At 70.5% G+C, this 56,886-nt stretch carries 51 protein-coding genes (2 of these 51 cut by a window edge); 20 read left to right on the top strand and 31 right to left on the bottom strand.

Annotated features, from left to right (window positions below; translation table 11 throughout):
* From acnA to dut, 5 genes are all read right to left on the bottom strand, one after another.
* On the bottom strand, window positions 1-1,272 hold the 5' portion of the coding sequence (gene acnA, locus ACFQRD_RS03555) for an aconitate hydratase AcnA (RefSeq protein WP_377020033.1). Its footprint begins 1,518 nt before the window's first position; the window shows 1,272 of its 2,790 coding nt (coding positions 1-1,272); it begins with the start codon at window positions 1,270-1,272; the stop codon falls past the left edge of the window.
* A gap of 195 nt (window positions 1,273-1,467) precedes the next feature.
* Window positions 1,468-2,790 carry a class I SAM-dependent RNA methyltransferase gene (locus tag ACFQRD_RS03550; protein ID WP_377020034.1) on the bottom strand — a complete coding sequence of 441 codons (1,323 nt, stop codon included), beginning with the start codon at window positions 2,788-2,790 and terminating at the stop codon, window positions 1,468-1,470.
* Window positions 2,791-3,047: 257 nt separating this feature from the next.
* Window positions 3,048-3,821, bottom strand: coding sequence for a DUF3159 domain-containing protein (locus ACFQRD_RS03545; RefSeq protein ID WP_377020035.1), 774 nt, complete (start codon window positions 3,819-3,821; stop codon window positions 3,048-3,050).
* Window positions 3,818-4,597: a DUF3710 domain-containing protein gene (locus tag ACFQRD_RS03540; protein ID WP_377020126.1), complete on the bottom strand. Its 780-nt coding sequence runs from the start codon at window positions 4,595-4,597 to the stop codon at window positions 3,818-3,820. Before ACFQRD_RS03540 ends, ACFQRD_RS03545 begins: the two co-directional genes overlap by 4 nt.
* Window positions 4,598-4,599: 2 nt before the next feature.
* Complete coding sequence (gene dut / locus ACFQRD_RS03535; RefSeq protein ID WP_377020036.1) at window positions 4,600-5,139, bottom strand: dUTP diphosphatase; 540 nt, start codon at window positions 5,137-5,139, stop codon at window positions 4,600-4,602.
* A 61-nt stretch (window positions 5,140-5,200) separates the two neighbouring features.
* Here dut and ACFQRD_RS03530 point away from each other — a divergent pair, with 61 nt between their 5' ends.
* Entirely contained in the window at window positions 5,201-5,737 is a 537-nt protein-coding gene (locus ACFQRD_RS03530; RefSeq protein ID WP_377020037.1) for a DUF3093 domain-containing protein, read from the top strand.
* 169 nt (window positions 5,738-5,906) lie between these two features.
* On the opposite strand, the gene ACFQRD_RS03525 is transcribed toward ACFQRD_RS03530, so the two are convergent.
* Window positions 5,907-6,209 carry a DUF4193 domain-containing protein gene (locus tag ACFQRD_RS03525; protein WP_377020038.1) on the bottom strand — a complete coding sequence of 101 codons (303 nt, stop codon included), beginning with the start codon at window positions 6,207-6,209 and terminating at the stop codon, window positions 5,907-5,909.
* Window positions 6,210-6,721: 512 nt separating this feature from the next.
* On the opposite strand from ACFQRD_RS03525, the gene sepH reads away from it, so the two are divergent.
* Window positions 6,722-8,101, top strand: a complete 1,380-nt coding sequence (gene sepH, locus ACFQRD_RS03520) for a septation protein SepH (RefSeq protein WP_377020039.1) — start codon at window positions 6,722-6,724, stop codon at window positions 8,099-8,101.
* A gap of 95 nt (window positions 8,102-8,196) precedes the next feature.
* Here the strand turns inward: sepH and ACFQRD_RS03515 are convergent, their stop codons facing one another.
* From ACFQRD_RS03515 to ACFQRD_RS03505, 3 genes are all read right to left on the bottom strand, one after another.
* Window positions 8,197-9,333, bottom strand: a complete 1,137-nt coding sequence (locus ACFQRD_RS03515) for an alkaline phosphatase family protein (protein ID WP_377020040.1) — start codon at window positions 9,331-9,333, stop codon at window positions 8,197-8,199.
* Window positions 9,334-9,350: 17 nt separating this feature from the next.
* The gene (locus ACFQRD_RS03510) at window positions 9,351-9,926 is read right to left on the bottom strand and encodes a DUF5998 family protein (RefSeq protein ID WP_377020041.1); all 576 of its coding nucleotides are present in this window, start codon (window positions 9,924-9,926) and stop codon (window positions 9,351-9,353) included.
* Between the two features lie 139 nt (window positions 9,927-10,065).
* A complete protein-coding gene (locus tag ACFQRD_RS03505; protein ID WP_377020042.1) occupies window positions 10,066-12,783 on the bottom strand; it encodes a GNAT family N-acetyltransferase in 2,718 nt (905 codons plus the stop codon).
* Window positions 12,784-12,903: 120 nt separating this feature from the next.
* Between ACFQRD_RS03505 and ACFQRD_RS03500 the strand changes: the two genes are divergently transcribed.
* From ACFQRD_RS03500 to ACFQRD_RS03485, 4 genes are all read left to right on the top strand, one after another.
* Window positions 12,904-15,360, top strand: coding sequence for a DNA topoisomerase (ATP-hydrolyzing) subunit A (locus ACFQRD_RS03500; protein WP_377020043.1), 2,457 nt, complete (start codon window positions 12,904-12,906; stop codon window positions 15,358-15,360).
* A gap of 187 nt (window positions 15,361-15,547) precedes the next feature.
* Window positions 15,548-16,420, top strand: a complete 873-nt coding sequence (locus ACFQRD_RS03495; RefSeq protein WP_377793868.1) for a D-hexose-6-phosphate mutarotase — start codon at window positions 15,548-15,550, stop codon at window positions 16,418-16,420.
* A 466-nt stretch (window positions 16,421-16,886) separates the two neighbouring features.
* The gene (locus ACFQRD_RS03490; RefSeq protein WP_377020045.1) at window positions 16,887-17,051 is read left to right on the top strand and encodes a hypothetical protein; all 165 of its coding nucleotides are present in this window, start codon (window positions 16,887-16,889) and stop codon (window positions 17,049-17,051) included.
* A 546-nt stretch (window positions 17,052-17,597) separates the two neighbouring features.
* Window positions 17,598-17,813 carry a hypothetical protein gene (locus tag ACFQRD_RS03485; protein WP_377020046.1) on the top strand — a complete coding sequence of 72 codons (216 nt, stop codon included), beginning with the start codon at window positions 17,598-17,600 and terminating at the stop codon, window positions 17,811-17,813.
* 145 nt (window positions 17,814-17,958) lie between these two features.
* Here the strand turns inward: ACFQRD_RS03485 and ACFQRD_RS03480 are convergent, their stop codons facing one another.
* The 4 genes from ACFQRD_RS03480 to ACFQRD_RS03465 are packed head-to-tail and all read right to left on the bottom strand — an operon-like array spanning window position 17,959 to window position 22,211.
* Window positions 17,959-18,528 (bottom strand): FtsX-like permease family protein, encoded by a 570-nt coding sequence (locus tag ACFQRD_RS03480; protein WP_377020047.1) that lies wholly within the window; start codon window positions 18,526-18,528, stop codon window positions 17,959-17,961.
* Window positions 18,452-19,300, bottom strand: a complete 849-nt coding sequence (locus ACFQRD_RS03475; RefSeq protein ID WP_377803498.1) for a metallophosphoesterase — start codon at window positions 19,298-19,300, stop codon at window positions 18,452-18,454. Before ACFQRD_RS03475 ends, ACFQRD_RS03480 begins: the two co-directional genes overlap by 77 nt.
* Window positions 19,297-20,082 carry an imidazole glycerol phosphate synthase subunit HisF gene (gene hisF, locus ACFQRD_RS03470; RefSeq protein ID WP_377020049.1) on the bottom strand — a complete coding sequence of 262 codons (786 nt, stop codon included), beginning with the start codon at window positions 20,080-20,082 and terminating at the stop codon, window positions 19,297-19,299. The genes ACFQRD_RS03475 and hisF overlap by 4 nt, the downstream gene beginning before the upstream one ends.
* Window positions 20,079-22,211: a type IIA DNA topoisomerase subunit B gene (locus ACFQRD_RS03465; protein WP_377020050.1), complete on the bottom strand. Its 2,133-nt coding sequence runs from the start codon at window positions 22,209-22,211 to the stop codon at window positions 20,079-20,081. The genes hisF and ACFQRD_RS03465 overlap by 4 nt, the downstream gene beginning before the upstream one ends.
* Before the next feature lie 130 nt (window positions 22,212-22,341).
* On the opposite strand from ACFQRD_RS03465, the gene ACFQRD_RS03460 reads away from it, so the two are divergent.
* Window positions 22,342-22,560, top strand: coding sequence for a hypothetical protein (locus tag ACFQRD_RS03460; protein ID WP_377020051.1), 219 nt, complete (start codon window positions 22,342-22,344; stop codon window positions 22,558-22,560).
* Between the two features lie 269 nt (window positions 22,561-22,829).
* Here ACFQRD_RS03460 and ACFQRD_RS03455 read toward each other — a convergent pair whose 3' ends face one another.
* From ACFQRD_RS03455 to ACFQRD_RS03435, 5 genes are all read right to left on the bottom strand, one after another.
* On the bottom strand, window positions 22,830-23,405 hold the full coding sequence (locus tag ACFQRD_RS03455) for a GNAT family N-acetyltransferase (RefSeq protein ID WP_377020052.1): 576 nt from the start codon (window positions 23,403-23,405) through the stop codon (window positions 22,830-22,832).
* A gap of 72 nt (window positions 23,406-23,477) precedes the next feature.
* Entirely contained in the window at window positions 23,478-24,836 is a 1,359-nt protein-coding gene (locus ACFQRD_RS03450; protein ID WP_377020053.1) for an RNA polymerase sigma factor, read from the bottom strand.
* Window positions 24,837-25,093: 257 nt separating this feature from the next.
* Complete coding sequence (locus ACFQRD_RS03445; RefSeq protein ID WP_377020054.1) at window positions 25,094-25,519, bottom strand: universal stress protein; 426 nt, start codon at window positions 25,517-25,519, stop codon at window positions 25,094-25,096.
* Between the two features lie 75 nt (window positions 25,520-25,594).
* Window positions 25,595-26,803 carry a homoserine O-acetyltransferase gene (locus tag ACFQRD_RS03440; protein WP_377020055.1) on the bottom strand — a complete coding sequence of 403 codons (1,209 nt, stop codon included), beginning with the start codon at window positions 26,801-26,803 and terminating at the stop codon, window positions 25,595-25,597.
* 54 nt (window positions 26,804-26,857) lie between these two features.
* Window positions 26,858-28,021, bottom strand: a complete 1,164-nt coding sequence (locus tag ACFQRD_RS03435; protein WP_377020056.1) for a hypothetical protein — start codon at window positions 28,019-28,021, stop codon at window positions 26,858-26,860.
* Window positions 28,022-28,149: 128 nt separating this feature from the next.
* Between ACFQRD_RS03435 and ACFQRD_RS03430 the strand changes: the two genes are divergently transcribed.
* On the top strand, window positions 28,150-29,283 hold the full coding sequence (locus tag ACFQRD_RS03430) for a polyprenyl synthetase family protein (protein ID WP_377020057.1): 1,134 nt from the start codon (window positions 28,150-28,152) through the stop codon (window positions 29,281-29,283).
* 128 nt (window positions 29,284-29,411) lie between these two features.
* Here ACFQRD_RS03430 and ACFQRD_RS03425 read toward each other — a convergent pair whose 3' ends face one another.
* Window positions 29,412-29,765, bottom strand: a complete 354-nt coding sequence (locus ACFQRD_RS03425) for an Rv2175c family DNA-binding protein (protein ID WP_377020058.1) — start codon at window positions 29,763-29,765, stop codon at window positions 29,412-29,414.
* 202 nt (window positions 29,766-29,967) lie between these two features.
* Here ACFQRD_RS03425 and ACFQRD_RS03420 point away from each other — a divergent pair, with 202 nt between their 5' ends.
* Window positions 29,968-32,124, top strand: coding sequence for a PASTA domain-containing protein (locus tag ACFQRD_RS03420; RefSeq protein WP_377020059.1), 2,157 nt, complete (start codon window positions 29,968-29,970; stop codon window positions 32,122-32,124).
* A 71-nt stretch (window positions 32,125-32,195) separates the two neighbouring features.
* On the opposite strand, the gene ACFQRD_RS03415 is transcribed toward ACFQRD_RS03420, so the two are convergent.
* Together ACFQRD_RS03415 and ACFQRD_RS03410 are read right to left on the bottom strand one after the other, a co-directional pair.
* Window positions 32,196-33,590, bottom strand: a complete 1,395-nt coding sequence (locus ACFQRD_RS03415; protein WP_377020060.1) for a class II 3-deoxy-7-phosphoheptulonate synthase — start codon at window positions 33,588-33,590, stop codon at window positions 32,196-32,198.
* A gap of 179 nt (window positions 33,591-33,769) precedes the next feature.
* Window positions 33,770-34,504: a lysophospholipid acyltransferase family protein gene (locus ACFQRD_RS03410; RefSeq protein WP_377793857.1), complete on the bottom strand. Its 735-nt coding sequence runs from the start codon at window positions 34,502-34,504 to the stop codon at window positions 33,770-33,772.
* A gap of 58 nt (window positions 34,505-34,562) precedes the next feature.
* On the opposite strand from ACFQRD_RS03410, the gene ACFQRD_RS03405 reads away from it, so the two are divergent.
* Window positions 34,563-35,375, top strand: coding sequence for an alpha/beta hydrolase (locus tag ACFQRD_RS03405; protein WP_377793856.1), 813 nt, complete (start codon window positions 34,563-34,565; stop codon window positions 35,373-35,375).
* Window positions 35,372-35,974, top strand: coding sequence for a hypothetical protein (locus ACFQRD_RS03400; protein ID WP_377020063.1), 603 nt, complete (start codon window positions 35,372-35,374; stop codon window positions 35,972-35,974). The genes ACFQRD_RS03405 and ACFQRD_RS03400 overlap by 4 nt, the downstream gene beginning before the upstream one ends.
* Window positions 35,975-35,998: 24 nt before the next feature.
* On the opposite strand, the gene ACFQRD_RS03395 is transcribed toward ACFQRD_RS03400, so the two are convergent.
* Window positions 35,999-36,934 carry an ROK family glucokinase gene (locus ACFQRD_RS03395; protein ID WP_377793855.1) on the bottom strand — a complete coding sequence of 312 codons (936 nt, stop codon included), beginning with the start codon at window positions 36,932-36,934 and terminating at the stop codon, window positions 35,999-36,001.
* A 214-nt stretch (window positions 36,935-37,148) separates the two neighbouring features.
* Between ACFQRD_RS03395 and ACFQRD_RS03390 the strand changes: the two genes are divergently transcribed.
* The 3 genes from ACFQRD_RS03390 to ACFQRD_RS03380 are packed head-to-tail and all read left to right on the top strand — an operon-like array spanning window position 37,149 to window position 41,015.
* Entirely contained in the window at window positions 37,149-38,957 is a 1,809-nt protein-coding gene (locus ACFQRD_RS03390; RefSeq protein ID WP_377020065.1) for an AMP-dependent synthetase/ligase, read from the top strand.
* A gap of 55 nt (window positions 38,958-39,012) precedes the next feature.
* Window positions 39,013-40,683, top strand: coding sequence for a DEDD exonuclease domain-containing protein (locus tag ACFQRD_RS03385; RefSeq protein WP_377793854.1), 1,671 nt, complete (start codon window positions 39,013-39,015; stop codon window positions 40,681-40,683).
* Between the two features lie 50 nt (window positions 40,684-40,733).
* The gene (locus ACFQRD_RS03380) at window positions 40,734-41,015 is read left to right on the top strand and encodes an Lrp/AsnC family transcriptional regulator (RefSeq protein ID WP_377020067.1); all 282 of its coding nucleotides are present in this window, start codon (window positions 40,734-40,736) and stop codon (window positions 41,013-41,015) included.
* Between the two features lie 10 nt (window positions 41,016-41,025).
* Here the strand turns inward: ACFQRD_RS03380 and trpD are convergent, their stop codons facing one another.
* Window positions 41,026-42,108 carry an anthranilate phosphoribosyltransferase gene (gene trpD, locus ACFQRD_RS03375; RefSeq protein ID WP_377020068.1) on the bottom strand — a complete coding sequence of 361 codons (1,083 nt, stop codon included), beginning with the start codon at window positions 42,106-42,108 and terminating at the stop codon, window positions 41,026-41,028.
* A 247-nt stretch (window positions 42,109-42,355) separates the two neighbouring features.
* Here trpD and ACFQRD_RS03370 point away from each other — a divergent pair, with 247 nt between their 5' ends.
* The 4 genes from ACFQRD_RS03370 to ACFQRD_RS03355 all read left to right on the top strand — a co-directional run bounded on the left by ACFQRD_RS03370 (window position 42,356) and on the right by ACFQRD_RS03355 (window position 46,751).
* Window positions 42,356-43,087 carry a heme-copper oxidase subunit III gene (locus tag ACFQRD_RS03370; RefSeq protein WP_377020069.1) on the top strand — a complete coding sequence of 244 codons (732 nt, stop codon included), beginning with the start codon at window positions 42,356-42,358 and terminating at the stop codon, window positions 43,085-43,087.
* A gap of 91 nt (window positions 43,088-43,178) precedes the next feature.
* Entirely contained in the window at window positions 43,179-43,979 is an 801-nt protein-coding gene (locus tag ACFQRD_RS03365; RefSeq protein ID WP_377020070.1) for a c-type cytochrome, read from the top strand.
* An 8-nt stretch (window positions 43,980-43,987) separates the two neighbouring features.
* Complete coding sequence (locus tag ACFQRD_RS03360) at window positions 43,988-45,061, top strand: Rieske 2Fe-2S domain-containing protein (RefSeq protein ID WP_377020071.1); 1,074 nt, start codon at window positions 43,988-43,990, stop codon at window positions 45,059-45,061.
* Between the two features lie 4 nt (window positions 45,062-45,065).
* Window positions 45,066-46,751: a cytochrome bc complex cytochrome b subunit gene (locus ACFQRD_RS03355; RefSeq protein WP_377020072.1), complete on the top strand. Its 1,686-nt coding sequence runs from the start codon at window positions 45,066-45,068 to the stop codon at window positions 46,749-46,751.
* Window positions 46,752-46,935: 184 nt separating this feature from the next.
* On the opposite strand, the gene ACFQRD_RS03350 is transcribed toward ACFQRD_RS03355, so the two are convergent.
* The 7 genes from ACFQRD_RS03350 to ACFQRD_RS03320 form a co-directional block, all read right to left on the bottom strand.
* A complete protein-coding gene (locus ACFQRD_RS03350; protein WP_377020073.1) occupies window positions 46,936-47,211 on the bottom strand; it encodes a hypothetical protein in 276 nt (91 codons plus the stop codon).
* Window positions 47,212-47,695: 484 nt separating this feature from the next.
* Complete coding sequence (locus ACFQRD_RS03345; protein ID WP_377020074.1) at window positions 47,696-48,112, bottom strand: cytochrome c oxidase subunit 4; 417 nt, start codon at window positions 48,110-48,112, stop codon at window positions 47,696-47,698.
* 1 nt (window position 48,113) lies between these two features.
* Complete coding sequence (gene ctaD, locus ACFQRD_RS03340; RefSeq protein ID WP_377794172.1) at window positions 48,114-49,769, bottom strand: cytochrome c oxidase subunit I; 1,656 nt, start codon at window positions 49,767-49,769, stop codon at window positions 48,114-48,116.
* Between the two features lie 56 nt (window positions 49,770-49,825).
* Window positions 49,826-50,743, bottom strand: a complete 918-nt coding sequence (gene coxB / locus ACFQRD_RS03335; RefSeq protein ID WP_377020075.1) for a cytochrome c oxidase subunit II — start codon at window positions 50,741-50,743, stop codon at window positions 49,826-49,828.
* A 375-nt stretch (window positions 50,744-51,118) separates the two neighbouring features.
* Window positions 51,119-51,475 (bottom strand): iron-sulfur cluster insertion protein ErpA, encoded by a 357-nt coding sequence (gene erpA, locus ACFQRD_RS03330; protein ID WP_377020076.1) that lies wholly within the window; start codon window positions 51,473-51,475, stop codon window positions 51,119-51,121.
* Window positions 51,476-51,668: 193 nt separating this feature from the next.
* Window positions 51,669-51,950, bottom strand: a complete 282-nt coding sequence (locus tag ACFQRD_RS03325; RefSeq protein ID WP_377793852.1) for a hypothetical protein — start codon at window positions 51,948-51,950, stop codon at window positions 51,669-51,671.
* A complete protein-coding gene (locus ACFQRD_RS03320; protein WP_377793851.1) occupies window positions 51,947-53,362 on the bottom strand; it encodes a dipeptidase in 1,416 nt (471 codons plus the stop codon). Before ACFQRD_RS03320 ends, ACFQRD_RS03325 begins: the two co-directional genes overlap by 4 nt.
* A gap of 104 nt (window positions 53,363-53,466) precedes the next feature.
* On the opposite strand from ACFQRD_RS03320, the gene ACFQRD_RS03315 reads away from it, so the two are divergent.
* Window positions 53,467-54,057 (top strand): DUF3043 domain-containing protein, encoded by a 591-nt coding sequence (locus tag ACFQRD_RS03315; RefSeq protein WP_377020079.1) that lies wholly within the window; start codon window positions 53,467-53,469, stop codon window positions 54,055-54,057.
* Window positions 54,058-54,252: 195 nt separating this feature from the next.
* On the opposite strand, the gene aspS is transcribed toward ACFQRD_RS03315, so the two are convergent.
* Entirely contained in the window at window positions 54,253-56,049 is a 1,797-nt protein-coding gene (aspS, locus tag ACFQRD_RS03310; protein WP_377020080.1) for an aspartate--tRNA ligase, read from the bottom strand.
* A gap of 308 nt (window positions 56,050-56,357) precedes the next feature.
* Between aspS and ACFQRD_RS03305 the strand changes: the two genes are divergently transcribed.
* Window positions 56,358-56,886: the start of a DEAD/DEAH box helicase gene (locus ACFQRD_RS03305; protein ID WP_377020081.1), read on the top strand. It continues 1,445 nt past the right edge of the window; only the first 529 of its 1,974 coding nucleotides appear in the window; the start codon lies at window positions 56,358-56,360; its stop codon lies off the right edge, out of view.

Genomic DNA, 56,886 nt, shown 5'->3' with positions numbered 1-56,886 from the left:
GGAGCCCTGGGCGGCCGGGTCCGAGGCCGGGAAGGTGCCGGACTCGGGCGTATCGATCTCGTGGACGGGAACGCCGTCGCCGGCGTAGGAGGGGAGGACCTCGCGGAAGTTCTCCTTGGCCTCGGTCAGGGCCACGCGGTCCTGCGGGCGCTTGGGGCCGGCGATCGAGGGGACCACGGTGGACAGGTCCAGCTCGAGGTACTCGGAGTACTCGGCCTCCTTCGAGGGGTCGTGCCACAGCCCCTGGCGCTTGGCGTAGGCCTCGACGAGGGCCAGCTGCTCCTCGGAGCGGCCGGTCAGGCGCAGGTAGTCCACGGTGACCTCGTCGACCGGGAAGATCGCGCAGGTGGAGCCGAACTCGGGGCTCATGTTGCCGATGGTGGCACGGTTGGCCAGCGGGACCTGGGCGACACCCTCGCCGTAGAACTCGACGAACTTGCCGACGGCGCCGTGCTCGCGGAGCATCTCGGTGATCGTGAGCACGACGTCGGTCGCAGTCGCCGCCGGCGGGATCTCGCCGGTCAGCTTGAAGCCGACCACGCGCGGGATGAGCATGGAGACCGGCTGGCCGAGCATGGCGGCCTCGGCCTCGATGCCGCCGACGCCCCAGCCCAGCACGCCCAGGCCGTTGACCATCGTGGTGTGGGAGTCGGTGCCGACACAGGAGTCCGGGTACGCGCGGAGTGCGCCATCGACCTCGCGGGTCATGACGGTGCGGGCAAGGTACTCGATGTTGACCTGGTGGACGATGCCGGTGCCCGGGGGCACCACCTTGAAGTCGTCGAAGGCGGTCTGGCCCCAGCGCAGGAACTGGTAGCGCTCCTTGTTGCGCTCGTACTCCAGCTCCATGTTCTGCTCGAGGGCGTCGAGCCTGCCGGCCACGTCGATCATCACGGAGTGGTCGATGACCATCTCGGCCGGGGCGAGGGGGTTGATCTTCTCGGGGTCACCGCCGAGCTCCTGCATGGCCTCGCGCATGGTGGCGAGGTCGACCACACAGGGCACACCGGTGAAGTCCTGCATGATCACGCGGGCCGGGGTGAACTGGATCTCGACCGAGGGATCGGCGCTGGGCTGCCAGTTCGCCAGCGCGCGGACGTGGTCGGCGGTGATGTTCGCACCGTCCTCGGTGCGCAGCAGGTTCTCCAGCAGGATCTTGAGGCTGTAGGGAAGCTTGTCGGCGCCCTCCACGGCGTCGAGCGCGAAGATCTCGTAGTCGGTGCCGCCGACGGTGAGATCCTGTTTCGCGGCGAATGAGTCGACAGTGCTCATGAGGCGAACTCCTTGGGTGATGAGGCGACCCCTCCATCGTATGCGCGCCCGCCGGGGCGGACGGGCGAACGCCGTGACCGTCCCGGGCGGCGCGCAGGTGCACGACGCTCGCCGGACGTGGCCACGGGGGTCTCCGGAGTGATCTCCGGTAGATATCTTGACGTCAAGATAAAGCCTACCACGGGAGCGCCGGGCTCAGGACTCGCTGTCGCGCTCCAGCACCACCACCGACTCCACGTGGTGGGTATGCGGGAAGAGGTCGAAGGCGCGCAGCTCGGAGATCTTCCAGCCGGCCTTCTCGATCGCGGCGAGGTCGCGGGCCAGGGTGGAGGGCTCGCAGGAGACGTACACGATCCGCTGTCGCACCGCCTTGGCCAGCAGACCCATCAGTTCGGTGCCGGCGCCGTTGCGGGGCGGGTCGAGCACGACCACGTCCACGCCGCCACGACGGGCTCTGACCCAGTCGGTGACGTCGGCCGTGGCGGTCGAGACCTGGGGCAGATCCTCGAGGTTCTCGGCCGCCAGCTGGGAGGCGCGGCGGTTGCCCTCGACCGTGATGACGCTGCCGTCACGGCCGACCTGCTCCGCCGCGGTCGCAGCGAACAGGCCCACACCTCCGTAGAGGTCCCAGGCACTGCCGCCGTGGGGCGCCCGAAGGGTGGACTCGACGACCTCGCTGAGCAGCTCCGCCGCGCGGCGGTGAGCCTGCCAGAAGCCCGTGGCGCTGACGGCGAACAGGCGCTCGCCCACCCGTTCGCGCACGGTTCCGTCCCCGCGCAGCGGCACCAGGCCGCGGCCGGTGCGCACGGCGACCCCGGCATCGCCCCAGCTGTCCGGGACGACGACCGAGGCGGGGTCGAGCTCGCGACCGATCAGCACCACGGAGGCGGGTCCCGCCGACGGGGCCACGGCGTCGATCGCCTCGGTGCCCTCCGGGGCGGTCCACTCCCCCAGGCGCAGGTCCCGGATGGCCGGGGCGGCCAACGGGTTCTCGCCGGCGTCGCGCACCTCGTGGGAGCGCCATCCGCGCATCCCGACGCGCCCGTCGGCATCGACGGCGAAGCGCACGCGGGTGCGCCATCCGAGCCCGTCGAGATCGTGCGGCGCGGGCTCGACCTGCACGTCCTCGATCGGGTAGCTGGTCACTCCGGCGCGGCGCAGCAGTTCCTGCATGACCTCGCTGGCGATGCGGCGCTGGGCGGGGAGGGCGATGTGGGCCCATTCCGCCCCGCCGACGCCGTCAGCGGCGGCCTCCTCCCACACCGAGGGCACCCGGTCCACGCCGGCCTCGAGCACATCGATCGCCTCGGCGCGCCAGAACCGGGCCGAGGCGTTCTCCTCGGGGTCATCGAGCAGCCGGGCCGTCACGGTCTCTCCCGGTGTGGTGCCACGGACGAAGACCACTCGTCCCTCGTGGCGGGCGACGAAGGTGCCGCCGGCCGCGGGTGGTCCGACGGTGAGAGTCAGAAGTCGGCCGCCGACGGCGGGGCTGGGCACTCGTTCGGCGTCCGGGCTCATCGGACCACTCCTCCTCCGTCCGCGCGCACTCGTGCCGTCGCGGACCGCAGCTCCTCGATCTCGTGGCGAGTTCCGGCGCCGGCCGAGGCTCACGCCCGGGAACTCTTCGGCCCCCAGTGTCCCACCAGGCGGACCCCTGCGGGGACCGGCACGCTCCCGCCCGGGCGAGCTGAGGCCCAGCAGAAGCCTACGTCTCGGCACCGGAAGGACGAGGCGCCGGGTGGTCGAGCTGCGGGCTCAGAGCTCGAGACGGAGCCTCAGGAGTACCCGCCGCGGGAGAGCAGCGAGCGGTGCATCAACCACACCAGGTAGGCGATCACCGCGAAGGCGGGCAGGCCCATGGCGAGCTTGGCCACGCCGAGCGCCGCCACCTGACCCGTCAGCAGCAGCGGCACCTGGACGGCCAGCTTCGCGGCGTACAGCGCCAGGAACAGCACAGTGGCCCGGCCGTAGACGCGGCGGGCGTCGGGATCCTGCGCCCAGTCCTTCACGCGCGGATCCAGGGCACCGATGAAGTACCCGACCAGCGGCCGCCGCACCAGCAGCGAGATCGCCAGGACCACCAGGGCCACGGCATTTATGGCGAGGCCGGGCGCGTAGAAGTCGGAGCCGTCCCCGGAACGGATCGCGAGGACCGCCCCGAGGCCCACCCCGATCAGGCCGCCGAGCACGGTCGAGGGGCTCTGGCGCTGGATAAGGCGTGCCACCAGGAAGATTGCCACCACCGCGACCGCCGAGACGGAGGCGAGGGTCACGGACCGGGTGGCGACGTACAGGACGATGAACAGCAGCGTCGGCAGCACCGATTCGGCGATGCCGCGCGGCCCGCCGATCGCGTCGGCGACGGAGAACTCCTCCTGATGCAGGACGCCTCCGAGGCCGCGCTTGACCGGATCGCCCTCGCCCGCTCCGGGCGAGCGGGCAGGGGTCGGTCGCGCCGGCTCGGCATTCTCGCCCGGTCGCGCCGGGTCGGCCGGTCCGCCGGACCGTGGGGGCTGGGACGGGCCGGGGCCCGGGGAGGGCGTGCTCATCCGATCTGCGTGATCTCGGGGCCGCGCGCCAGCGGATCCAGCGGGCCGGCGCCGGTCTGGGTGAGGCCCGGGCGCTGGCCGGGCAGCGTCAGCGGAATCAGTTCCTGGGGCGCCATCGCCTCGCCTCCGCGTACCACGACCAGGCGGGAGACCAGGGTCTCGAAGCTCTTGGCCTGCTCCTTGTCGGACAGCGCCTTGCCGGTGAGGATCGCGCGGAGGAACCAGCGAGGCCCGTCGATGCCGATGAAGCGCGCCGGGCGGTACCCGGTACGGCCATCGGTGCGCTTGACGGGCAGCCGGGTGATCAGCTCGGTCCCGAAGACGCCGGGCCGGGTCTCGGCGGTGCCGCCCTGCTTGACGACGGAGTCGCGCAACGACGTGCGCACCTCGTCCCACAGGCCGCGCGATTTCGGGGCGGCGAACGCCTGGACCTGCAGGGACGAGCCGCCGATGACCAGATTCGCGCCGGTGACGGTTCCGGTGCGCTGGTCGACCTCCATCCGCAGCTCCATGTCCTCGATGGTGGGGACCTGGAGGCCGCCGAGGTCGATGCGGTCCTCGTCGGGGGCGTCCGGGGCGTCGAAGGGCCCCTCGTCGAGGTGTTCGGCTCGCGGGGGCGCCTCGTCGGGCGCTTCGTCGGCCTCCGGCTCGTCGGCCCCGGTCGCTTCGGCGTCGTCCTCGTCCTGGCCGAGACCGACGTCCTCGAGGGAGTCCTCGGGGCCGGTGTGCTCGCCCTCGTCGGACTCCGCGCGCTTCCTGCGGGAGAACAGTCCCACGGTCATCCCTCCTTATGCTCGTCGGTGCCGGCCGGTGCCGGTCCGGGGCCGAAGCCGCCGCTGGACCCGAAGCCGGAGGCGTCACGATCGGTGGCGTCGAGGTCATCGACCTGCTGCAGCGCCGGCGCCAGGAACGGAACCACGACCAGCTGGGCGATCCGGTCCCCCGCCGCGAGGGCGAACGGTTCGGACAGGTCGGTGTTGTGCAGCGAGACCTTGATCGGCCCGCGATATCCGGCGTCCACGATACCGGGACCGTTCAGCACGGTGATGCCGTGCCGGGAGGCCAGTCCCGAGCGGGGGCAGACCAGTCCCACGGTGCCGGGGGGCAGTGCGAGCGAGACCCCGGTGTCGACGAGGGCTCGCCCCCCGGCGGGGATCTCGACGTCCTCGGCGCTGGAGAGATCCAGGCCGGCGTCGTCGACGTGGGCGCGGTGGGGCATCGGCGTGCCGGGGGCGAGACGGATCCGCAACGGCGGCGTCCCCATGGGGGCGGGTGCGGCGTCCGCGTCCTCGGTCGTGAAGTCAGGCAGAGCAGGCATGGGCACAGGGTATGCCGTCAGCGCGCTGGAGCGTCCAGGGGCTGCGTGAGACGATGAGCGCATGCCCGACGCCGTCGATCCCCACACCGCCTCGCCGACCGGAGAGCCCGCACCATCCGCCCCGAATCGCCCCCGTGACCAGGAGCCTCTTTTCCGTGAGCGCCTGTTGCCCGGCCCGGGGACCTGGGTCGTGGTGGTGGCGCTCGGCTCCATCCTCGGGGTGGTCATCGTGCCCTTGCATCTCACGACCGCGCTCGTGGTCGGAGTGGTCTCGATCATCGTCGCGGTGATCCTCGCCGTGCTCTACTCCCCCGTCCTGGAGGTCAAGGACGGCTGGTTCACGATGGGCCGCGCTCGGATCGAGGTCGATCAGCTCGGTGAGGCGACGGTGCTGCGCGGGGACGAGTGGCGCACCACGATGGGTCAGGGCTTCGAGCCTCTTGCGCACCACTGCGTGCGCGGCTGGGTCTCCTCGGGCTTCCGCATCGAGGTGCTCGATGACGAGGATCCCACCACCGCGTGGGTCGGGTCCTCACGCCGTCCCGACGACCTCGCGCTCGCACTGCGCAGCGCCCGACGGGACTCGCGAAGCGGCTGAGCGGGGCGAACGCCTCAGCGTGCTCGAGCCGGACTCCCGCGGCACGGGAGACCGGACGCCGGAGTCGGTCGACGCTGCGGCATTGGGCCCCACGACATGCAGGACGGCGCCGCATCCGACGTGGATGCGGCGCCGTCCTGTCGAGATCGTGCGCGGAAGTGATCGCCGCTCAAGCGGCGGCACACTCCTTGCAGATGATGAGGGTGCCCTCGACGTGGTCGATCTGGCTGCGGTGCTTCACGAGGAAGCAGCTGGCGCAGGTGAACTCATCGGCCTGACGGGGAAGAACTCTCACGGAGAGCTCCTCGCCGGAGAGATCGGCGCCGGGGAGCTCGTACGAGTCCGCCGCCTCCGCCTCGTCCTCGTCCACCGTGGGGGCCGCCGCTTCGCTCCGGCGGCCCTTGAGCTCCTCGATGGAGTCGTCGTTCGATTCGTCCTCGTTCTTGCGCGGGGCGTCGTAATCTGTGGCCATCTACGGTCCGTTCCTGGTTGTCTCGGCGGTCGTCCGACCTCGGTGCGTGCGGCGGTCCTGCGCTGGCGAGACTGCCCGTGCCCCCTGCGGGTCGGTCCTGGTCGCAACGCTGAATGCGGCGGCATTATTGCAGAGAGGTCTGCGACGGGCAACGCAATGTCTCGGGGAGGTCTCGGGAAGGTCTCGCGCCGGTCTCGGGACGGTCCTCGGCCGGGCGTGGTCCAGGTCCGGGCCACTGCCCGGACTCCGGAGCGGACGTCGACGCCGGCGCCGGCTCCGCTCGGTTCATCCGCGAGAGCCGAGCGCGGGAGCAGACCGCGCCCACCGCATCACGTCGGCCCCTGCGCGTCCCGGATCCACAGATGCACGCAACACGCCCCCGTTCCAGGCGCGAACGCAGGCGGTGGACAGCGGGCCGCGATATGGTCACCGCCTAGACTTCTGCATGCGAGGAGTCGCGGACGCGAGAACTTCTGCCCGCGAGGGACCAGGCTCCGACGGAGAGGACGACGATGCGAGAGCTCGAACTCGACGGGATCCATGACGACGGCGAGCATGTGATCCTGGTCGACTCCGACGGCGAGCGCTACACGTTGCGCATCGACAAGGCCCTGCGTGCAGCGGTGCGGCGGGACCGCCCGGCCCTGGGCATGATCCAGGCGGCGGACTCCGCACCGGTCAGGCCCCGGGAGATCCAGTCCATGCTGCGCTCCGGGCGCAGCGCCGAGGACATCTCCGAAGCCGCCGACATCCCCCTCGAGCACGTACGTCGGTACGAGGGCCCTGTGCTCGCCGAACGGGAATGGACCGCACAGCGCGTACGCACGTTCCCCGTCGGCCGCGGCGGCCCCAGCCTCGACGAGGTGGTCGCCGAGCGGCTGGCCGCCCGCGAGGCCACCGGCGAGACCACCTGGGACGCCTGGCGACGTGGTGACGGGACCTGGACGCTCCAGCTGACCTTCTCCGCAGCGGGCCGGACCCGGCAGGCGCACTGGGTCGCCGATCTCGACAACCGCTCGGTGGCCTCGGTCGACGACGAGGCGCGCTGGATCAGCGATGAGGACGCCCCGCCGGAGCCGACCCGGGGCCGTGCCCGCCTGCAGGCGGTCAAGAGCTCGGTCTACGATCTCGAGGCCGACGGGGCCTTCGACGAGAACAGCGCCGGGCCCCGCCGCGGCCGCGGACGGAGCTCCGGCCAGCCCTCCGTCTCCGGCGACCACCCTTCCGCCATCGACGACGGCGAGCTGGATGCGCTCAACGCCCGCCGCGGGCTGCGCTCGGTCCCGCCGCCGGATGACTCCACGACCGTCTGGGCCAGCCTGGACGAGGACGTCACCGACGAGGACGAGTTCACCGACGGACCCGATGGCGCCGCCGTGGGCCCAGCCGAGGACGCGGCGACCCGGACCTCCGCGCCCGAGGGTCCCCGCCGCGTCGCTGTTCGCGATGCGGCGGACGAGACCGGCGAGGACCTCGAGGATTCGGATCGCGAAGCGCTGCTGGAGCATTCCGCCTCCGACCAGACGACGGGGAGCGGCGCCCGTGCTGCCGGTTCCCCGGATTCCGTCGACCCCGTCCACTCCGATGAGGCCGATGCTGCTGTCTCCGGTGGCGCGGAGCCGGCCGAGTCCGCGCTGGAGGCGGACGGAGCCGCGAGCGCCGGGGAAGGCAGTGACGGGTCCGCAGGCGCTCCCGTGGAGTACCAGGACACGGTCGATCTCACACCGCTGCCGGGATTCGATGACGACGCCTCCTCCCGGACGCCGGCCGAGAAGCACGAGAACGATAAGTCCACCAACCCCAGCAAGCCGAGCAAGCCGGCGAAGTCCAAGAGCAAGCGGGCTTCCATGCCGAGCTGGGACGAGATCGTCTTCGGGTCCAAGCACGACTGATACCCCGGGCCCCGTCCGGACGGTGACGTTCTCCCGCTCGGCCGTGCCCGAGCCGTAGCGTTCGGCGGCGCCTCGTCAGCGCCTAGGCGCCGGCCTCAGACCGTGGTGCGGATCAGCGGCACCCACGCCTCGGCGGAGGTGAGCGAGCCGTGCACGCCGATCATGGCCCGGGCGGTATCGGAACGTCGCGAGAAGTCGTCGATGCTCCAGCGTCCGCGTGCGAGCACCAGCACGTCCGGGATGCGTCCGCGGACGCGTGCGGGCACCTCTGTCCCCACCGGCGCCAGCAGGCCGGCAGCCAGTATCTGATCCCGCGTCAGGACGAGTGCTCGTGGCCCGAGCAGCTCCCTGAGTCCGGCGGCGAGGTCCTCCGCCGCACCGACCCGTTCGATGGCGCGCAGCGCGAGCGCCCGCGCCTCCCCGGCCACGCCGGCGACCAGCGCGTGCAGGCGCGGGTGGGCGGCGAGATCGATCGTGGTGCCCGGTGAGGTGTCGACCATGCCGTGGTCGGCGGTGAGATGGACCCGGGTGCCGCGGGGCAGACGTCGCAGCAGGGTTCCCACCAGGGCGTCGACCTCCGAGAGGGCGGTCCGCCAGTCTTCGCTGTCCACGCCGGCATGGTGCCCGATGTGGTCCACGTCGTCGACATGGAGGTGGACGAGACCGTCGGGGCCGGCACGGTGGACAGCCGTGCGCACCGCCTCGACGCGGTCTCCCCGTCCGTGGCCGAGGAACTCCCAGCCGCGGTAGGCGACGCCGCTGAGGTGGGATCCCGCGTGCTTCGCGGGGCCCACCTGCACGGCGCGGCGGGATCCGAGCTCGACCAGTGTCGGCTCCGGCATCCACTGCCGCGGGTCCACACCCGGGTCGCCCTTGATCTGGTTCAGGGCCTGGCCGCTGGCCGGGTCGTGGGTGAGATATCCGAGCACGCCGTGGTCCAGGGGCGCCCGGCCGGTGTGCAGCGAGACCATGGCGGTCGCGGTGGTCGCCGGGGTGACCGTCCGGATGCGTGCGGTCTCCGACTCCAGGCGGCGCAGTGTGGGCGTCACAGCGCGGTGCTCGGCGAGCAGATCCGCCCCCAAGCCGTCCAGGAGCACCACGACATCGCGTCCCGGCTGCGGAGATCCCACCAGTGGGGACAGCACGTCGAGGATCCCAGGGTGCGCGCCGCCGGCGAAGGGCGGGACGAGGAGATCCTCGGGCCACTCGGGCACGCAGGCGCGGGCGGGCATGTGCTCAGGCACAGCGCTCAGGCGTCGAGCGCGTCGATGGCGTCCACGAGCTCGGCGTGGAATCGCAGCGCTGCCTCGACCGCGTCATCGCCGTCGGCCAGCGCGCTCACGCGCAGTGCCAGATCGGAGGGTGCGATCGTGCCGGTATATCCGTGGTCGACCTGGCAGTTCGGGTCCTCGCACACGGCGCGCTCGAGATCCACGCGCCGCGACCCGTTCCAGGTGATCCCGAGGGTCACCTCGGCCTCCCGGGCCGGGGTCTGCTGTCCGTCGGTGTCGAAGACCTGGGAGAGGCCGGTGCCGGTGATCCGCTGGAGCCGGATCCGCTCCGTGGTGGAGACGACCTGGCTGGGGTTCATCGCATCGGCCGGGTCGTCGTCGAGGTGGGTGACCAGCAGGTGCGTCCCGGTCAGCACGACGACGGTGAGGTGGCGCCGCACTTCGGGGCCATCGAACGTCGTCTCCGGCCGCACCAGGTAGGCCAGGAGGGCGGCTCCACGCAGAGAGCGCTCGAGGCTCTGCGCGGCCGTCTGCGGGAAGTACCCGGCGGTCTCGAGATCCGCGAGAAGTTCGGCGGGAAGAGCGGTGGTCATCGGTCCATTGTCCCACGCGCAGCGCGGCCGGAGCAGTCGTTGTGGACCACGACGGGCCGGCCGCTGCGGAGCACCACGGGCCGGCCGCTGCGGACCACCACGGAACACTCGACAGGGAGGCGGCCGCCGACGCTCATGCTCACACCCCGGCTGGGCCCGACAGCACCCGCCGTGCGCTGTCGGTGCGGTTCGGTGCCGCATCCAGACGGGCGGTGGCACTGACGACGGTGAGACCGTCCTGGCCGACCAGAACCGGATGCAGCTCAAGTGCCGCCAGCTCCGGGACGTCCTCGGCGAGCAGTCCGACGCGCACGACGAGATCGGCCAGGGCGCCGCGGTCCGCCGGAGGGAGGCCGCGGGTCCCGCGCAGCTTGACCGCCGAGGCGGGAGCATCGACGAGGCGCATTGCGGCGCTCTCGCTGAACGGCGGGATCGCATAGGCGATGTCGTCGAGCAGATCGGTGGCATCGCCGGCCACGGACAGCGAGAGGACGGGGCCCAGGGAGGGGTCCTCGACGCTGCGCACCACCATCGGCACACCGGGCGGCGCCATCGCCTGGACTTCCAGCGGGGCGGTGGAGAAGGCCAGGTCATGGCGCATCGCCGAGACGGCGTGGCGCAGCTGGACGGCATCGGGGATGCCGGAGCGCACTCCCCCGAGGTCCGGCCGGTGCCGCAGCACGGGATCGGTGCTCTTGAGGACCACCGGGTATCCGATCCGGGACGCCTGCTCGACGGCGTCCTCGGCGTCCTGCACGGTCCGGGCGGGCAGCACGCTGATCCCGTAGGCCGCCAGCAGCGCGCTCACGTTCTCGGGCGCGAGGTCGGTGCTCTCCTGACCGCCCTCGGGGCGGTGGCTCTCGACGAGGTCCCGGGCGGCGAGGCGGTCGATGTCCTCGCGCTGGGCGGGCGCGTCGTCGTCGGCGGCCGGTCGCAGCGTGGCGGCGAGCATCCCGGCACCGGCGCGGACCGCGCCGAAGGGGGTGGCATGGACCGGGGGCAGCCGAGGGTCCTGCCGCACGGCGCGCTGGACCTCGGCGTAGCGCTCGGCGCTGGTGATCAGACATACCAGCAACGCCACTTCGCTGTGCCGGGCCACGGTCGCCATCTGCCGGATCACCTCGACCGGGTCCCCGGTCAGCGGGTCGAGCATGCCGGCGATGAGCAGGTCGGTCTGACCGCGCCCGGCCATGGAGGTGAAGGCGCGCTGGACCAGGCGCGGGTCGGAGGACAGCGGGACGCTGCGGTTGTCGGCCACGACCTCGACGCCCGCCTGGTCCGTGGCGCCGCGCAGGGCGGCACCGAGGGCCGCGGTGTTCGAGAGCAGGCCCACGCGGGCACCGGGCGGCAGGCCCTGGCGCCCGATGGCATCGACGATGTCCATGAGGTGGTCCACTCCCCCGGCCTGGACCACACCGGCCGAGTCCAGCACCTGGTCCAGGGCACGGCGCGGGAGTGTGGAGGAGCGCACGTCGTGCCCGGGCGGTGCGGTCGAGCCCACGCCCGGCGGACGCAGCACGATGACCGGGACCCGACGGGTCAGGCGACGGGCGATGCGCGTGAACTTGCGGGGGTTGCCCATCGACTCGAGCGCCAGGCCGATCACCCCGACGTTCTCGTCGTCCTCCCAGTGCTGGAGGGTGTCGTTGAGCGAGACGTCGGCCCGATTGCCGACGCCGACGAACTCGTGGATGCCGACGCCCCGGGTGTCGGTCCCGGCCAGCAGCAGGGCGGACAGTGCGCTGGACTGCCCGGCGAGCGCCACGGGGCCGCGGCGGGGCATCGCCGGTGCCAGGGACAGGCTGATGGCGTCCTCGCCGGTGCGGAGGAAGCCCAGGGAGCCGGGGCCCAGCAGGCGGATGCCATGCAGGCGGGCGCGGGCCACCAGTTCACGCTGCAGCCGCCCGCCCTGTTCGCTGTCGGTGAAACCCTCGGTGGGGATCACGACGCTGTGGACGCCGATGGCGGCGCATTCCTCGATGGCCGCGAGGCAGGACTCCGGACGCAGGGCGATCACGGCGAGGTCGACGGTGCCGGGCACGTCCCCGATGTGGGCGTAGGTGCTGTGGCCGCGCAGCTCCAGTGCTTCGCGGGCGATGACGTGGACCGCCCCGGTGTATCCGGACAGCTCCAGGGCGGTCAGGAAGCGTCCCCCGGCGGAGTCCGCCCGCGAGGAGACGCCGACCAGCAGCACGGACTCGGGATGCAGCAGGCGTTCCATGGCGCGGGCTTCGGCCCGGTGCTCACGCTCTGCCATCACAGCCAGTGAGCGGACGGTGGGATCGATCCGGAAGGAGACCAGGACCACGCCGTCGTCCAGGGTGCGCTCGACGTCGAAGCCCGCGTCGGTGAAGACGTTGATCATCCGGGAGTTCTGCGGGAGGACCTCCGCGGTGAACACCCTGATCCCCCGCTCGCGGGCGGCCGCGGCGAGATGTTCGAGCAGGACGGAGGCCAGCCCGGTGCCCTGGTGGGCGTCGGAGACGTTGAAGGCCACCTCGGCGGCGTCCTGCTCGACCCGGTCGTAGCGGCCGACGGCGAGGATGTCGTCCCCCACCAGCACCACGAACGCCACCCGGTCGTGGTGATCCACCACGGTGAAGCGTTCGAGGTCCCGCGGGGACAGGCGTGGCATCGGCGCGAAGAACCGCAGGTACCTCGACCGCTCCGACTGGCGCTGGTGGAAGGCCTGGAGAGCGTCCGCGTCCTCGGGAAGGATCGGGCGCAGATGCGCGGCGGAGCCGTCGCGCAGCGCGATGTCGGCCTCCCAGTGGGCCGGATACGCCGGGGCCGACGAGCCACCGCTGCCCGTGGCGCGACGGCGCAGGGACCGCAGTCCTTCACGCCTCTCCGCCATGCCGGGATCCTATCGTCGCCCGCGCAGAGGCGCTCGGAGCTGGTGGAGTTGACGGGATTCACGTCTCTCACGCCGCCCGGTTCCCGGGATCGTGGCCGGTCATGCGCCATCATGTCCCTCATGGCCCGATCACGAAGCACGCAGCCGCCCGCCGGGGACGACGCGGTCGACGAGACGATCGTCGACATCGACGTCACCAGTGAGATGGAGTCCTCGTTCCTGGAGTACGCGTACTCCGTGATCTACTCGCGGGCTCTGCCGGATGCTCGTGACGGCCTGAAGCCGGTCCAGCGCCGCATCCTCTACATGATGGCCGAGATGGGGCTGCGCCCCGATCGGGGCCACGTCAAGAGCCAGCGCGTGGTCGGCGAGGTGATGGGCAAGCTCCACCCGCACGGCGACACCGCGATCTACGACGCCCTGGTGCGCATGGCCCAGGACTTCTCGATGCGCATGCCCCTGGTCGACGGGCACGGCAACTTCGGCTCCCTGGACAACGGCCCCGCTGCGCCCCGATACACCGAGGCACGCCCGGCTCCCTCCGCGCTGCTGATGACGGCCTCGCTGGACGAGGACGTCGTGGACACGGTGCCCAACTACGACAATCAGCTGACCCAGCCCGAAGTGCTCCCCGCGCAGTACCCGAACCTGCTGGTCAACGGGGCGTCCGGGATCGCCGTGGGCATGGCCACGAACATGGCCCCGCACAACCTGGTCGAGACCATCGCCGCCGCCCGCCACCTCATCGAGAACCCCGAGGCCGACCTCGAGCAGCTGATGCGCTTCGTGCCCGGACCGGATCTTCCCTCGGGCGGTCGCATCATCGGGCTCGCCGGGATCCGGGACGCGTACCGCACCGGGCGCGGCTCGTTCAAGATGCGCGCCACCACGCGCATCGAGAACGTCACCTCCCGCCGCAAGGGCATCGTCGTCACCGAGCTCCCCTACCAGGTGGGTCCTGAGAGGTTCGCGGAGAAGCTGCGCGACGCGGTCCAGTCCAAGCGGGTCCAGGGCGTCACCGACTACCAGGACCTCACCGATCGTCACCACGGCCTGCGCCTGGTCCTGACCGTGAAGTCGGGCTTCGACCCGGAGGCCGTGCTCGAGCAGCTGTACAAGTACACCCCGCTGGAGGAGTCCTTCGGGATCAACAACGTCGCCCTGGTCGAGGGCCAGCCGCGCACGATGGGTCTGAAGCAGCTGCTGGAGGTGTTCGTCGACCACCGTCTGCAGGTGGTCCGCCGGCGCACCGAGCACCGTCTGTCCAAGCACCAGGCGCGCCTGCACCTGGTCGAGGGCCTGCTGCTGGCGATCGTCGACATCGACGAGGTCATCCAGATCGTCCGCTCCAGCGACGACGCGGAGAGCGCCCGCACCCGCCTGATGGGCGTGTTCGACCTGACCCAGCTGCAGGCCGACTACATCCTCGAGCTGCGTCTGCGCCGTCTGACGCGCTTCTCGCAGATCGATCTGGAGGCCGAGCGCGACGACCTCCGCCGCGAGATCGAGGAGCTCCAGACCATCCTGGGTTCCGAGGAAGCGCTGCGCCGGCTGGTCTCCGACGAGCTGGCGGCCGTCGCCGCCGAGCACGGGGACTCCCGCCGCACCGTCCTGCTGGAGGCCGCCGAACAGCCCGTCGCCGCAGCCGGCGGTTCCCTCGAGGTGGCCGACGAGCCCTGCTCGGTGCTGCTGACGGGCACCGGGCTGGTCGCCCGCATCGCCGGGCAGGGCCCACTGGTGCGCGAAGGGCCGCGCGGCTCACACGACGTGGTCGTCTCGCACACCCGCACCAGTACTCGCTCCACCGTCGGAGTCGTCACCGACCGCGGTCGTGTCCTGCACCTGTCGGTCGTGGATCTGCCGTCGCTCGCCCCCACCAACGGTGCGCCATCGCTGGCGGGCGGGGCACGGCTGGCCGACCTCATCGATCTCGAGCGCGAGGAGCGGGCCCTGGGCCTGATCCGGATCGCCGAGGCCGATGTGGCCCGAGGCGGGGCGATCGCCCTGGGCACCCGACAGGGCGTGGTCAAGCGGGTCCAACTGGACTTCCCGCGGTCCGAGGGCTTCGAGATCATCTCGCTCAAGGACGGTGACTCGGTGGTCGGCGTGGCCGACCTCGAGGAGGACACCGATCTGGATCTCGTGTTCATCAGTTCCGATGCCCAGCTGCTGCACTTCCCGTCCTCCGGCGTGCGCCCCCAGGGCCGCGGTGCCGGTGGCGTCGCCGGGATCAAGCTCGCGCCGGACGCCGAGGTGGTCTCCTTCGGCGTCATCGACGTGACCGCGGACGCCGATGTGGTGACCGTTGCCGGCAGCTCCTCGACCCTGCCTCTGCTGCAGACGGGCTCGTTGAAGGTCTCCCCTCTGACCGAGTTCCCCGCCAAGGGCCGGGCCACCGCCGGCCTGCGCTGCCACCGCTTCCTGCGCGGCGAGGACTCGCTCATCGGGGCGTGGGTGGTGCCGCATCCGGCGCGTGCCTCCTCCGAGGCCGGCCAGCCCATCGACCTGCCCGAGCCCACGGGCCGTCGGGACGGGTCGGGCACGCCGGTCTCGGTACCGATCGCCGCCGTCGGCTGACTCCCGGCGTTCTCGGCGTCCGCTCCGGCCCGCGCCCGACGACGGGTCATCCGCCAGCCTCCGCGCCGCTGTCATCGGGTGACGGCGCACGGCCGGGCGTGGACCGTCGCGACCTCGAGCGTCCGGCCATGTAGGGCCCGCGCGGCCGGACGTGCAGGGCTCACGCTCCCGTGCCACGATGGTCGGCATGAGCCCAGCGAGCACTGACGCACCGACTCCGTCCACTCCCCAGCCCGACGGGGTCCGCCTCGAGCAGGTCCACGGCAGCGACGCGATCGTGGTCCGCACACCGGCTGCCGAGGCCGTGCTCCACCTCGACGGCGCGCATCTGACGAGCTGGATCCCCGCCGGCGAGGACGACCTGCTGTGGCTCAGCCCCGACTCCCACTTCGGTCGCGGCGCGGCGATCCGCGGCGGGATCCCGCTGATCGGCCCGTGGTTCGGCCCCGGCCGTGACGGCGACCGGCCGACCAAGCACGGCTGGCTGCGCAACGTGCGCTGGGACCTCGTCTCCGCAGCGCTCGAGGGCGACGACGTGGTCCTGGAGCTGTCCACCCCGGAGGAGACCGACGAACTGACCGCCAAGGCGGTGTTCCGCCTCGGGGCCGGTCTCTCCGTGGACCTGACCGTCATCGCCGGTGAGGAGCCCCTCGAGCTGGAGGCCGCCCTGCACACGTACCTCTCCGTGAGCGACGTGCGCAGCATCGAGATCGCGGGCCTCGAGAACGCCGAGTACCTCGACAACACTCGGGGTCTCGCGGCCGATGTCCTCGGGGACGAGCCCCTGCAGCTGACCGGTTCCACGGATCGCATCGTCGACGCCGCCGGCGAGGTCACCGTCAGTGACCGGACCCGTCGCATCGTCTCTATCCCGCGCGGCACCACCAAGACGGTGGTCTGGAATCCCTGGGACGAACTCGCGCGCGGCATGGACGATGTCCCGGACGATGCGTGGCCGCAATTCGTCTGCGTCGAGCCGGCCGTCGCCAAGGATCGCTTCATCGCGCTCGCTCCCGAGGAGTCGTACACCCTCGGCGTCAGCTACCGCATCGAGCACTGAGAGCCCCGCGCCCAGCGCTCCCCAGTTGCCTCGCACTCTGCGCCCCAGGCCGCCCCGCGCTCCCCAGTTGGCTTGCACTGCGCGCCTCAGTTGCCTCGCACCGCTTGCCCCAGGCCTCCCCGCGCCTCGCACCCCGCGCCTCGCCCCTCGCGCTTGCACGCCCCCAATAGCGCCGCAGCCCACACGCCGCCGGTTGCGCCGCAGCCGGCTTTCCATACCGCCTGAGTTGTCGCTATCGGGCTCCGATAACGACAACTGTCGCGGTATCGATCTCTCCCGGTATCCATCGGAACGGGATCAGCACGCTCACGAGTGATCCGACATATTGACCTGACGAGCAACCAGCCGCAGCCCATGAGCGACGCGGGCCGCGCCACCCCGCCGGAGCGGACGGAAGTCCGCGGACGACGACCCAGAGGCCGTTTATTCAGTTGTGCCCAATCCAGCGTGATGGTCGACTGTCCATATGGAGATGCACACGACCCCGAATCCGACACCGGCCGACCTGGCCGCGTCGCTGTTCGGCCTCGCGGCATCCCCCGCCCGGCACCCCGGCTCCACCGTGGAGGCGACAGAGGCCGATGGGGGCCGCTGCGCAGCCGACGGCGGCGCCGGCCAGGTAGCCCGCTGACGCCGTAGCCGGCTCCGAGCCCCGCGGCGTAGGCCTCGGCACGGCCGCCCGCACCACACCGCACCGCAACACACCACACCGAGCGCCAACGCCTCGTTGCGCACTGCGTGACTTCGACACCTGCCCCCGGCGGGTCGCGTCGCATCGCACCGTGAGGCGAGCCCGCTCTGGGCAGCGGTCGGCACCCTTTGCTGCGCTTCGGCGCAGCCCGAACGTGGCATCGCCCATCGATCGCGACGAGACGGCCACCCCTCTCTCTCGCATCGTCGGCGACGCCTATCTCGACCCCACGGGCACATCGCGTCCGGCGGTCCCCACTTCGCGGACACCTCGTGTCCTTCCTGCCGAGAAGACTTGGCACCACCACGTCCCAGGAGATGCACCATGCGCACAGATGAGCGCCTGCAATCCGTCCGACCCGAACCCCCTACGACAGCATTCACCGGGGCTTCGCCCCTCACGCAGAGCCCTCCCCGTCCCACGCAGGCGGGCGCGGCCGTCCCCAGCTCGACAGCCGCACAGACCTCCTCGACGCTTATCCCACCGTTGCCGGTCGAGCAGGACTCCTCAGCGGCTCTGCCGTCGGAGCCGGAGAGGTCCGCGCTGGACAACCGGACCTCTCGTCGCCGCGTCGCCCAGAAGGCCCGACGGCAGCGCGCCGTCGACCAGGCGTTGCGCCAGCAGGCCGCCGCGCAGGCACGCCGCGAACAGGAGGCGGTGTTCGCGCGGGCGCTCGTGAACGCCGGACTCATCCACCGCTGACGAGACATACCCCGGCCCGTTGCCCGGGCCGGGGTATGTCTCGTCTTGGTCTGTTGTACCCGGACCAGGGACAGAGCGACCCGGGCCCTTGCCTTGGCCCTGGCCAGTCCCTGAGTTCCCGTGTCGTCCGTGTCGTATGCATCTCTCATTCGCGGCGGATCTGTTCGGACCGCAACGTCATCCCGAGTCCCATCGAGGTCAACGCTGCGATCAGCACCGAACCGACGAGCGCGGCAAGAACGGGTCCCACGAGATATGAGTCGGGCAGGTTCGTGGCTCTGCCAGGCTCGACACCGAGATTCCCTACCGCGACGTAGGTACTTGCGACGACGTGGCCTATGGCCAACGCCGCCAGAACGCCCACGACGAGCGGCACCGTGACTTCGAACCAGTGCGCCGCGCGGAGCGTCCGCACCGGGGTCCCGAGCAACCGGAGGCGAGCAATGTCCCCGCTGCGCTCGAGGGCGCGGTCCGTCATGCTCAGCAGGAACCCGCCCAGTCCGATCGCGAGCACGGTCACAGTCAGCAGGCGGATCGTATCGATGCTGTGTTGGAGCCGATCGAACTCAGCGATGTCCCATCCGCTGTGTGCGTCGATGCCGACATTCGCCAGATCCCCAACGAGATCCTCGCGCGGATCAGTGGTGATCGTTGCCTGTACCCCACCGATCTGCCAGAACTGCTCGTCGGTGAGCAGACCGCGTGGGACGAACAACGCCCCTGCCAGTGCTGTGTCCGATGAGCCGTTTTCTTCGCCCAGGATCACGGGTTCGCCGCCAGAGGACACAGTCGCCACCGCCCCACCGAAGCCCGCCAGCGGATCTTCGGAAGTCGGACCACAGCTCGGGCCAGTGCGCCAGCAGCACCGTCGGGCTCTGTCGCGGCATGTCGAGCCCGGCCAGGGTCGTCACCGGGGGCGTCGCCTCCCGGTCAGCCGCGTGATCCACACGCGGATCGTCGAGACCGACGAGGGTCAGCGTCGTCTCCGGGAGCTCCAGCGTCGTCGCCTCGTCGCGCAGGACATGGACCTCTCGTTCCTCCAGACCCTCCAGCAGCTCGGTGCGCAGTGGGGAGTCGGCCTCGTGATTGCCCAGCACGTAGTACACGGGGGCGATACCGGCCAGCTGTTCCGCGAGGTCGAGCGAGGCGCCCAGATCCGCGGTGCGGATGTCGATGAGATCCCCGGTGAGCGCGATGAGATCGGGCTCGGCCGACCGGACGGCGGAGACGATGCGGTCCGGGAACGTCCCGAATGAGGCGGCATGGACATCGGAGAGCTGGGCGATGCGCACTCCGTCGGCCGCGGCAGGCAGCTGCTGGACGGGAACCTGATAGGAGGTGACGTCCAGACGGCGGTTGTCCCACAGCAGCCAGCCGGCCCCCACGAGCAGTGCCAGGAGGCCCGCCAGCAGGATGACGGCGGCACGCTGGCGACGGGGACGCCGGATGGCAGGCTCGAGGGAAGCGACCGACAGGGGCGCGCTCACCGCACGGCGATGCCGTCGGCCGCCATCGCCGCTTTCGCATCGGCGATGGTCAGCTGACGGAAGTGGAAGACGCTCGCGGCGAGCACGGCGTCGGCCCCGGCATGCACGGCCGGGGGGAAATCCTCCGGTTTCCCGGCGCCGCCGGAGGCGATCAGCGGCAGGGTGGTGGCCTCGCGGGCGAGGCGGATCAGCTCCAGGTCGAAGCCCGCCTCGGTGCCGTCGGCATCCATGGAGTTCAGCAGAATCTCGCCGGCGCCGCGCTCGGTCACCTCCCGGATCCAGGAGATCGCATCGATCCCGGTGCCGCGGCGGCCCCCGTGCGTGGTGACCTCGAAGCCCGATCCGGTGCGTGCGGTGCCCTCGGGTGTGTCCTCGGTGACGCGGCGGGCGTCGATCGACATCACCAGGACCTGGTTGCCGAACCGGCGCGTGATCTCGCTGATCAGCTCGGGGCGCGCGATGGCGGCAGTGTTGACGCCGCACTTGTCGGCCCCGGCGCGCAGCAGCTGGTCGACGTCCTCCGCGGAGCGGACTCCCCCACCGACGGTCAGCGGGATGAAGATCTGGTCGGCGGCGGCGCGCACCACGTCGATCATGGTCTCGCGGCCCCCGGAGGATGCGGTGACGTCGAGGAAGGTGAGTTCGTCGGCCCCTTCGGCGCCGTAGCGGGCGGCGAGCTCGACCGGGTCGCCGGCATCCCGCAGGCCCTGGAAGTTGACCCCCTTGACGACGCGTCCCGCGTCGACGTCCAGGCACGGGATCACGCGGACGGCGACGCTCATGCGTCGATCCTCTCCAGGTCGAGCTCTTCGGCGCCCTCGATGATGAACTGCTTGCGCGGAGTGACCTCGGAGCCCATCAGCAGCTCGAACATGGAGCTGGCCGCCTCGGCGTCCTCGATGCGCACCCGGCGCAGGGTGCGATGCCCGGGGTCCATGGTGGTGTCGGCCAGCTGATCGGCGTCCATCTCCCCGAGCCCCTTGTAGCGCTGGATCGGCTCCTTGAACCGCTTGCCGCGCCGCTCGAGGTTCTTCAGCAGCTTGTTCAGCTCCGCCTCGGAGTAGGTGTAGACGTACTCGTTCTTCTTCGAGCCGCCGTGGATGATCTCCACCCGGTGCAGCGGCGGCACCGCGGCGTAGACCCGGCCCTCCTCGACCAGGGGCCGCATGTAGCGGTGGAACAGGGTCAGCAGCAGAGTACGGATGTGGGCGCCGTCGACGTCGGCGTCGGTCATCATGATGATCTTGCCGTAGCGGGCGGCGTCGAGGTCGAAGGTGCGGCCGGAGCCGGCCCCGAGCACCTGGATGATGGCCGCGCACTCGGTGTTCTTGAGCATGTCCGTGATGGACGCCTTCTGCACGTTGAGGATCTTGCCGCGGATGGGCAGCAGAGCCTGGAACTCGGAGTTGCGGGCGTTCTTCGCGGTCCCCAGGGCGCTGTCACCCTCGACGATGAACAGCTCGGAGCGCTCCATCTCGGTACTGCGGCAGTCGGCGAGCTTGGTCGGCATCGTCGAGGATTCCAGCGCGTTCTTGCGGCGCGAGACCTCTTTGTGCATGCGGGCGGCGATACGGGCCCGCATCTCGGAGACCACCTTGTCGATGACCAGGTTGGCCTGCTCCTTCTCCCCCTTCGCGGTGGAGGTGAGGAAGTCGGTCAGGCGGTCCTCGACGACCTTGGAGACGATCGCGCGGATCGCGGGGGTGCCGAGCACCTCCTTGGTCTGGCCCTCGAACTGCGGCTCGTCGATCCGGACGCTGACCACGGCGGTCAGGCCCGCCAGGGTGTCGTCCTTCTCGATCTTCTCGTTCTTGGTGTTGAACTTGACCCGTCGCGCCTGGTTCTCGACCTGCTTGCGCATGGTCTTGACCAGCGCCTGCTCGAAACCGGTGACGTGGGTGCCGCCCTTGGGGGTGGCCACGATGTTCACGAATGAACGCACCGTGGACTCGTAATCCGCACCCCAGCGCAGCGCGATGTCGACCTCGCACTTGCGGTCGACGTCGGTGGAGACCATGTGGCCGTTCTTGTCGAGGACCGGGATGGTCTCGGTGTACTCGCCCGAGCCCTGCAGGCGGATCACATCGGTGATCTTCTCGTCGTGGGCGAGATACTCGACGAACTCGCTGATGCCGCCGTCGTACTTGTACGTGCGGGTGGCCGGCTGGTCCGGGGTCGCCTCGGGCCGGTGGTCGGTCACCGAGATCTCCAGTCCCGGAACCAGGAACGCCGTCTGGCGGGCGCGACGGTGGAGATCGTCCAGCGCGAAGTGGGAGCCCTTGATGAAGATCTGCGGATCCGCCCAGTACCGGACCCGGGTGCCGGAGACCCCGCGCTTGGCCTTGCCCACCACACGCAGTTCACCAGGCCCGTCGGCCGGGGTGAACGGGGCCTCGGGATCGGGGGTCCCACCGTCGTCGAAGACGCCCGGGACCCCGCGCTTGAAGCTCATCGCGTACGTCTTGCCGGCGCGGTCGACCTCGACGTCGAGCCGCCCGGACAGGGCGTTGACGACGCTGGCGCCGACGCCGTGGAGACCACCGACGGCCGCGTACGAGCCGCCGCCGAACTTCCCGCCCGCATGGAGCTTGGTGTAGACGACCTCGACGCCGCTGAGACCGGTGCGGGGTTCGATGTCGACGGGGACGCCGCGGCCGGTGTCGCGCACCTCGACGGAGGCGTCCGGGTGGAGGATCACCGCGATGGAGTCGCCGTAGCCGCCGAGCGCTTCATCGACAGCATTGTCGAGGATCTCCCAGAGGCAGTGCATGAGCCCGCGGGAGTCCGTCGAGCCGATGTACATGCCCGGGCGCTTGCGGACGGCCTCGAGCCCTTCGAGCACCTGGAGGTTCCGGGCGTCGTAGGCGGTCTTGTTCTGGGTTCTGGAGTTCGATGCGGTGGAGGTGGACACCCTGGCGATTCTACGTGGCCGCACCGCCCGATCCCGGTATTGGGGCCCCGCTCACAGGTTCGTTGCGCCACCAGCGAACCAGGGCGCGAAGCTCTCCCCCCGGGCACCTGCGGGGTGCTAGAAAAGGACCATGAATTTGACTCTTGAAGCTCCCCGGCTGACCGCCCACGACCGGTGCGACCGCTGCGGCGCCCAGGCGTACGTCAAGGTGCGACTGGAGGCCGGCGGTGAACTGATGTTCTGCGCCCATCACGCACGCGCCCACGAGGACGCCCTCAAGGGCATCGTCTCCGAGGTCATCGACGAGACCGAACGCCTCCACGCCAAGCCGGAGCCGGTCGAGGACTGATCGACGACCTGTGAGCCCGGAGTGGTCCGCGAGGAACGAGCGGACCACGCAGGGCGAACGGGAGGAGATCAGTCAGCACGGCACAGACTTATCGACGAACTGTGAGCCCGGAGTGGTCCGCGAGGAACGAGCGGACCGCGCAGGGCGAACGGGAGGAGATCGGTCGAGTAGCCACGACCTGATCAGACGGCAGCGTCCGAACGTCGCGAGCCCCGTCCTGCTGAGCAGGGCGGGGCTCGCGGTGTCTCGAGAGCCGAGCGGCTCGCGGGTCAGCTGCCCTCGAGGAGGTCATGCGCCTCGGCCGCGTACTGGACCCAGCTCGTCTCGTGGCCCTCGCGCGGGTTCTCGGTTCCGGTGGCGGTGAATCCCAGCCGCTCGTAGCTCCTCTGGGCGCGCGTGTTGGCGGAGTCGACGTCGAGCGTGAGGTGGGGCCGTCTGAGCTCGAGGGCGAGCTCCGCCGCGGCACGGATGAGCAGTCCGGAGACGCCGCTGCCGCGTTCACGCGGGTCGACCCACATCGAGACCAGATGCGCTTCGTCCTCGCCGATGGGTTCGTCCGGGGTGTATCCCTCGGGCAGCACACCGATGCCCCCGAGCACCTGATCGCCTCGCCGGGCCTGGAGGTGCAGGCGCGGGCCGGCGAGCTCGGTGCGCCATTCCGCCTCGCTGCGGCCCTGCACGTCCTCCAGTCGGGCCCAGAAGGCGTCGGGAGCGTCGCGGAGCATCGCCAGGCGCAGGTCGCGGTGGGCGACCCAGTCCTCCGGGCCCATCCGGATCACGGTCACAGACGCGGCGCCGGGCTCCCCGCAGGGATGCCCGGCGCCGTGCTCATGCAGCGTCGTCACGTCGGTCGGTTCTCTCGTTCGAGCGTGCGGTCCCCTCGAGGGCGCACCCCCGAGCTCTGTCGAGGCGGTGGCTCAGTCGAGGTAGTCGCGCAGGACCTGCGACCGCGAGGGGTGGCGCAGCTTCGACATGGTCTTGGACTCTATCTGCCGGATGCGCTCGCGGGTGACCCCGTAGACCTTGCCGATCTCGTCGAGGGTCTTGGGCTGGCCGTCCTCCAGACCGAAGCGCATGGAGACCACGCCGGCCTCGCGCTCGGAGAGGGTGTCCAGCACCGAGTGGAGCTGCTCCTGCAGGAGGGTGAAGCTGACCGCGTCGGCGGGGACGACGGCCTCGGAGTCCTCGATGAGGTCGCCGAACTCGCTGTCGCCGTCCTCACCCAGCGGGGTGTGCAAGGAGATGGGCTCGCGGCCGTACTTCTGGACCTCGACGACCTTCTCGGGGGTCATGTCGAGCTCCTTGGCGAGCTCCTCCGGGGTGGGCTCACGGCCGAGGTCCTGCAGCATCTGGCGCTGGACGCGGGCGAGCTTGTTGATGACCTCGACCATGTGCACCGGGATGCGGATGGTGCGAGCCTGGTCCGCCATCGCACGGGTGATGGCCTGACGGATCCACCAGGTGGCGTAGGTCGAGAACTTGTAGCCCTTGGAGTAGTCGAACTTCTCGACGGCGCGGATCAGACCGAGGTTGCCCTCCTGGATGAGATCCAGGAAGAGCATGCCGCGGCCGGTGTAGCGCTTGGCGAGGGAGACGACCAGACGGAGGTTGGCCTCGAGCAGGTGGTCCTTGGCGGCGCGACCGTCCTCGGCCACGATCGCGAGCTCGCGACCGGCCTTGGTCTTGGCGATGGACTCGTCCTCCTTGAGCTTGTGCTCGGCGTACAGGCCGGCCTCGATGCGCTCGGCGAGCTCGACCTCCTGGGCCGCGTTCAGCAGCGCGACCTTGCCGATCTGCTTGAGGTAGTCCTTGACGGGGTCTGCGGTCGCGCCGGCGGTGACGACCTGCTGGGCAGGCGCGTCGTCCTCGGTGGCGTTGAAGACGAAGCCCCCGGACTCCTCGACCTTGACGTCGGTCTCCGAGGGCTCCTTCTTGGTCTCGCCCTCCTCGGCCTCGGCCTCGGCGTCGGGCTCCTCGGCCACGTCCGGGGAGGTCTCGGCGACCTTGGCCGCCTTCTTCACGGCGGCCTTCTTGGCAGCGGTCTTCTTCTCGACCGGCTTCTCGGCGCCGTCGGTCTCGACGGCGTCGGGCGCGGCGGCCTCGACGCTCGCGTCGGGCTCGACGGCGGAGTCGGTCTTGGTGGTGCGCTTCTTCCGGGCGGTCGCGGACGCGGGCTTCGCGGTCGACGCGGAACGCTTCGAGGGCGCGTCCGCCTCGGACCCGGCCGCGGCAACGGTCGTGTCAGTGGCGGTCTCGGCGGTCTTGGAGGAGGTCACAGAGTTCCTTCTTCCGGCGGTGCTCCCTGGGAGCGCACCGCCACACTCGGGCGATCAGTCATCTCGGCGCGGCTCGCGGATCCCGCTGGCGCCGTCATCCCGGAACGAACCGGTCTCACGGCGCACGAAGGCACGGTGCCGTCAAGCCTTACGAGTATAACGCCCGGCGCGCGGTGTTATTCCCGGCCCGCCGGGACCGCTCGGCGCCGACGAGCTCGCGGCCCGCCGTGGTGCACCCGCGAGCGATGACGCATCTCTCAGGAGCGTGCGATGGGACCGTCCTCGCCGTGGGCGAATCCATCCTTGACGGTGAGGACCGGGCAGGGGGCACCGAGCACGACACGGCGGGCGGAGGCTCCGAGGTTGAGCTTGCCGATCGGGGACTTCCGGCGCAGTCCGATCACCAGCAGGCTGGCCGAGACCTCGTCGACGACCGTCAGCAGGAACTCGCCGATGTCCTGCTGGGAGTTGCTGCGCACCGCCACGTCCAGGTCATCGGCGCCGGCGTCGGCGAGCGCGTCGCGCACCTCGCCCTCGGAGGCGGCGGCCGGGCCGCTGTCGGGATCGTTGTACTGGTGGGAGGCGATGACCAGGTCGTCCTTGGTCCGGCGGGCGTGCCGGATGGCGGCCTGCAGCGCCGCGCGCCCCTGGCCTGATGGGGAGTACCCCACGACGATGGTCATGCGAACGCTCCCCTCGTGGCTGTGCTGGACTCTCCCGCGTCGTCATCCTCGATGGCGCCGATCGGTCGGGCCAGCTTAATCATCCAGCAGGGCACCGATCCACTCGCCGAGGTCCGGATGCGCCAGCAGGAAGGCGTCGTGCCCGATCACGGAGTTCGCGACATGCCATCGGGCGTCCGGGATGTGGTGGGCCATCTCGCCGACGAGGTCCGGCGGGAAGAGCCGGTCGGAATCTATCGCGACCACCAGAGTGCGAGCTGTGACCCTGGACAGTGCGGCGGCGACGCCGCCGCGATCGCGTCCGACGTCGTGGGTGTTCATGGAGGTCGCCAGGACCAGGTAGGAGTTCGCGTCGAACCGTCGCACGAGCTTTCCGGCGTGGTGATCGAGGTAGCTGGTCACCTGATGCCTGCCTGCACCGTCCAGCGGGTCCTCGCCCGGCTGCGGCCGGTTGCCGAAACGCGTCTCGAGCTCCGCCGCCGTGCGATAGGTGGTGTGCGCGATCCGGCGGGCGATCCCGAGCCCTGAATCGGGTCCCTGACCGTTCGGCTGGTCGTAGTAATCGCCGCCGTGGAAGCCGGGGTCGACGCGGATAGCAGCGATCTGTGCGCTGTTCCAGGCGATCTGGTCTGCCGTGGCTCGGGCCGAGGTGGCGATCAGACCGAGCCGTTCGACCTCGTCGGGATGGGACACCGCCCACTCGAGCGCTCGCATCCCGCCCATCGATCCGCCGATCACCAGTGCCCAGCTGTCGATGCCGAGCCTGTCGCGCAGCCGACGCTCCGCCTCCACCTGGTCACGCACGGTCACCAGCGGGAACCTCGATCCCCACGGGTCGCCGCCGGGCCCCGGGGAGCTCGGGCCCGTGGTCCCCTGGCAGCCGCCCAGCACGTTGGGGGCGATCACGAAGTACCGGTCGGTGTCGACGGGGCGGCCCGGACCGACCATCTCCTCCCACCAGCCGGGGCTGGGGTGCGCTCTGCTCGCCGGGCCGCGCAGGTGGGAGTCACCGGTCAGCGCGTGCAGCACCAGGACGGCGTTGCCGCGATCAGCATCGAGCCGGCCCCAGGTCTCGTACGCCATAGTGACGTCCTCGAGCACGTCGCCCCCCTCGAGGGCCAGCGGACCGATCTCGGCGAAGCGGCGGTCCCCGTCGCCGTGCTCCGGTCTCCACGCTCCCGTCACCGGGGGAGGTTCAGCAGCGGTCCCGGGCTGGGGGGAGCCGACGGCATCGGCGTCGGCAGCGGACCGGTGCCGGGCGCTCCGTGCTCCGAGCATCGTCATCGGCGGCTGCTCCTCCCTGCTCCCCTGCGCGGCAGGGTCCAGCGGTCCTGGGGATCAGGTGCTGGGCCACCAGGCCGGGAAGATCGGCGTGTCGGTCATTCGTGCCAGCAAGGGTGCCAGAGTCGAGTCCGGTTCGCGGCCCCAGAGATCGTCGACGAAGCCTCCCGCGGTGGCGAACCGATGGTTCCACCACGCCAGCATCACGAGCATCGCGGTGAGGCCCCGCCAGGCTGCCCGGGGCGTGGAGCGCCGGGCAGCGGGCGCAGCGTCCATCGCCGCGGCGGCGACCTCACGTAGCTTCTCCAGTGCCTCATACCAGCTCCCACCTGCGCAGATATCAGGATGCGGGGACCACTGGGGAGCGCTGACGAGCACCTGCAGCAGCTCCTCGCGGTCGATGCTGCCGGCGTTGCCGTGTTCGACGCACTGCGCCAGCAGCTCCCAATGGAGGCGGTCGACGGCGACTGCCGAGAGCAGCGCGGAGACGTGTTCACAGTCCGTCACGAAGTCGCTCCCGGCCGGGTCTCCGTGGCCCGTCCGCAGCCTGCCCAGCGCGCCGCGCGCCGTCTCGAACAGCGCTCCGGGGTCGCACGAGGCGCCGAGCTCGGTGCGCGCCAGTGTGATGCTGCGCCCGATCGCTTCGAGCACCGGCTCATCCTCGCGCTCCTGCGGGACGGGGTCGCCGGAGAAGACGGCGTTCGCTGCGGCGCTGGTCTCGGAGAAGCGCTTCAGCGGACCGGGCGGGGAGACGAGGAGGCTCTCGTCCCCGTCCTGCCCGGCGCCTGAGAGGAGCACCTGCCGCGCACTCGAGTCACCCACGGCCCACAGCACGTCGATCTCGAACGGTTCCGGGAGCAGGCGACTGGCGGTGGTCAGGACCAGGCCGCCGGCGAGGATCGAGATGTCGATGGCCACCTGGGGCGCGAGCGGCTCGTAGCCGTCGTCGATGACGAGCAGTGCCAGCGCCCGCGAGCTGCCGTGCTCGCGCATCAGCCCGAGATGGTGCTCGAGGTGCTCCGGCCCTTCGGGAGACATGACGTCTGTCAGGGGTGAGCAGGTCAGCATCGGTGCGGTGCCGTCGCCCGCATGGCCCACCAGGATCAGGCAGTCCGTGGGGATCTCACGAAGGCAGAGACGCGCCTCGGCGAGGAGCTCCGCCGGATCGTCGGGATGCAGGACTCGCGGCCCGGGGTCGCTGGGTGTGGTGTTCGTCGTCATGAGGCGACCCTGCGCCACCGCACGGCCCCGACGGGAGGCGGCGGGCGATCCTGGGGACGGAGCCCGAGTGGGGAGGAACGATGGCAGGACGTGGGAAGATCGTGGGGTCGACGGGAGAGGGAGCATCCATGTCCGCTGTTGAAGCGCCGGCCGACGGCGATCGTCTGCGTGAGCTCGAGAACCGGCTGGTCGATCGGGTCGAAGCGATCACCCGTGCGGAGCTCGCCGCGCGGCGGCGCCAGCTCGAGCAGATCTCCCCGGAGACGGCCGCCCTGGTGGATGCGCTCGAGGACTACCTGCGCGGCGGAAAGCTGCTGCGGCCCCGTTTCTGCTTCTGGGGAGGCGTGGCCGCGCTGGACCGCGAGCCCCGCGAGCAGGAGCTGGATGCCCTCGCCCGCTGCGGGGCGGCGATCGAACTCGTCCAGGCCGCGGCGCTGATGCACGACGACGTCATGGATCACTCCCCCGTCCGTCGCGGGCGGCCCGCCCTCCATGTCGGCGCCGCCTCTCGGCATCAGCGCGACGGACTGGCCGGTTCCGCCGGCGACTACGGCATCGCCGTCGCCATCGTGCTGGGTGATCTGGCTCTGAGCTGGGCCGAGCAGACCGCAGCGGATGTCCCCGGGGATCAGGATCGCCTCTCGCGTGCACGTCGTGAGTTCGACGATCTGCGCACCGAGGTGATGTCCGGCCAGTTCCTGGACATCCTCCATCAGGCGGGCGGTTTCGCCTCGGCGACCGACGCCGAGCAGGCCGCCCTGTCGGTGATCCGCTGGAAGACCGTGCCGTACACGGTCCTGAGACCGGTACGGATCGGGGCAGCACTGATGGGAGGCGACGATGCCGCCCTGGAGTCGCTCGCCGAGTGGGCGGTCGAGGTCGGCACCGCGTTCCAGCTGCGCGACGATCTGCTCAGCGTGGTCGGGGATCAGGACGAGACCGGCAAGCCGACCGGCGGGGACATCGTCGAGGGCAAACGCACAGTACTGCTCGCGCGCACGGAGGCGGCCGCCGACGACGCCGGTCGCGAGCTGCTGGCGCGTGTCATCGGACGGGCCGACGCCGACGCCGGGGACATCGCCGCCGTCCACGAACTCATGACTGCCACCGGGGCGGTCGCCTCCGTGACCGAGGAGGTGACGCAGCGGGCCGGACGTGCACGGGACCTGCTCTCGGCCGCCGCGGAGCTGGGAGATCTCGGCCGAGCCGGGCTGTCGGAGCTCGCGGGACTGGCCACCGACGTCAGGGCGCTGCCCGCCTGAGGCCGGGCCGGACAGCTGACCCGGAGGGCCGACCGAAAGCCTGGTCCGGAGGGTCCGGTCAGTAAGGCCGCACGGAGTGACCGGTCACGCGGAGGGGCCGGTCGATAAGCCCGGTCCGGAGTGTCCCGTCAGAAGGCCAGCGCCTGCGCACGCCGGCGCACCTCGCCGCGCTGACCGCGCCGCAGGTGGTCGATCGGGCGCCCGGGAAGGCTCTCGTCCTCGCTGAACAGCCACGTCAGCAGCTCGATGTCATCGAATCCTCCGTCCCGCAGGACGGTGATCGTCCCGGGAAGGTGCGGGGCCACGCCCTCGTCGGTGAGCATCTCGGCGGGGACCATGCGGACCACGGGATCACCGCGGCGCACCGAGATCAGGTGGCCTTCCTCGATGAGGCGCCGCACGCGCGAGACCTCTACATCCAGTCGCTGGGCGACGTCGGGCAGGGTGAGCCAGTCAGTGATGAGGTCGTCGAGGTCGTTCACGGGTCAAGCGTGCCACGTCCGGGGCCCGCCGTGCACCATGCCGGCGTCACAGCGGCGCCGCTCACGTGACTCATCTGCACTCCCTCGAGAGGCATCACCGGCATCGACCGGTCGACCGGATCGCCCGCCTCGACCGAAATGCCGACGCGCCACGAGTGTGTCGCTGCGTGGTCGGTGCGCATGCTAGGCCTAGATTGACCACGTGAGCGCGGCGACGTCGACTTCCCCCGGCATCAGCCTGCTCCTCGACGACCGCTACCGGGTCGAGGAGCCGATCGCGCGCGGCGGAATGGCGACCGTCCATCGCGGCCATGACGAGCGCCTCGATCGCGTCGTCGCCCTGAAGATCATGCATCCGCACCTCGCGATGGATGAGAACTTCCGCCGCCGGTTCGGCCGTGAGGCACGTGCGGCGGCACGGCTCGCGCACCGCAATGTCGTCGGTGTGTTCGACCAGGGCGAGGATTCCGACCGCATCTATCTGGCGATGGAACTCATCGAGGGCGAGACGCTGCGTGCTCGCATCGGCGAGGTGGAGCGGCTGAGAGTGGCCGACGCTCTCGACGTGACGGCGCAGGTCCTCGAGGCGCTCGTGGCGGCCCACGATGCCGGCATCGTCCACCGTGACATCAAGCCGGAGAACATCCTGCTGGACCACGAGGGGGTCGTGAAGGTCGCCGACTTCGGACTCGCCCGTGCCGTCGGCTCCACGAACTCCTCGGCCAGTGCCACACTCCTGGGCACCGTGGCGTATATCAGCCCGGAGGTCGTCACCCGTGGCCACTGCGACGAACGCAGCGACCTGTACTCGTTGGGCGTGGTGCTGTTCGAGATGCTCACCGGGCGGCAGCCGTTCACCGGGGAACAGCCCGTCCATATCGCCTTCCAGCACGTCCACGACGACATCCCCGCCCCCTCCACGCTGGTCTCCGGCATCCCCCGGGAACTGGACTCGCTGGTGACCTGGGCCGCCGCCCGGCCGGTCGAGCAGCGGCCCGCGACCGCCGCCGATCTGCTGCGGGCGGTGCGCGAGCTGATCGAGACCCTGCCCGCCGCCGTCATGGACGCACGTCCCGAGGAGCGCTCGGACACCGACACCGCGGACACCCCGCGCCTGACCTCACCGCTGGACGACGTGGTGGCCGAGCTCGGTCACGGCCCTCGCGCCTTCCCGGCCGGGATCTTCTCCACGACCGACGACGGCGCCCCGGCGATCGCCTCACGCGGCGAGTCCGCCCGGCCCGGGGACTCTGTCGGCGTGGACGACGCGGACGGGATCGGGCATCCCGGGGAGAAGGACACCGCCGGAGAGGGCGATGCTCCGGACCCCGCGGAGGCCACGGAGCAGGAGGGAACGACGTCTCGGCCCGGGACTCCGGGAGAGGATGATCCGGCGCCCCGCACGGTCGTCCTTCGCGCACCGAGAGCCCGCCGCGGCCGCCACCTCCCCCTCGGCACCCGCCGACGCTCCCGCCCGCTCGCGACGCTGGCGGCCCTGTGCCTGGTCATCGCACTCGCCGGTGGAGCCTGGGCCGGCGGGGACTGGTACCTGAACACGGGCCCCGGCGCCGACCGGACGATCCCGGTCCTGGCCGGCACCCAGCTGACCGATGCGGAGGCCGTTCTCTCGGCCGAGGACCTCAGCACGCGCACCGAGGAACGCTTCGACGACACGGTGCCGGCCGGACACGTGATCGAGGCGACCCCGTCGGCCGGCACCACCGTCAAGAAGGGCGCCAGCGTGCAGCTCGTCGTCTCCAAGGGACAGCAGACCTTCCCCGTGCCCGACCTCGTCGGGATGGATATGGAGGAGGCCCGCAGCGCGGTGGAGTCCGTCGGGCTGGTGCTCGTCGAGGATGAGGCCGAATACTCCGAGACCGTGCCCGAGGGCCAGATCATCTCCCAGTCGCAGTCCGCCGACGCGCTGCCCGAGGGTGGAGAGGTCCACGTCGTCGCCTCGCAGGGGCGCCAGCCGCTGGCGATCCCCGATCAGACCGGGAAGGACGGCGACGCGGCGCGGTCCGCCCTGGAATCGGCAGGCTTCACCGTGACCTCGTCCTCCGCCCACCACAGCAGCGTGCCCGCCGGAGCGGTCATCTCCCAATCACCCGCCTCCGGCACCGGGTACCGCGGTGACACCGTGGAGCTGGTGACGTCACTGGGACCCGAGATGGTCGTCGTCCCGGATGTCTTCCGCAAACCGGAGGCCGACGCCAAGGCGGCACTCGAGGCCGCCGGCTTCGCCGTCACGGTCGAGCACGACCGGGGTGAGCCGGTCTTCGGGCTCGTCTACGAACAGTCGGCAGCAGCCGGTTCCGAGCTCGAGAAGGGCTCGACGGTCACCATCACGGTGTTCTGACCGGCCCGCCGCCGGTGCCGAGACCCGGGCGGGCACCGGCACCGGCCGGCATGCAGGGCACCTCAGGACCCTCAGCGTCGCGAGAGCATCTCCGCGACCAGGAACGACAGCTCGAGAGACTGCTGGTGATTCAGGCGCGGGTCCACGAGCGTCTCGTAACGGCGCGTCAGTCCCTCCTCGTCGATCTCCCCGGCCCCGCCGAGGACCTCGGTGACGTCGTCACCGGTGAGCTCCATGTGCAGGCCGGCCGGGATCGTGCCCAGGCCCTGGTGGACCTCGAAGAAGCCGACGACCTCGTCGAGGATGTCCTCGAAGCGGCGGGTCTTGTACCCGTTCGAGGAGGTGATCGTATTGCCGTGCATGGGGTCGGTCACCCACGCCACCTGCGCCCCGGAGTCGCGCACGCCTTCGACCAGTGCCGGCAGGCGATCGCGGATGGTGCCGGCGCCCATGCGGGTGATGAACGTGAGCCGTCCCGGCTCGCGCTCGGGGTCGAGCTTGTCGATCAGGCGCAGCGCATCATCGACCGACGCGTTCGGCCCGAGCTTGACCCCGATCGGGTTGCGCAGGCGCGCCATGAAGTCCACGTGCGCCCCGTCCAGCTGGCGCGTGCGCTCCCCCACCCACAGGAAGTGGCCCGAGCAGCCGTAGATCTCCCCGGTGCGGGAGTCGATCCTGGCCAGGGCCTCCTCGTAGTCCAGCAGCAGTGCCTCGTGGGAGGCGTAGAACTCCACGACCTTGAGGGCGTCGAAGTCCGCGCCGATGGCGTCCATGAAGCGGATGGCCTTGTCGATCTGCGCCGCCAGCTCCTCGTAGCGGTCGTAGCCGCTTCCGGAGGTGAAACCGCGGTTCCAGGAATGGACCTCCCGGAGATCGGCGAAGCCGCCGCCGGTGAAGGCCCGCAGCAGGTTCAGGGTGGAGGCGCTGGTGGTGTACATCCTCCACAGACGCTGCGGATCCGGGATCCGTGACTCCGGGGTGAAGGCGTAGTCGTTGACCGCGTCCCCGCGGTAGGTGGGCAGGGTCACACCATCCCGTGTCTCCTCGTCCGAGGAGCGGGGCTTGGCGAACTGGCCGGCCATCCGGCCCATCTTCACCACCGGCACGGACGCACCATAGGTCAGCACCGCCGACATCTGCAGGATGGTGCGGATCTTGTTGCGGATCCGATCGGCCGTGGAGTCGGCGAAGGTCTCGGCGCAGTCCCCGCCGGCGAGCAGGAAAGCCTCTCCGCGGGCGGCCGCCGCGATGTGATCGCGCAGCACGTCGGCCTCACCGGCGAAGACGAGCGGCGGAGCGGCGCGCAGGTCCTCGAAGACCTGCGCCCGCTCGGCCTCGTCCGGCCACACCGGCTGCTGCTCCCGCGGATACTCGCGCCACGCGCCCAGCGCCGCCAGGCCGTCGTCGGCCGAGGAGAGCGAGAAGTCGTGGGCGCGGGCAGGGGCATCGGGGCTGTACTGAGTCACCCCCACAGGGTACGCAGTACCCGCGCGCGCGGCCGACCGCTTCCAGTGCTCGGAACCCTGCCTGTGGGAGGCCGGCTCCGCGGCCGGAACCTCGCGAACCGGCCGAGCCCGACGGGGCCGGCGCCGGAGGCGTCCAGCAGTGCGGACGGCGACGGCGCGGGCGCGGTCGCCGCCGTATCTCACACCGCCGTATCGGGTTCCTCGCCACCCAGGGGCTGTCCCGCCGCGGCCTTCATGCGCTTCTTGACCTCAGCGGCGTACTCACCGCTGCGCTCCTGGCCCGAGAGCTCGTGGATCCGGTCCATGACCGCGTCCGTCACGGCCCTGAGCACCTTCGATTCCTCGGCGCCGTCGAGATCCGCGACGATCTCGCGCACATCCAGCGGCTCTCCGATCACGGCGTGCACCCGGGGCCTCCGGCGCGGGAAGTACTTCCGGCCGCGCTGCGCCTCGAACGCGCCCAGCATCGCCACGGGGACCACCGGAGCCCCCGTGGCGAGCGCGAACCGGGCAACGCCCGTCTTGCCCCGGTGGAGACGCCCATCAGGGCTGCGACTGCCCTCGGGGAAGATGCCGAGGACCTTGCCCGCCGCCAGCACATCGAGGCCGGCATCGATGGCCGAGCGTGCGGCGCTGCCCCCGGTGCGGTCCACCGGCATCACGTGCAGGCCGCGCATCACCGAGGCCACGACCCGGTTCAGCGGGGAGCGACCGGCGAAGATGTCCGACTTGCCCAGGAAATGCACACTGCGGCGCACCTGCCCCGGCAGGAAGACCGTGTCGGAGTAGGCCAGGTGGTTGGAGGCGAGGATGACCGGGCCCTCGTCCGGGATGTTCTCGGTGCCGCTGACCGTAGGACGCCAGATCACGCGCACCACGGCCATCACGAGCGGTTTGGCGACCTCGTACAGCACGACGAACTCCTGGGGACGAGGGGATGAAGCATGCGGGCGCGGGTGCGACGATGTACCCATGGCGTTCAGCGAACTGTCCCGCCCCTGGCGCGCGCGAGGTCACTCTAACCCGCGCGGCGGGCTGCTCCTGTGCCACGGCTTCACCGGGACCCCGCAGTCGCTGCGTCCGTGGGCCGAGGATCACGCCGCGCGGGGCTGGGCCGTCGACCTTCCTCTGCTGCCCGGTCACGGGACCTCGTGGCAGGACCTCGCGGGACGGTCCTGGCGGGACTGGTACGGCCACGTGCGCGAGGTCGCGCTGACGCTGTCTCACCAGCACGGCCCGATCGCGGTCGGCGGGCTGTCGATGGGGGGCGCGCTCGCCCTCGCCCTGGCCGAGGATCCGATGCTGCGCGGGCGCCTGGCAGCCGTGGTCGCGGTCAATCCCGGCATCGCCCTGCCTGCGACCGCGGCGGCTGCGGGACTGATCTCCCCGGTGGTGCGCACCCTTCCCGGGATCGGATCCGACATCGCCCGGGAGGGCGGGGCCGAGGAGGCCTACGACCGGATGCCGGTGCGCGCCGTCGCCGAGGTGCGGCGACTGTTCGCGCGCACCCGGCGCGAGCTGGATGCAGTCGAGATCCCGCTGCTGCTGGCCACCTCCCCCGCGGACCGGACCGTCCCGGCCGCCGACAGCGATCTCATCGCCGCGCGGGTCAGCGGGTCCGTCCAGCGACTGGCGACGACACGCAGCCGTCATCTGGTCCCGCTGGATCTGGACGCCGACCTGCTGTTCGAGACCTCGGCGCGCTTCCTGGACGCCCATGTGCCCCGGCCTCTCGACGGCGCCCGGCCGGCCGGCGGTCCGCAGCTCGCCGGAGGCCCGCGATGACCGCCGACCGTCCGAACGCGCATGATCCGCGCGATGTCGACGCCGAGTTCGCGCGCATGCTCGAGAGCGAGGGCATGATGCTCAACCCCGGCGAGGCTCCCCACGAGCCGGCGGCCGAGGACCACGGCCCCCCACCACGGGACCCGGACGAGGACGGGGACGCGCCCGCAGACCAGGACCCCGGCACAGGCGGTCCGGACGAGGACGACCTGTGGTCCTTCAGCGCCGACTCCCCGTCCGAACCGCCCAGTGCGGAATCGCGCGCCCGCTCCCGAGCCGCACATCCTTCGGCCGGGCCGCCCGACGTGGCCGACGGCGTGCGCGGCACCGCCGGTCCGCGCGAGCTCGATGACGACGAGGTGCTCTACGGCGACTTCGAGCCGCCGGACCCCGATCTGCCGGAGCCGTCCTCCGGTGCGCTGTGGTCGTGGACCGCGCTGATCGGTGGATTCGTGCTGATGCTCGTGGTCACCGCAAGCGCGACGCTGCCGGACTTCCTCGCCTGGCTGGGAGGGCTCGCGGCCATCGGTGGCCTGGTGTCCCTGCTCCTGCGGGTACCCCGCAGCAGGGACGGCGACGATGACGGAGCCGAGGTCTGAGGGCTGGGGCCCACGGCAGAGCCGTCAGCGAGCCAGGTCGGCGGCCCCGACGATCCCGGCGCGGTTCCCCATCTTCGCGAGCACGAACGGCGACAGGTCCCGGTGCGTCCGGGCGGTGAGGTTCGCGGCGTAGGCGCGGCGGGCGGGATCCAGCAGGAGGTCGCCGGCCGCCGCGACGCCGCCGCCGACCACGATCACCTCGGGGTCCAGCAGCGCCGAGATCGACGCCATACCCGTCCCGAGCCAGGTACCGATCTCCGCGATCAGCTCCTGCGCCCCCGGATCGCCCTGCTGGGCGAGGCGAGTGATCAGCGGACCGTCGATCTCCTTGCGTGCCCCGCCGGCAGCCTGCACCAGCGGGCCCAGCAGCGGGTCGCCCGCCGAGGCCCTCCGCTTCGCGGTGCGCACCAGAGCGGTGCCCGCCGTGTACTGCTCCAGGCAGCCCTTGCGTCCGCAGCCGCACCATTGCCCATCGGGCACGGCGGTCATGTGCGCGACCTCGCCCGCGAAGCCCCCGCTGCCCCGCAGCAGCCGGCCGTCCAGGACGATCGCCCCACCGAGGCCGGTCCCCACGGTCACCATCAGCATGTGCGCCGCCTCGGTGGCCGCCCCGAAGCGGTACTCGGCCCATCCGGCGACGTTCGCGTCGTTCTCCACCACCACGGGAAGGCCCGTCAGTCGCTCCAGCTCGTCGGCGAGCGCGCGGTGACGCCACGCGAGGTTGGCCGCGAACTTCACGGTGCGACGGTCGGCGCCCACGAACCCGGCGGCCCCCACGCCGACCCCGACCACGTCGTGGTCGGCCCTCAGCTCGGCGACGGCATCGGCGACGCCCGCCTCTATCAGCTCCGGCTCCGTGGCCGGCGTGCTGCGCGTGGTCGTGGCGACGATGGCGCCGTCCTCGTCGACCACGCCGGCGGCGATCTTGGTGCCGCCGATGTCCACTCCGATGGAGAGCATGCTGCTCCTTCTGCGTCGATACCCCGTATGTCCGGCCCTGTACGCGCTCTCGCCCGTGCGCAGGCATGCTCGCTGATCGGCCAGCCGGCCCGTCAGCCTGCTGTCGTACATCGTAGATCGGCCTGCCGTAAGATCGTGGTCACCCCACCAGCGCTTCCGGGCAGGCGGCCGGTACGCCGGGCACGAGCGCCCGGCCCGGATCGAAGGAGATTCGATGAAGCAGTACACCACTGCCCCACAGCATGAGAGCCGGCCCGACGAGAACACCACCGATCTCCTCCTCGGGCGACTGCGCTCGAACCCCTCCGTGCCGATCTTCGAGCACGCGAACCCCGACGGCGGCTACACCCCGATGGCCACCGCCGACTTCATCGAGGACGTCAAGCAGGTCGCCAAGGGACTGATCGCCGGTGGGGTCGAGACCGGTGATGTGGTCGCGATCCTCTCCCGCACCCGCTACGAGTGGACGCTCGCCGATTGGGCCGTGTGGTGGACCGGAGCGGTCAGCGTGCCGATCTACGAGACCTCCTCCCCCAGCCAGATCCAATGGATCGCCTCCGACTCCGGGGCGCGCTACGCCCTGGTCGAGGCGACGAGGCACGCGGAGGACGTGGAATCGGTGCGCGGCGAACTGCCCGCGCTGGAACGCATCGGCGTCATCGAGGACGGCATCCTGGACGAGCTCAAGCAGCGCGGCCGCGATGTCAGCGACGAGGAGCTCGAAGCCCGGCGCACCTCGCGCGGCCTGGCGGACGTGGCGACCATCATCTACACCTCGGGCACCACCGGCCGCCCCAAGGGCGCCGAGCTCACCCACGCCAACTTCGTGGACACCACGCGCAGCGCCCTGAACCTGCTGGGCACGCACGTGCTGCCCCCGGGGTCGCGGATGCTGATGTTCCTGCCGATGGCGCACGTGTTCGCACGGCTCATCTCGGTCCTGGCCGCATCCTGGCCGATCACCACCGCCTTCACCCCGGACACCAAGAACCTGCTGCCGGATCTCGCCGCCTTCAGACCCACCTTCCTGCTCGCCGTGCCGCGAGTGTTCGAGAAGGTCTACAACGGCGCGGAGGCCAAGGCGATCGCCGGCGGCCGCGGCAAGATCTTCAGCGCCGCGGCCGAGACCGCGATCGCCTACTCCCGGGCGCAGTCGAGCGGAAAGGTGCCCCTGCCCCTCAGGCTCCGGCACGCCGTGTTCGACAAGCTGGTCTTCGGGAAGCTGCGTGAGGCCATGGGCGGCCAGGTCACCTGGGCCGTCTCCGGCGGTGCGCCGCTGGGCGCCCGCCTGGCCCACTTCTTCCGCGGTATCGGCGTGACCATCCTCGAGGGCTACGGCCTGACCGAGACCACCGCCCCGATCTGCGTGAACCTGCCCTGGGCGGTCAAGCCGGGCACCGTGGGCCCGCCGCTTCCGGGATCCACGGTCGCCATCGATGACGACGGCGAGATCCTCGTCAAGGGCGTCATGGTCTTCAAGGGCTACCACAACAACCCCGAGGCCACCGCCGAGGCCCTCCGCGACGGCTGGTTCCGCACCGGGGACATCGGCTCGCTGGGCGAGGACGGCACGCTGACCATCACCGGCCGCAGCAAGGAGGTCATCGTCACCGCGGGCGGCAAGAACATCTCACCCGCCCAGCTCGAGGATCAGCTGCGGGCGCATCCGCTGATCAGCCAGTGCGTCGTGATCGGCGATCAGCGGCCGTTCGTCGCCGCCATCCTGACGCTGGACGCCGAGATGCTCCCGACCTGGCTGAAGAACAACGGGATGGAGGAGATGACGATCGCGCAGGCGGCCCAGGACCCGGCCGTGCGCGCCGAGCTGCAGACGGCCGTCGACAAGGCCAACCAGTCCGTCTCCCGCGCCGAGTCGATCCGCGCGTTCGAGGTCATCGAGACGGATTTCACGGAGGAGAACGGCTATCTCACGCCCTCGATGAAGCTCAAGCGCAACGTCGTCGTCCAGGACCTCTCCGAGGTCATCGAGCGCATCTACTCCGGGTCCAAGCCGGTGTCCTGAGCGCCGGGACCATCGGGCACCTCCGATGGTCAGGGCCGCGTCGTAGTCTGCGGCCATGTCCGCGCGCCGCCAGCTGAGCTTCGATGATCTCGGCACCCCGCTGGTAGACGCCACCCTCGTCGTCGTCGACCTCGAGACCACCGGCACCGACCCGAGGGCCGACGCCATCACCGAGATCGGGGCGGTCAAGGTGCGCGGCGGGGAGGTGCTCGGCGAGTTCCGCACCTTCGTCGATCCGGAGCGCCCGATCCCGGCGTACATCGCCTCCCTGACGGGGATCTCGGACGCCTCGGTGGCCGGTGCCCCGTCGATCCGCACAGTGCTGCCGATGTTCCTGGACTTCGTCGGCGACGCCGCCCTGGTGGCGCACAACGCACGGTTCGACATCTCGTTCCTGACCGCCCAGGCCGCCCGCTGCGACATCGGGTGGCCACGGCCGCTGGTACTGGACACCCTGGCTCTGGCGCGGACGGTCTTCCGGCGCGACGAGGTGCGCGACCACAAGCTCTCCACCCTGGCGGCGCACGTCGGAGCGAGCATCACCCCTGACCACCGGGCGCTCTCGGATGCCCGGGCCACGGTGGACGTCCTGCACGCGATCATCGACCGGCTGGGACCGCGCGGCGCCGCCACCCTCGAGGACCTCTCCTCCGCGCATCGCCGCGCCACACCGGTGCAGCTGCGCAAGAAGCACCTGGCCGAGACGGTTCCTTCGGTTCCCGGCGTGTACCAGTTCCTCGACGCCCACGGAGGCGTGCTGTACGTGGGGACCTCCCGGAATCTGCGCTCCCGGGTGCGCACGTACTTCACGGCGGCCGAGACCCGGCGCAAGGTGCTGGACATGCTCCCGCGCGCCGAGTCGGTCGACGTGCTGGAGTGCACCACGCCGACCGAGGCCGCGGTGCGCGAGCTGCGGATCATCGCGGCGAAGAAGCCGCCGACGAACCGGCATGGGCTCTCCCCCGAGAAGGCGGTGTGGCTCCGTCTGGGCTCGGGCTCCGAGGGGCTGCGCACGGCACGGATCGCGCGCCCGGAGGCCGACGGCTCCGCCCAGATCGGCCCGCTGTCCTCCCGGCACGACGTCGAGCCCCTGCGCGGGCTGCTCACCGACGCGATCCTGGGCCGCGGGGCGGCGTTCGAGCAGGCCTCCGGGCGCGGTGCCCGCGCCGAGGCCGGGCACCGGGATCGCATCCGCCGGGCGATGCTCGTCGACCCCCGCGAGATCCTCGACCATGTCGCCGCCCGCATGCGAGGCCACGTCTCGGCCGGTCGCTACGAGGACGCCGAGAAGCTGCGGCGCCTGGCGGGGATGTACCTCGCGGCCGCGCGTCGCGCCTCCCGGCTGCGGGCGATCTGCGAGGTGCCGCTGCTGATCGCCGCCCGGCCCAGCACGGAGGGCGTGATCGGCGGGCGCGGATGGGAGCTGCTGGCGGTGCGGCACGGCCGTTTCGCCGGCACGGCTCTGGTGCCCTCCCACGCCGACCCCTTGGCAGTCGCGCGCTCCCTGGCCGTGACCGGCACCGGGGAGGCGGAGCTCGCCGCCCCGCTGTGCCAGGGCTACCACCAGGAGGCGGAGATCCTGCTCAGCTGGCTCGACGGCGAGGGCGTGCGCACGGTGCTGATGGAGGGCGAGTGGCATGTGCCCGCGAGGGCTCGCTTCGACGCCGAGCTGCTCGCGGAGCGCTTCGCCCGGACGACCGCACTCGCGGCGCCGATCGCGGATTAGGCTCGGAGCACACGTCCCGGCGCGCCCTGCGCCCCGTCCGAGGAGAAGCCATGATCACCGCCATCGTCTCGATCGTCGTCGAGTCCGCCCGCATCCCCGAGGTCGCCGAGGCCGTCGTCGATCTCGACGGCGTCGAGCAGGTGTACTCGGTCACCGGCGACGTCGACCTGATCGCCGTCGTGCGGGTGCGCCGTCACGAGGATCTCGCGGACGTCATCGCGGGGCATCTCGGGAAGGTCCAGGGCATCCTCGACACCACGACGAACATCGCCTTCAAGACCTACTCCACGCGTGATCTGGACGCCGCGTTCGACCTCGGCATCGAGGGCTGAGCCGACGGCCTCAGCCGTCCTCGGCGGCAGCTTCCCGCGAGGCGATAGCCCAACGCCGGACCAGCTCCGCAGGACGCCCCGAGTCCAACGCGTCCCGGGCCTCCGCGAACGCGGCTGCGAACCGCTCCTCGAACCCGTCGGCCGCCGCCTGATCGATCCCGTCGAAGGCGAGCACGCCGGCCGCCGCGTTCAGCAGCACCGCGTCACGGATCGGCCCCATCCGCCCGTCGCGGGCCCCGGCGAAGAGCTCCCGAGTCACCTCCGCGTTCTCCTCGGCGGTGCCGCCGCGCAGCGCGTCGTGGCCGCTGCGCGGGATACCCAGCAGGAGCTCCGGGTCCAGCGAGTGCTCACGGACCTCGCCGCCTCGCACCTCCCAGACGTCGGAGGCAGCGGTGACGGTGAGCTCGTCGAGCCCGTCCTGGCCACGGAAGACCAGGGCGCTGGTGCCGCGAGCGGCGAACACGCCGGCGACGGTCGGCGCGATCGTGGCGTCGGCCACGCCCACCGCACTCGCCCGGGGCCGGCCGGGATTGGTGATGGGACCCAGGATGTTCATCACGGTGGGGATGCCCAGCCCCTTGCGGGCCTCCGCAGCGAACCGCATCGACGGGTGGAAGACCTGCGCGAACAGGAATGTCATCCCGATCTCCTCGACCAGATCCTCGACCACGGGGACGGGCAGGTCGAGGCGCACGCCGAGCGCCTCGAGCACGTCGGCCGAGCCGGATCTCGAGCTCGAGGCCCGGTTTCCGTGCTTGACCACCGCGCGGCCCGTCGAGGCGATGACCATGGAGGCCATGGTGGAGATGTTCACGGTATGAGCCAGATCGCCGCCGGTACCGACGATGTCGACAGCGCGCGACGGGGCGCGCACCGGCCGCGCATGCGAGACCATCGCATCCGCCAGAGCTGCGAGCTCCCCACTGGTGACGCCCTTGGCCTGCAGCGACACCAGGAACCCGGCGAGCTGGACCGGCGTCGTGTTTCCGGACATGACCTCGTCCATCGCCCACGACGCCTCGCCGGCCTCGAGCTCTTCACCACGCACGAGGCGCGACGTGATCCGGGGCCAGGTCGGGATGTTCTCGTTCATGCCCCGATCATGGCACTTCGGGACGCCCGGCCGTCGCGAGGATCACGGATCGGATCACGGAGCGATCACGACCCCGCATGCGGCGATCACCTGCACCGATCCCGCGAGCCGGACGGAGCGTGTCCCCGTTCGTGACAGGCCGTCAGGAGGGATATGCTGACGTCGTCCGCCCCGGGGCGCTGCCCCGCGGTGTGGTCGGGCGTCGTGACCCGGCACGCCGAATCTGACGACACGACATAATGGTGACGTGACTACTGCGACCCTGCCTGAGCGCTCCGCCGCCGCTGCCCCAGCGGTAGGCCGCCCGAACCCGACGCAGATCGGCACGATCGTCTGGCTCGCCAGCGAACTGATGTTCTTCGGCGGGCTGTTCGCCATGTTCTTCACGTTGCGCTCGATGGCGCCGGAGACGTTCGCCGACGGCGAGGCGAACTTCACTCACGGCTTCGCCATGGTGAACACCATCATCCTGGTCGCCAGCTCGTTCACCTGCCAGATGGGCGTGTTCCTGGCCGAGGGCCAGTTCCCCTGGGGCAAGCCCTTCGCCCCGCGCAAGGCCCGCACCGGCTCGATCTTCAACGTCGCCGGGTGGGGCATGATCGAGTGGTACACGCTGACCTTCGTCATGGGCGCGGTCTTCGTCTCCGGGCAGGCCTACGAGTACACCGAGCTCATCCACGAGGGCGTGACGCTCTCGTCCTCCCCGTTCGGCTCGATCTTCTACCTCGCCACGGGCTTCCACGGCATCCACGTCGTCGGCGGCCTGATCGCCTTCCTGATGGTGATGATGCGGTCCTTCATGGCGGAGTCCTTCACCCAGCACGAGCAGGTCTCCGCGATCTGCATCTCGTACTACTGGCACTTCGTCGATGTGGTCTGGGTGGGCCTGTTCTTCGTGGTCTACCTGCTGGATCCGATCATGACCGGCACCAGCCCGGGCCACGCCGTGCCCGTCGACTTCGACTGGAGCATCTTCTGATCCCCGCGCCCGCACAGGCTCCCCCGCCTGGTGCGCGCCGCAGCTCCCCTCCCGCCCCTGCTCGTCCCCTCCACGAATCGAGGTCCGAACCGTGAAGGCACTCGCCGCACGACGTCATCATCCGATGGCGCTACTCGTGATCCTGCTGCTCGCCCTCGTCGCGACCGGCGGGCTGTACGCCGCGTTCCAGCCGCAGACAGCCCAGGCGGAGACCTACACGCAGGACGACGTCGACGCCGGGGAAGCGCTGTTCCTGGCCAACTGCGCCACCTGCCACGGTCGCAGCGGGCAGGGCCTGACCGACTCCGACGGCAGCACCCTGGGCCCGTCGCTGATCGGGGTGGGTGCCGCGGCCGTCGACTTCCAGGTCGGCACCGGTCGCATGCCCATGCAGAACTCGGGCGCACAGGCGCAGCGCAAGCCCCCGCAGATGAACGAGGAGCAGACCCGTCAGCTGGCGGCCTACGTCGCCTCCCTCGGCCCCGGCCCCGCAGTGCCCGACGAGGAGTACCTCGACACCTCCCAGGGTGATGCCACCCAGGGCGGAGAGATCTTCCGCATCAACTGCGCCATGTGCCACAACGCGGCCGGCGCCGGCGGTGCGCTCACGCGCGGCAAGTACGCCCCGGAGCTCGAGGGCGTCGAGCCCAAGCACATCTACGAGGCCATGGACACCGGGCCGCAGAACATGCCCGTGTTCAACGAGACGAGCCTGACCCCCGAGGACAAGCGCGACGTGATCACCTACCTCGAATCCCTCGAGGAGACCGGGTCACCCGGTGGCATCTCCCTGGGCTCACTGGGGCCCGTGACCGAAGGCCTGTACGCCTGGACGATCATCCTCTCCCTGCTCCTGTCGGTCGCCGTCTGGCTGGGGGCGAAGGCGAAGTGAATGCGAGCATGAATCACGACCACGACGGGGCCTCCCCCGACTCCCACGCCCGCGGAGCCAGCGCTGTCGCTCCGAAGGAGGGCGGAGGATTCCCGAACCCGGGCCTGCCGCCGCACGTCCATCGACAGGCCGACGAGTCCCCCGCCGCCGCCAAGCGCGCCGAGCGTCTCGTCGCCGGGATGTTCCTGCTGTCCGTGCTGGGCACCGCGATCTTCATCGCCGCGTATTTCGTGGTGACCCCGACCGGCACGAACCTCTTCGCCGCGCAGGCGAGCCCGGAGGCGCTGTGGTGGTCGAACCTGATCACCGGGCTCGGCCTCGCGATCGCCGTGTTCTTCATCGGCGCCGCGGCTGTGCACTGGGCCAAGACCCTGATGCCCGATGAGGAGATGGTCGAGGAGCGCCACGCGATCCGCGGATCCGAGGAGACCCGCGAGGTCGCCGCCGGAATCATCACCGACGGGCTGAACGAATCCGGCATCGGGCGTCGCCCGGTCATCGTCACCGCCATGGTCGCCGCCATGGCCGCTCTGCCGGTCGCGGTCCTCGCTCCGCTGTCCACCCTCGGCCCGCTGCCGGGGAACAAGCTCCACCACACCTTCTGGGGCGAGCACCCGGGCCAGCGCCTGGCCCGTGACCACGACGGCACGCCGATCCGGCTGGCCGACGTCGCGATGAACTCGATCTTCCACGTCATGCCTGAGGGCCTGACGGAGGAGACGCCCGATTTCCTCGAGGAGCGCGCGAAGGCGGCCGCCGTCATCGTGCGCATCGACCCGAAGCTCGCCCAGAACGAGGAGAGCATGAAGAACGGGGTCGAGGGCATCCTGGCCTTCTCGAAGATCTGCACCCACGTGGGCTGCCCCGTCGCGCTGTACGAGCAGCAGACGCACCACATGCTGTGCCCGTGCCATCAGTCCACCTTCGACGTCACCGACGGCGCCAAGGTGATCTTCGGCCCCGCGCACCGCCCGCTGCCCCAGCTCCCGATCGAGGTCGACGACGAGGGCTACCTGGTGGCCAGCGGCGACTTCCCCGAGCCGATCGGTCCCAGCTTCTGGGACATCCACAAGGACAAGTGATCACGTGACGACCACGACTCCCACTCCCCAGAAGCAGACCTCCGACTTCGATCCCGACGGCCGTGCGTACAAGCTCGGCGCGATCGGTGCGGACTGGCTCGACCAGCGCGTCGCCGGGGGCGGCTTCGTCCGCTTCATCGCGCGCAAGATCTTCCCGGACCACTGGTCGTTCATGTTCGGCGAGGTGGCGCTGTACAGCTTCGTCATCCTGCTGATCTCGGGAACGTTCCTGACCATGTTCTTCGACCCCTCCATGGAGGAGGTCACGTACGCCGGTCCGTACGAGGCGCTGCAGGGCGCGCACATGTCCCGCGCGTTCGAGTCGACCATGGAGATCTCGTTCGAGGTCCGCGGGGGCCTGCTGTTCCGCCAGATGCACCACTGGGCTGCACTGGTGTTCATGGTCGCGATCTTCGTGCACATGTTCCGCGTGTTCTTCACCGGTGCCTTCCGCAAGCCCCGCGAGCTGAACTGGGTCGTCGGGTTCCTGCTGATGGTCCTCGGCATGGCCGCCGGCTTCTCCGGCTACTCCCTGCCGGACGACGTGCTCTCGGGCAACGGTCTGCGCGTGGTCGATGGGCTCATGAAGGGCATCCCTGTCATCGGCACGTATCTCTCGATGCTGCTGTTCGGCGGAGAGTTCCCCGGAACCGACATCATCCCGCGCCTGTTCACGATCCACATCCTGCTCATCCCGGCGATGATCCTGGGACTGATCGCGATCCATATGGTGCTGCTGGTGCTGCACAAGCACACCCAGTACCCCGGGCCCGGCCGCACCGAGCGCAATGTCGTCGGGTTCCCGGTGTTCCCGGTCTACGCCGCGAAGGCCGGCGGCTTCTTCTTCCTGGTCTTCGGCATCATCACGCTGATCTCGGCCACCACCGCCATCAACGCCATCTGGGTCTATGGGCCGTACGACCCCTCCCCCGTCTCCGCGGGTTCCCAGCCCGACTGGTACATGCTGTGGACCGACGGCGGCCTGCGCCTGATCCCCGGGTGGGAGTTCACGATCTTCGGGTACGCGGTGTCGCTGAACATCCTTATCCCGATGGTGGTCTACGGGCTGCTGCTGGCCGTTCTGATGCTGTACCCCTTCATCGAGAACTGGGTCACCGGCGATGACCGCGAGCACCATCTCAATGACCTCCCGTACAACGCGCCGGTGCGCACGGGGCTCGGAGTCGCGTGGATCAGCGTCTATCTGATCCTGGCGCTGGCGGCGACGAACGACCTCATCGCCTTCGCACTGCAACTGTCGATCAACGACCTCACCTGGGCGTTCCGGATCGCCATCTTCGTCGCGCCCTTCCTGTGCTTTTTCATCACCAAGAGGCTGTGCCTCTCGCTCCAGAGACAGAAGCGTGAGCTGGCTCTGCACGGCCGCGAGACCTCTCGGGTGGTGCGTACCGAGGGCGGCGAGATGCTGGAGATCCACGAGCCGCTCAGCGAGTACGACCGCTGGGTCCTCGTCCAGCACGACGACTATCGGCCGCTCAAGGCCGGCAAGGGCGTCTCCTCGCTCCGGGCCAAGGCGACGAGCTTCTTCTTCAAGGATCAGATCGAGCCGGTCACCCCGGCCGAGCTGCGTGAGGCTCTCGAGCACTCGCACCATGAGAAGCACAAGATCGACGAGGCCACCGGCGGCGACTACCGCACGCCGGCAGAGAAGCAGCATCACGCAGGATGATCCGCTGACGCCTCGCTGAGCATCATGAAGGGCCCCGGGAACGTTTCCCGGGGCCCTTCATGATGCTGCCGGCAGGTGCCGGCACAGCTATATGGTCCGGTGGGCGGAGAGCCCCTTCAGAGGGCTCGGCCGCCGCGCACACCGCGGGCACTTCGCCGAGGACCGGGTCACTAGCCGCCGGGTCCTACTCGAGGATCGGGTTGCGTGGAGCCGCGCGACGGTTCCCCCGGCCGGAGGTGGCGTTGACGAGATAGCGAGCACCGGTCAGGCTGAGCCGCCGCTCCGCGCGGCACAAGGACCGCATCGCCCGGAACTGCTGGGCCGACGGGTCGATACCGTCCTTGGCGAGCACCTCCGATGCCCAGGCGACCGCTCGCTCGAGGGCACCCTCGTCCGCGAAGATGCCGCGGACTTCGCGCTCGGCGCGGCCGACAAGATCTGCTCCATCGCCGATCATCATGAACGCCTCCTGGTCCGTCGTCGGTGCCGGTGCTCGGGCGCTGAGCTCGGTGCAACGGCTCGTGCCGACACGCTAGCACCCGCGGCGTCTCACGCCCCAGGAGCCGGGGCGGTCCATACAGCTCAATACCGCTGTCCATTGCGCTACACCTTTTTAGTGCTGGTCATCGGTACTGCGTGGGTTGTCCGCCTGCGAAGCCAGAACCGGTCGCTCCCCCTGCCTCCGCTTACGGAGCGTCCCGAGGGCGGCGGTGCGGCCCGCGGGGCGCGGGAGGACTCATGGGCCTCGCGGGTGCCGTGGAGGCCGTGGGGCCCGGGGATTCCGGGAGGTGTGGGGGTCTCGCGCCGCAGCCGGCTACGAGAGCTCAGCGATCGCGACATTGCATGCTGAAGGCCCCGCATCGAACGGATCGATGCGGGGCCTTCGCGGCACCCTTCCCCGGTCAGGGCGAAGGGCGATGTCTCGGCGGGAGGGTCGGAAGACCTCAGTGCGCGTGCTGGCCCACGGAGTATTCCAGCACCCAGCTCAGCACACCGTAGATGCCGAAGAGGACGCCGAAGGCGAAGATCCACCAGCCGGCGGCCACGCCGAGGAAGCACAGGCCCCCGCCGATCGCGGCCCACAGCGGCGCCCAGCTGTACGGCGAGAAGCTGCCCTGGACGCCGGGCTCCTCGGCCACCTCACCATCCAGGTCGTCCGAGGCTCCGAGGCTGTGCTTGCGCCCGGTCAGGGACGCGAACATCGCGATCATGAAGGAGAGCCCGGCCGCGGCCAGCAGGGCGGGGAACCCGGCGGTCTCGACACCCCATCGCTGGAAGGCACCCGTCAGGAAGCCGTAGGCGATGGCGGAGAGCAGGATGAAGACACCCAGGATCCAGAAGATTTGTGCTACGGCTCGCATGTCAGTTCGTCCTCGGGTTCTCGGCGGGCTCCTGGTCCGTCATGTGGTCCTGGATTCCGACCTCCGGATGATGGAGATCGAAGGCCGGACGCTCGGACCGGATGCGGGGCAGGGACTCGAAGTTGTGCCGGGGCGGCGGGCAGGACGTCGCCCACTCGAGCGACGCTCCGAAGCCCCACGGGTCGTCGACCAGGATCTTCTCGTCACGGATACGGGTGAGGACCACGTTCAGCAGGAAGGGCAGCGTCGAGATGCCCATGATGAAGGCACCGACCGTGGAGACCTGGTTCAGCCAGCCGAAGTTGTCCTCGGCCAGGTAGTTCACGTACCGCCGGGGAGCGCCCTCGACGCCCAGCCAGTGCTGGACCAGGAACGTGAGGTGGAAGCCGATGGTGATGAGCCAGAAGTGGATCTTGCCCAGTCCCTCATCGAGCTTGTAGCCCGTCATCTTCGGCCACCAGAAGTAGAACCCGGCGAACATCTCGAACACCACGGTCCCGGCCATCACGTAGTGGAAGTGAGCGACCACGAAGTACGTGTCGGAGAGGTGGAAGTCCAGGACCGGCGAGGACAGGATGATGCCCGTCAGGCCGCCGAAGATGAAGGTGGTGAGGAACCCGAGGGTGAACAGCATCGGGGTCTCGAAGGTGAGCGATCCCCTCCACATCGTGCCGATCCAGTTGAAGAACTTCACGCCCGTCGGCACGGCGATCAGCATCGTCATGAAGGCGAAGAAGTCCAGCATCACCGCGCCGGTGGTGTACATGTGGTGCGCCCACACGGTGACCGAGAGAGCGGCGATGGCGATCGTGGCGCCCACCAGGGTCTTGTACCCGAAGATCGGCTTGCGCGAGAACGCCGGGATGATCTCGGAGGCGATACCGAAGAAGGGCAGCGCGAGCACGTAGACCTCGGGGTGGCCGAAGAACCAGAACAGGTGCTGCCAGAGGATCGGGCCGCCGTTCGCGGCGTCGAAGATCTGCGCATCGAAACGGCGATCCGCGCCCAGAGCCAGCAGTGCCGAAGCCAGCGGCGGGAAGGCCATCAGCACCAGAACCGCGGTGATCAGCGTGTTCCAGGTGAAGATCGGCATCCGGAACATCGTCATACCGGGCATGCGCATGCACAGGATCGTGGTGATGAAGTTGACCGAGCCGAGAATCGTCCCGAAGCCCTGCAAGGCCAGGCCGAAGACCCACAGATCACCACCCAGGCCGGGGGTGAACGTGGTGTCCGACAGCGGTGCGTAGGCGAACCAGCCGAAGGACGCCGCGCCCTGCGGGGTGAGGAAGCCGGCGACGACGATGAGCGAGCCGAACAGCGTGACCCAGAAGGCGAACATGTTCAGGCGCGGGAACGCCATGTCCACCGCACCGATCTGCAGCGGCATCAGATAGTTGGCGAAGCCGTTGAACAGCGGCGTGCCGAACATCAGCAGCATCAGCGTGCCGTGCATGGTGAACAGCTGGTTGTACTGGTCCTTGGAGACCACCACCTGCAGACCGGGCTCCCACAGCTCGGTACGCATCATCAGCGCGAGGATGCCCGCGAATCCGAAGAAGGCGAAGCCCATTCCGAGGTACATCATGCCGATCAGCTTGTGATCGGTCGTGGTCAGCAGATTGAACATCCGCTTGCCGAGGCTGGTGGAACCCACCGGCTCGAACCGCTCCGGAGCAGTCGTCTGCGGGCTGCTCACCGGGGTCTGCGCGCTCACTGCTCGGCCTCCTGGTCTTCACGCGGTGCGGGATAGATGTCGTCGTTCTCGTCCCGCATGCTCCATTCCTTCTGATTGCGGTTCAGGTCCACGCCCAGCTCCCCGGTGTTGCCCTGCTCGCGCAGTTCCTGCATGTGAGCGTCGTACTCCTCCTGGGAGACGACCTTCACGTTGAAGAGCATGTCGGAGTGGTACTCGCCGCACAGCTCCGCGCATTTGCCGAAGTAGGTGCCCTCGCGCGTCGGCGTCACCTGGAAGACGTTGGTGAAGCCGGGCAGCGTGTCCTTCTTGTACAGGAAGTCGACGACCCAGAAGGAGTGCGCGACATCGCGCGAGTCCAGACGGAACTCCACGGTGCGATCGACCGGCAGGTACAGCACGGGCAGCGTCTCGGCCGCGCCCAGCTCACCGGTGGCGAAGGACTGCACGCCGGCGGGCTCGTGCACGTCCTCCTCGAGGTAGCTGAAGTCCCAGCTCCACTGCTTGGCCACGACGTGGACGGTGACGTCCGGGTTCTCCTCGAGGTGCTCGATCTCCCGGATGTCCCGCGAGGTGAAGTAGAAGAACGTGAGCACCATGACCACCGGGAGCAGGGTGAACATCATCTCCAGCGGCACGTGGTAGCGCAGCTGGATCGGGTAGCCCGTCTCGTTCTTGCGACGACGGTAGGCGATGGCGCACCAGATGGTCAGACCCCACACGATGAGGCCGACGGCCACCAGCACGACCCAGGAACCGACCCACAGGTCCGTGATCCGGCCGGTCTGGTTGGTGACCTCGCCGTCGGAGTAGCCGGGCAAGAAGCCGCGCAGCTGCTCGTCCGTGCAGCCGGAGAGGACCAGGGTGGCCAGGGCGAGGCCTGCCGCGGCCACGCGGCGTCCGCGCCGTGAGCGCTGGGGGACCTGGGGGATCACAGGGAATGACCTTCCGCTCGTCGTCTCCGTGTCTCGGGGGCCGGTCCGCGCGATGCGCGAGCCAGGTTCCGGACTGCGGAGCTGGTACTGGTGTGGGCGGGGACCTGCCCACGGTGCCGCGCCCGCTCCGGAGAGCGGGCAGTGCCGCGCTCAGGCCCGGCACATAACGGCACGTCGTCATCATACGGCTTTCGCGGGGTGCGTTGCTCACCGGCACGCGCCGTCGGCGGGCCGTCATCGCCCTGTGATGCGCAGACGGCCGTGCTGAGACCAAAAACGGGCCCGACCAGGTGACGAGATCGTCACCGGGCCGGGCCCGATCATGCTGTGCGCCGAGCGCCGCGACCCCCTGCTGAGGGTGGTCGCGAGAGCGGATCAGCCGAAGGAGTCGCCGCACGCGCAAGAGCTCTGCGCGTTGGGGTTGTCGATCGTGAAGCCCTGCTTCTCGATCGTGTCGGCGAAGTCGATCACCGCACCGGTGAGGTACGGGGAGCTCATCTTGTCGACGATGACCTCCACGCCCTCGAAGTCGGCGACCAGGTCGTCGTCCATCAGGCGCTCGTCGAAGTAGAGCTGGTAGATCAGGCCGGAGCAGCCTCCGGGCTGCACGGCGATACGCAGGCGCAGGTCGTCGCGGCCCTCCTGCTCCAGCAGGGTCGAGACCTTCTCCGCCGCACCGGACGTGAGGGTGACGCCGTGCGTCGCGGCGGGGCGCTCGGTGGTCGTGGTCATGAGGTCCTCCTCGATGCTCGTGTGGTCCCAGGGTACGCCTCGCCGGCGCGGAAGGGGACCGCCCGCTGCGGGCGATCCCGCTCACCCCGCGTGTCGCCGGTGGACTCGCGGCATCCGCCTCCCCGCGAGACCGACGTGCCCGTGTCCTCGGGACGCCGTGACCCGCTGCGCGAGAAGCCGTCCGAGCACGCCGTCACAGCACCCCGCGGAAGACGGCCAGCAGAAGCAGGATCACGTAGCCGACCGCGACGCCGCCGATCGCGGAGGCGGCCGCCTCGCGGCTGTGACCGGCCAGCACCATCCACAGCGCGCCCAGGGCGACGGCGAGGACGGCGAGGATCCCCCACCACAGGAAGAAGTATCCCGCGAAGAAGCCGATCATCAGCCCCGCGAACAGCAGCGGGATGGCCAGTGGCGAGACGGTGGTCCGGCCCTGGCCCGGCTGCTGCTGGGGTCGGCGGTCGGAGCCGTTCATGCGTCGTCGCCGCGGAGGGAACCGGCGCCGCGCAGCAGCAGCGCTTCGGCGAGGCACACCCGGGCGAACTCGTCCAGGTGCAGGGACTCGTCGATGCCATGGGCTCGCGATTCGGGATCCTCGACACCGGTGACCAGGACGTCGGCCTGCGGGAACACCTCGAGGAGGTCGGCGATGAACGGAATGGAGCCGCCGAGTCCGGTGTCCACCGCCTCCGTCCCCCAGGCGTCCGCGAGCGCGCCGCGGGCAAGTCTCATCGCCGGAGAGTCCTGGCGGGCGCTGTACGGCTTGCCCGTCTCACCGCGATGGACCCTGACCTCGGCCGTGGCCGGGGTATGCCGCTCCAGGTGCGAGACCAGCGCCTCCATCGCCGAATCCGGGTCCTCGCCCGGGGGGATGCGCAGGGACAGCTTCGCGCGGGAGACCGGGACCAGCGTGTTCGAGGCCTCCCGGACAGGAGGCGCGTCGATCCCGATGACGGAGAGCGCGGGGCGGGTCCAGAGCCGTGCACTGAGCGGACCTGTGCCCGCGAGCTCCAGGCCCTGCGGGACGCCGGCGTCACGACGATAATCCGCCTCGTCCGTCTCGACCACGGGATCCGGCCCTCGCACGAGTCCGTCGACGGCGACCTCGCCGGTCTCGTCGTGCAGGGTCGCCAGGAGCCTCGAGAGCTGGGCGAGGGAGTCCAGGACGGGTCCTCCGAACAGGCCGGAGTGCACTGCATGCTCGAGCGTGCGCACCTCCACGACCACATCCACCAGGCCGCGCAGGCTGGTAGTCAGCGCTGGGGTGCCCACGGCCCAGTTGGCCGAGTCGGCGACGATGATGACGTCGGCCGCGAGCGCCTCACGGTGCGCTTCGATGAACGGGCGGAAGGTCGGGGATCCCGCCTCCTCCTCGCCCTCGACGAAGACGGTGGCCCCGATGCCATCGGCCGCCAGCTCCTCCCCCACCAGCCGCAGTGCCGTCACATGGGCCATCACGCCGGCCTTGTCGTCGGCGGCGCCGCGGCCGTAGAGCCGGCGCCCCCGCTGGACCGGCTCGAACGGCGGGCTGCTCCAGTCGGCGGGATCGCCGGTGGGCTGGACATCGTGGTGGGCGTACAGCAGCACGGTCGGGCGTCCCTCGGCCGCCGGGGTGCGGCCGATGACTGCGGGAGCCCCGTCGGCGACCGATTCGATCGTGACGTCGGCCATCCCGGCGCCCCTGAGCAGCTCGGCGACCGCTTCCGCGCTGCGCCGCACCGGTTCCCGGTCGTATCCGTCGAAGGCGACCGACGGGATGCGCACCAGGGCCTCGAGGTCCGCGATCGCCGCCGGCAGCAGTGGCTCGAGCCGCTCACGCAGCGCGTCGACCGACGTGGCATCGCCGGTCACGGCAGGGTTCTGGGAAGGTTCGTTCGAGCTCGTCATGCTCGCCACGGTACCGCTGACACGGGTCGAGCCGCGGCGGCCGGGCCGGGCCCCTGCGCGGCGCGCACCGGGTAATCCCAGGTGGGTTCGCCTAGAATGCCCCGGTGATATTCCGCAAGTCCGAGACTCCCGAGCCCCCCGAACCGGTGCAGACCACCCGCCCCGGATCGAAGGGGCGGCCCACCCGTACCCGCAAAGAGGCCGAAGCCGCCCGCCGGCGTCCGCTCGTGGTCGATGACCGCAAGGAAGCCCGTCGGCGCGATCGGGAGCGCGCCCGGGTGCAGCGCGCGGAAGCGCAGCAGGCGCTGATGACGGGCGATGAGAAGAAGATGCCGCTCCAGCATCGCGGCCCCGAGCGCCGCCTGGTGCGGGACCTCGTCGACTCGCGCCGCAATATCGCCGAGTACTTCTTCCCCGTCGCACTGATCTTCATGCTGGTCGCGCTGATCATGCCCTTGATCCGACCGGATCTGTACATGCTGATGAGCACGGGGATGATCGTCGTGCTGTGGGGCGGCATCGCTCTGTGCGTGATCGATTCGTTCATGCTGCGCCGCCGTCTGCGCCGACGCCTGTCCGAGGAGTACGGCGAGGTCGGCAGTGGACTGGTGGGCTACGGCATCATGCGAGCGATCCAGATCCGTCGCTTCCGGCTCCCCCGCGCTCAGGTCAAGCACGGCGAGTCGCCTCGCTGAGATCGGCGCGACTGCACGGCACGGCGCGGCACGGCCACGAGGTCGTCTCCGCAGCTGAGAGGCCGGCCCGCTCCCGGTACAGCACCCCTCCTCACAGACTGAACGGCCCGTGCTCGATGCACGGGCCGTTCAGTCTGTGAGGGAGTCCTGTCCTTCGGACGGCCTGTCCTCACGGGCGGCTGGTCCTGCGGACGTTCAGCTGTCGCCGGGCTCCGCGGTCGCGGCCTTCTCGCTGCGCGAGGCGGGCTTGGTGTCCACACCGGCCTCCTTGCGCTGCTGCGCCGTGATGGGAGCGGGGGCGGCGGTCAGCGGGTCGTAGCCGTTGCCGGTCTTGGGGAAGGCGATAACCTCGCGGATGGACTCCTCGCCCGCGAGCAGGGCGACGATGCGGTCCCAGCCGAAGGCGATGCCGCCGTGCGGCGGCGCGCCGAACTGGAAGGCGTCCAGCAGGAAGCCGAACTTCTCGCGCGCGTCCTCCTCGCCGATGCCCATGACCTCGAACACGCGCTCCTGCACGGACTGGTCGTGGATTCGGATGGAGCCGCCGCCGATCTCGTTGCCGTTGCACACGATGTCGTAGGCGTAGGCCAGGGCAGAGCCCGGATCGGTGTCGAAGGTGTCCAGGAACTCGGGCTTGGGCGAGGTGAAGGCGTGGTGCACGGCCGTCCACGACCCTCCACCGACGGTCGCGTCACCGGCCGCGCGGGCGTCCGCGGCGGGCTCGAACATCGGCGCGTCCACGACCCACACGAACGAGAACGCGTCGTGGTCGATCAGGTCCAGGCGCTCGGCGATCTCCTGGCGTGCGGCGCCGAGCAGTGCGCGCGCGGACTTCGGCTCGCCGGCGGCGAAGAAGATGCAGTCCCCGGTGCTCGCCCCGGTGGCCTCCAGCAGGCCCTCCTTCTCCGTCTCGGAGATGTTCTTGGAGACGGGCCCGGTCAGGGCGCCGTCCTCCTGGACCAGGACGTAGGCCAGTCCCTTGTGGCCGCGCTGCTTGGCCCACTCCTGCCAGGCGTCGAGCTGCCGGCGCGGCTGGGACGCGCCTCCGGCCATGACCACGGCGCCGACGTACGGGGCCTGGAAGACCCGGAAGGGAGTCTCGGCGAAGTACTCGGTCATCTCGACCAGTTCGAGGTCGAAACGCAGATCGGGCTTGTCGGACCCGTAACGGCTCATCGACTCGGCGTAGGTGATGCGCGGGAACGGCGCGGAGATCTCGTGCCCACCCGTCCTCCACACCGCGGTGAGGATCTCCTCGGCCAGGGCGATCACGTCCTCCTGGTCGACGAAGCTCATCTCGACGTCGAGCTGGGTGAACTCGGGCTGGCGGTCCGCACGGAAGTCCTCGTCGCGGTAGCAGCGAGCGAGCTGGAAGTACTTCTCCACGCCGCCGACCATCAGCAGCTGCTTGAACAGCTGCGGCGACTGCGGCAGCGCATACCAGGAGCCGGGCGCGAGCCGTGCCGGGACCAGGAAGTCGCGGGCTCCCTCGGGAGTCGAGCGCGTCAGCGTCGGCGTCTCCACCTCGAGGAAGTCCTGGCCCAGAAGCGTCTCGCGCGCGGCGCGGTTGACGTCGGAGCGCAGACGCAGCGTCCGGGCCGGTCCCTGCCGGCGCAGATCGAGGTAGCGGTAGCGCAGGCGCGTCTCCTCACCGACCTCGGAGTGCTCATCGAGCTGGAAGGGAAGCGGCGCCGAGGAGCTGAGCACCTCGACCTCGGAGGCGGTCACCTCGATGTCGCCCGTGGGCAGCTGCGGGTTCTCGTTGCCCTCGGGACGGCGATCGACCGTCCCGACGACCTTGAGCACGTACTCGACGCGCAGATGCATCGCCTCGTCCTCGCGGACGACGACCTGGGCGACACCGCTGGCATCGCGCAGATCCAGGAACGTCACGCCGCCGTGATCGCGACGGCGGCCGATCCAGCCGGTGAGGGTGACGGTCTGTCCGATGTGCTCCGAGCGGAGTTCGCCGGCGGAGTGGGTGCGCAGCACGAGGTGTCCTTCACGATGGGTTCGACGGGGTCCGCACGCCTGGGGGCGTGGACTCACCAGCGTACCGCGCAGGGTGAGCGATCTCGCCCATGGCCCCCTGTCGGTCCGAGCCCGGCGCCCGTAGACTGAACGTTGTCCGACCTGCGGTATTGCGGGTCCATCCCGCCCGCCTTCGCACGAGCCTCGAGCGCGCTTCGCACGAGCCTCGCCCAGTGATCTGTCAGGGCACCCAGCCCTGCCATCTGTCAGGGATCCCACGCCCTGCGATCTGTGAGGGCACCATCTTCACCCCACCGCCGAAGGATGCAATGACTGACGCCGCCCCTGCCCCTGATCCTGCCGAGTCCACCGAAGCCGCCGTCTCCTCCGAAACCGGCCTCCCCGCAGACTCCGCGGTCACCGCCGCCCAGGATTCCGACACTTCCGTCCCCACCGCAGAGGCGGCCGCCCCGGCTGCTCCCGCCGAGTCGGCCGAGCCGGCCGAGCCCAGCTTCGACGACATCGACCTGCCCGGCCCGCTGCGCCGCGCGGTCGACGACCTCGGCTTCACCAGCCCGTCAGCCATCCAGTCGCGCGCCATCCCGCCGCTGCTGGAGGGCCGCGACATCATCGGCGTCGCCCAGACCGGTACCGGCAAGACCGCGGCCTTCGGCCTCCCGCTGCTGGCCGCGATCGATCCCGAGCTGCGCGAGGTCCAGGGCCTCGTGCTCGCTCCCACCCGTGAGCTGGCCATGCAGGTCGCCGACGCGATCTCCTCCTTCGCCACCGCCATCGGCGGTCTGGACGTGGTCGCCGTCTACGGTGGCTCGCCCTACAGCCCTCAGGAGCGCGCTCTGC

The organism is Brachybacterium sp. GCM10030268 (assembly GCF_042666305.1).
In the GTDB taxonomy this organism is placed as follows: Bacteria; Actinomycetota; Actinomycetes; order Actinomycetales; family Dermabacteraceae; genus Brachybacterium.
This window is presented reverse-complemented; position numbering and strand designations above follow the sequence as displayed.

Bases quoted from the DNA above. Each gene is read 5' to 3' on its own strand.
- ACFQRD_RS03550 (WP_377020034.1), bottom strand. From the start codon at position 2,790: ATGAGCCCGGACGCCGAACGAGTGCCCAGCCCCGCCGTCGGCGGCCGA.
- ACFQRD_RS03545 (WP_377020035.1), bottom strand. From the start codon at position 3,821: ATGAGCACGCCCTCCCCGGGCCCCGGCCCGTCCCAGCCCCCACGGTCC.
- dut (WP_377020036.1), bottom strand. From the start codon at position 5,139: ATGCCTGCTCTGCCTGACTTCACGACCGAGGACGCGGACGCCGCACCC.
- ACFQRD_RS03530 (WP_377020037.1), top strand. From the start codon at position 5,201: ATGCCCGACGCCGTCGATCCCCACACCGCCTCGCCGACCGGAGAGCCC.
- ACFQRD_RS03525 (WP_377020038.1), bottom strand. From the start codon at position 6,209: ATGGCCACAGATTACGACGCCCCGCGCAAGAACGAGGACGAATCGAAC.
- sepH (WP_377020039.1), top strand. From the start codon at position 6,722: ATGCGAGAGCTCGAACTCGACGGGATCCATGACGACGGCGAGCATGTG.
- ACFQRD_RS03515 (WP_377020040.1), bottom strand. From the start codon at position 9,333: ATGCCCGCCCGCGCCTGCGTGCCCGAGTGGCCCGAGGATCTCCTCGTC.
- ACFQRD_RS03510 (WP_377020041.1), bottom strand. From the start codon at position 9,926: ATGACCACCGCTCTTCCCGCCGAACTTCTCGCGGATCTCGAGACCGCC.
- ACFQRD_RS03505 (WP_377020042.1), bottom strand. From the start codon at position 12,783: ATGGCGGAGAGGCGTGAAGGACTGCGGTCCCTGCGCCGTCGCGCCACG.
- ACFQRD_RS03500 (WP_377020043.1), top strand. From the start codon at position 12,904: ATGGCCCGATCACGAAGCACGCAGCCGCCCGCCGGGGACGACGCGGTC.
- ACFQRD_RS03495 (WP_377793868.1), top strand. From the start codon at position 15,548: ATGAGCCCAGCGAGCACTGACGCACCGACTCCGTCCACTCCCCAGCCC.
- ACFQRD_RS03490 (WP_377020045.1), top strand. From the start codon at position 16,887: ATGGAGATGCACACGACCCCGAATCCGACACCGGCCGACCTGGCCGCG.
- hisF (WP_377020049.1), bottom strand. From the start codon at position 20,082: ATGAGCGTCGCCGTCCGCGTGATCCCGTGCCTGGACGTCGACGCGGGA.
- ACFQRD_RS03460 (WP_377020051.1), top strand. From the start codon at position 22,342: ATGAATTTGACTCTTGAAGCTCCCCGGCTGACCGCCCACGACCGGTGC.
- ACFQRD_RS03445 (WP_377020054.1), bottom strand. From the start codon at position 25,519: ATGACCATCGTCGTGGGGTACTCCCCATCAGGCCAGGGGCGCGCGGCG.
- ACFQRD_RS03440 (WP_377020055.1), bottom strand. From the start codon at position 26,803: ATGACGATGCTCGGAGCACGGAGCGCCCGGCACCGGTCCGCTGCCGAC.
- ACFQRD_RS03435 (WP_377020056.1), bottom strand. From the start codon at position 28,021: ATGACGACGAACACCACACCCAGCGACCCCGGGCCGCGAGTCCTGCAT.
- ACFQRD_RS03430 (WP_377020057.1), top strand. From the start codon at position 28,150: ATGTCCGCTGTTGAAGCGCCGGCCGACGGCGATCGTCTGCGTGAGCTC.
- ACFQRD_RS03405 (WP_377793856.1), top strand. From the start codon at position 34,563: ATGGCGTTCAGCGAACTGTCCCGCCCCTGGCGCGCGCGAGGTCACTCT.
- ACFQRD_RS03400 (WP_377020063.1), top strand. From the start codon at position 35,372: ATGACCGCCGACCGTCCGAACGCGCATGATCCGCGCGATGTCGACGCC.
- ACFQRD_RS03395 (WP_377793855.1), bottom strand. From the start codon at position 36,934: ATGCTCTCCATCGGAGTGGACATCGGCGGCACCAAGATCGCCGCCGGC.
- ACFQRD_RS03390 (WP_377020065.1), top strand. From the start codon at position 37,149: ATGAAGCAGTACACCACTGCCCCACAGCATGAGAGCCGGCCCGACGAG.
- ACFQRD_RS03385 (WP_377793854.1), top strand. From the start codon at position 39,013: ATGTCCGCGCGCCGCCAGCTGAGCTTCGATGATCTCGGCACCCCGCTG.
- ACFQRD_RS03380 (WP_377020067.1), top strand. From the start codon at position 40,734: ATGATCACCGCCATCGTCTCGATCGTCGTCGAGTCCGCCCGCATCCCC.
- trpD (WP_377020068.1), bottom strand. From the start codon at position 42,108: ATGAACGAGAACATCCCGACCTGGCCCCGGATCACGTCGCGCCTCGTG.
- ACFQRD_RS03360 (WP_377020071.1), top strand. From the start codon at position 43,988: ATGAATCACGACCACGACGGGGCCTCCCCCGACTCCCACGCCCGCGGA.
- ACFQRD_RS03350 (WP_377020073.1), bottom strand. From the start codon at position 47,211: ATGATGATCGGCGATGGAGCAGATCTTGTCGGCCGCGCCGAGCGCGAA.
- ACFQRD_RS03345 (WP_377020074.1), bottom strand. From the start codon at position 48,112: ATGCGAGCCGTAGCACAAATCTTCTGGATCCTGGGTGTCTTCATCCTG.
- erpA (WP_377020076.1), bottom strand. From the start codon at position 51,475: ATGACCACGACCACCGAGCGCCCCGCCGCGACGCACGGCGTCACCCTC.
- ACFQRD_RS03325 (WP_377793852.1), bottom strand. From the start codon at position 51,950: ATGAACGGCTCCGACCGCCGACCCCAGCAGCAGCCGGGCCAGGGCCGG.
- ACFQRD_RS03320 (WP_377793851.1), bottom strand. From the start codon at position 53,362: ATGACGAGCTCGAACGAACCTTCCCAGAACCCTGCCGTGACCGGCGAT.